56 protein-coding genes (2 of these 56 running past the window's edge) are annotated in these 56,532 nt (G+C 53.4%); 21 read left to right on the top strand and 35 right to left on the bottom strand.

What is annotated here, in order from left to right; all coding sequences use genetic code 11:
- The 4 genes from hutH to hutI form a co-directional block, all read right to left on the bottom strand.
- Window positions 1-755: the beginning of a histidine ammonia-lyase gene (gene hutH / locus HVE01_RS06980; RefSeq protein ID WP_146943195.1), read on the bottom strand. The gene continues 796 nt to the left of window position 1, outside the view; only the first 755 of its 1,551 coding nucleotides appear in the window; it begins with the start codon at window positions 753-755; the stop codon falls past the left edge of the window.
- A 26-nt stretch (window positions 756-781) separates the two neighbouring features.
- Window positions 782-2,461: a urocanate hydratase gene (gene hutU, locus HVE01_RS06985; RefSeq protein WP_125749437.1), complete on the bottom strand. Its 1,680-nt coding sequence runs from the start codon at window positions 2,459-2,461 to the stop codon at window positions 782-784.
- Between the two features lie 81 nt (window positions 2,462-2,542).
- Complete coding sequence (gene hutG, locus HVE01_RS06990; protein WP_146943197.1) at window positions 2,543-3,508, bottom strand: formimidoylglutamase; 966 nt, start codon at window positions 3,506-3,508, stop codon at window positions 2,543-2,545.
- Window positions 3,498-4,712, bottom strand: a complete 1,215-nt coding sequence (gene hutI / locus HVE01_RS06995) for an imidazolonepropionase (protein WP_146943199.1) — start codon at window positions 4,710-4,712, stop codon at window positions 3,498-3,500. The genes hutG and hutI overlap by 11 nt, the downstream gene beginning before the upstream one ends.
- A 341-nt stretch (window positions 4,713-5,053) precedes the next feature.
- Between hutI and HVE01_RS07000 the strand changes: the two genes are divergently transcribed.
- A complete protein-coding gene (locus HVE01_RS07000) occupies window positions 5,054-6,376 on the top strand; it encodes a YjiH family protein (RefSeq protein ID WP_244973732.1) in 1,323 nt (440 codons plus the stop codon).
- Between the two features lie 23 nt (window positions 6,377-6,399).
- Here the strand turns inward: HVE01_RS07000 and hutC are convergent, their stop codons facing one another.
- Entirely contained in the window at window positions 6,400-7,116 is a 717-nt protein-coding gene (hutC, locus tag HVE01_RS07005; RefSeq protein ID WP_146943203.1) for a histidine utilization repressor, read from the bottom strand.
- Window positions 7,117-7,290: 174 nt separating this feature from the next.
- Here hutC and HVE01_RS07010 point away from each other — a divergent pair, with 174 nt between their 5' ends.
- Both HVE01_RS07010 and HVE01_RS07015 read left to right on the top strand, forming a co-directional pair.
- Window positions 7,291-8,259 (top strand): GlxA family transcriptional regulator, encoded by a 969-nt coding sequence (locus HVE01_RS07010; RefSeq protein ID WP_146943391.1) that lies wholly within the window; start codon window positions 7,291-7,293, stop codon window positions 8,257-8,259.
- Between the two features lie 119 nt (window positions 8,260-8,378).
- Entirely contained in the window at window positions 8,379-9,326 is a 948-nt protein-coding gene (locus HVE01_RS07015; protein WP_146943205.1) for an ABC transporter substrate-binding protein, read from the top strand.
- On the opposite strand, the gene HVE01_RS07020 is transcribed toward HVE01_RS07015, so the two are convergent.
- The 5 genes from HVE01_RS07020 to HVE01_RS07040 form a co-directional block, all read right to left on the bottom strand.
- Window positions 9,317-10,150 carry an alpha/beta hydrolase fold domain-containing protein gene (locus tag HVE01_RS07020; RefSeq protein ID WP_146943207.1) on the bottom strand — a complete coding sequence of 278 codons (834 nt, stop codon included), beginning with the start codon at window positions 10,148-10,150 and terminating at the stop codon, window positions 9,317-9,319. The two genes, HVE01_RS07015 and HVE01_RS07020, sit on opposite strands and share 10 nt — an antisense overlap.
- 102 nt (window positions 10,151-10,252) lie before the next feature.
- A complete protein-coding gene (locus HVE01_RS07025) occupies window positions 10,253-11,854 on the bottom strand; it encodes a BCCT family transporter (RefSeq protein WP_146943209.1) in 1,602 nt (533 codons plus the stop codon).
- Between the two features lie 220 nt (window positions 11,855-12,074).
- Window positions 12,075-12,530 (bottom strand): thioesterase family protein, encoded by a 456-nt coding sequence (locus tag HVE01_RS07030; protein WP_146943211.1) that lies wholly within the window; start codon window positions 12,528-12,530, stop codon window positions 12,075-12,077.
- On the bottom strand, window positions 12,530-13,486 hold the full coding sequence (locus HVE01_RS07035; protein ID WP_146943213.1) for an L-carnitine dehydrogenase: 957 nt from the start codon (window positions 13,484-13,486) through the stop codon (window positions 12,530-12,532). The genes HVE01_RS07030 and HVE01_RS07035 overlap by 1 nt, the downstream gene beginning before the upstream one ends.
- Window positions 13,483-14,403: a beta-keto acid cleavage family enzyme gene (locus HVE01_RS07040; RefSeq protein WP_146943215.1), complete on the bottom strand. Its 921-nt coding sequence runs from the start codon at window positions 14,401-14,403 to the stop codon at window positions 13,483-13,485. Before HVE01_RS07040 ends, HVE01_RS07035 begins: the two co-directional genes overlap by 4 nt.
- Window positions 14,404-14,528: 125 nt before the next feature.
- Between HVE01_RS07040 and HVE01_RS07045 the strand changes: the two genes are divergently transcribed.
- Entirely contained in the window at window positions 14,529-15,998 is a 1,470-nt protein-coding gene (locus tag HVE01_RS07045) for an amidase (RefSeq protein ID WP_146943217.1), read from the top strand.
- A gap of 29 nt (window positions 15,999-16,027) precedes the next feature.
- On the opposite strand, the gene HVE01_RS07050 is transcribed toward HVE01_RS07045, so the two are convergent.
- The 6 genes from HVE01_RS07050 to HVE01_RS07075 are packed head-to-tail and all read right to left on the bottom strand — an operon-like array spanning window position 16,028 to window position 21,879.
- Window positions 16,028-16,309, bottom strand: coding sequence for an amphi-Trp domain-containing protein (locus tag HVE01_RS07050; RefSeq protein WP_125749407.1), 282 nt, complete (start codon window positions 16,307-16,309; stop codon window positions 16,028-16,030).
- On the bottom strand, window positions 16,310-17,650 hold the full coding sequence (locus HVE01_RS07055) for a metallophosphoesterase (RefSeq protein ID WP_125749404.1): 1,341 nt from the start codon (window positions 17,648-17,650) through the stop codon (window positions 16,310-16,312). It abuts the gene before it with no gap.
- Between the two features lie 18 nt (window positions 17,651-17,668).
- Window positions 17,669-18,361: a histidine phosphatase family protein gene (locus tag HVE01_RS07060; RefSeq protein ID WP_125749401.1), complete on the bottom strand. Its 693-nt coding sequence runs from the start codon at window positions 18,359-18,361 to the stop codon at window positions 17,669-17,671.
- Window positions 18,361-19,461: an HprK-related kinase B gene (locus HVE01_RS07065; RefSeq protein ID WP_146943219.1), complete on the bottom strand. Its 1,101-nt coding sequence runs from the start codon at window positions 19,459-19,461 to the stop codon at window positions 18,361-18,363. Before HVE01_RS07065 ends, HVE01_RS07060 begins: the two co-directional genes overlap by 1 nt.
- The gene (locus HVE01_RS07070; RefSeq protein ID WP_146943221.1) at window positions 19,458-20,360 is read right to left on the bottom strand and encodes a GAK system ATP-grasp enzyme; all 903 of its coding nucleotides are present in this window, start codon (window positions 20,358-20,360) and stop codon (window positions 19,458-19,460) included. Before HVE01_RS07070 ends, HVE01_RS07065 begins: the two co-directional genes overlap by 4 nt.
- Window positions 20,353-21,879 carry an aminoglycoside phosphotransferase family protein gene (locus HVE01_RS07075; RefSeq protein ID WP_125749392.1) on the bottom strand — a complete coding sequence of 509 codons (1,527 nt, stop codon included), beginning with the start codon at window positions 21,877-21,879 and terminating at the stop codon, window positions 20,353-20,355. The genes HVE01_RS07070 and HVE01_RS07075 overlap by 8 nt, the downstream gene beginning before the upstream one ends.
- Before the next feature lie 142 nt (window positions 21,880-22,021).
- Here HVE01_RS07075 and HVE01_RS07080 point away from each other — a divergent pair, with 142 nt between their 5' ends.
- Entirely contained in the window at window positions 22,022-23,326 is a 1,305-nt protein-coding gene (locus HVE01_RS07080; RefSeq protein WP_244973731.1) for a GAK system CofD-like protein, read from the top strand.
- Window positions 23,327-23,499: 173 nt separating this feature from the next.
- On the opposite strand, the gene HVE01_RS07085 is transcribed toward HVE01_RS07080, so the two are convergent.
- From HVE01_RS07085 to HVE01_RS07120, 8 genes are all read right to left on the bottom strand, one after another.
- The gene (locus tag HVE01_RS07085; RefSeq protein ID WP_125749389.1) at window positions 23,500-24,999 is read right to left on the bottom strand and encodes a sodium:solute symporter family protein; all 1,500 of its coding nucleotides are present in this window, start codon (window positions 24,997-24,999) and stop codon (window positions 23,500-23,502) included.
- A gap of 156 nt (window positions 25,000-25,155) precedes the next feature.
- On the bottom strand, window positions 25,156-25,548 hold the full coding sequence (locus tag HVE01_RS07090) for a RidA family protein (RefSeq protein ID WP_125749386.1): 393 nt from the start codon (window positions 25,546-25,548) through the stop codon (window positions 25,156-25,158).
- Complete coding sequence (locus tag HVE01_RS07095) at window positions 25,545-27,032, bottom strand: N-acyl-D-amino-acid deacylase family protein (protein WP_146943223.1); 1,488 nt, start codon at window positions 27,030-27,032, stop codon at window positions 25,545-25,547. Before HVE01_RS07095 ends, HVE01_RS07090 begins: the two co-directional genes overlap by 4 nt.
- A gap of 1 nt (window position 27,033) precedes the next feature.
- The gene (locus HVE01_RS07100; protein WP_125749379.1) at window positions 27,034-27,897 is read right to left on the bottom strand and encodes a MurR/RpiR family transcriptional regulator; all 864 of its coding nucleotides are present in this window, start codon (window positions 27,895-27,897) and stop codon (window positions 27,034-27,036) included.
- Between the two features lie 682 nt (window positions 27,898-28,579).
- On the bottom strand, window positions 28,580-29,344 hold the full coding sequence (locus HVE01_RS07105; RefSeq protein ID WP_146943225.1) for an amino acid ABC transporter ATP-binding protein: 765 nt from the start codon (window positions 29,342-29,344) through the stop codon (window positions 28,580-28,582).
- On the bottom strand, window positions 29,341-30,021 hold the full coding sequence (locus HVE01_RS07110; protein ID WP_198350381.1) for an amino acid ABC transporter permease: 681 nt from the start codon (window positions 30,019-30,021) through the stop codon (window positions 29,341-29,343). Before HVE01_RS07110 ends, HVE01_RS07105 begins: the two co-directional genes overlap by 4 nt.
- A 2-nt stretch (window positions 30,022-30,023) precedes the next feature.
- Complete coding sequence (locus HVE01_RS07115) at window positions 30,024-30,689, bottom strand: amino acid ABC transporter permease (protein WP_146943227.1); 666 nt, start codon at window positions 30,687-30,689, stop codon at window positions 30,024-30,026.
- 75 nt (window positions 30,690-30,764) lie between these two features.
- A complete protein-coding gene (locus tag HVE01_RS07120; RefSeq protein WP_146943229.1) occupies window positions 30,765-31,604 on the bottom strand; it encodes a transporter substrate-binding domain-containing protein in 840 nt (279 codons plus the stop codon).
- A 141-nt stretch (window positions 31,605-31,745) separates the two neighbouring features.
- Between HVE01_RS07120 and HVE01_RS07125 the strand changes: the two genes are divergently transcribed.
- Together HVE01_RS07125 and HVE01_RS07130 are read left to right on the top strand one after the other, a co-directional pair.
- A complete protein-coding gene (locus HVE01_RS07125) occupies window positions 31,746-32,516 on the top strand; it encodes an IclR family transcriptional regulator (protein ID WP_146943231.1) in 771 nt (256 codons plus the stop codon).
- 31 nt (window positions 32,517-32,547) lie between these two features.
- The gene (locus HVE01_RS07130) at window positions 32,548-33,768 is read left to right on the top strand and encodes an amino acid deaminase (RefSeq protein ID WP_146943233.1); all 1,221 of its coding nucleotides are present in this window, start codon (window positions 32,548-32,550) and stop codon (window positions 33,766-33,768) included.
- Window positions 33,769-33,801: 33 nt separating this feature from the next.
- Here HVE01_RS07130 and HVE01_RS07135 read toward each other — a convergent pair whose 3' ends face one another.
- From HVE01_RS07135 to HVE01_RS07150, 4 genes are all read right to left on the bottom strand, one after another.
- A complete protein-coding gene (locus HVE01_RS07135) occupies window positions 33,802-34,479 on the bottom strand; it encodes an HAD family hydrolase (RefSeq protein WP_146943235.1) in 678 nt (225 codons plus the stop codon).
- A complete protein-coding gene (locus HVE01_RS07140) occupies window positions 34,476-35,450 on the bottom strand; it encodes a 2-hydroxyacid dehydrogenase (protein ID WP_146943237.1) in 975 nt (324 codons plus the stop codon). Before HVE01_RS07140 ends, HVE01_RS07135 begins: the two co-directional genes overlap by 4 nt.
- A 43-nt stretch (window positions 35,451-35,493) precedes the next feature.
- Entirely contained in the window at window positions 35,494-36,462 is a 969-nt protein-coding gene (locus HVE01_RS07145) for a sugar kinase (RefSeq protein WP_146943239.1), read from the bottom strand.
- A gap of 89 nt (window positions 36,463-36,551) precedes the next feature.
- Complete coding sequence (locus HVE01_RS07150) at window positions 36,552-37,568, bottom strand: LacI family DNA-binding transcriptional regulator (protein WP_146943241.1); 1,017 nt, start codon at window positions 37,566-37,568, stop codon at window positions 36,552-36,554.
- Window positions 37,569-37,751: 183 nt separating this feature from the next.
- On the opposite strand from HVE01_RS07150, the gene HVE01_RS07155 reads away from it, so the two are divergent.
- The 3 genes from HVE01_RS07155 to HVE01_RS07165 all read left to right on the top strand — a co-directional run bounded on the left by HVE01_RS07155 (window position 37,752) and on the right by HVE01_RS07165 (window position 40,415).
- Window positions 37,752-38,615, top strand: a complete 864-nt coding sequence (locus HVE01_RS07155) for a methyltransferase domain-containing protein (RefSeq protein ID WP_146943242.1) — start codon at window positions 37,752-37,754, stop codon at window positions 38,613-38,615.
- Window positions 38,612-39,601: a methyltransferase gene (locus HVE01_RS07160; protein WP_146943244.1), complete on the top strand. Its 990-nt coding sequence runs from the start codon at window positions 38,612-38,614 to the stop codon at window positions 39,599-39,601. The genes HVE01_RS07155 and HVE01_RS07160 overlap by 4 nt, the downstream gene beginning before the upstream one ends.
- An 85-nt stretch (window positions 39,602-39,686) precedes the next feature.
- On the top strand, window positions 39,687-40,415 hold the full coding sequence (locus tag HVE01_RS07165) for an SIMPL domain-containing protein (protein WP_125749353.1): 729 nt from the start codon (window positions 39,687-39,689) through the stop codon (window positions 40,413-40,415).
- 11 nt (window positions 40,416-40,426) lie between these two features.
- Here the strand turns inward: HVE01_RS07165 and greB are convergent, their stop codons facing one another.
- On the bottom strand, window positions 40,427-40,975 hold the full coding sequence (greB, locus tag HVE01_RS07170) for a transcription elongation factor GreB (RefSeq protein WP_125749350.1): 549 nt from the start codon (window positions 40,973-40,975) through the stop codon (window positions 40,427-40,429).
- Window positions 40,976-41,152: 177 nt separating this feature from the next.
- Between greB and HVE01_RS07175 the strand changes: the two genes are divergently transcribed.
- The 6 genes from HVE01_RS07175 (at window position 41,153) to cysN (ending at window position 46,429) form a co-directional block, all read left to right on the top strand.
- A complete protein-coding gene (locus tag HVE01_RS07175) occupies window positions 41,153-41,797 on the top strand; it encodes a hypothetical protein (RefSeq protein WP_146943246.1) in 645 nt (214 codons plus the stop codon).
- Between the two features lie 172 nt (window positions 41,798-41,969).
- The gene (locus tag HVE01_RS07180) at window positions 41,970-42,656 is read left to right on the top strand and encodes an NUDIX domain-containing protein (protein WP_146943248.1); all 687 of its coding nucleotides are present in this window, start codon (window positions 41,970-41,972) and stop codon (window positions 42,654-42,656) included.
- Window positions 42,657-42,658: 2 nt separating this feature from the next.
- Window positions 42,659-43,105: a DUF1249 domain-containing protein gene (locus HVE01_RS07185; RefSeq protein ID WP_009721899.1), complete on the top strand. Its 447-nt coding sequence runs from the start codon at window positions 42,659-42,661 to the stop codon at window positions 43,103-43,105.
- Window positions 43,105-43,839 (top strand): phosphodiesterase, encoded by a 735-nt coding sequence (locus HVE01_RS07190; RefSeq protein WP_125749341.1) that lies wholly within the window; start codon window positions 43,105-43,107, stop codon window positions 43,837-43,839. The genes HVE01_RS07185 and HVE01_RS07190 overlap by 1 nt, the downstream gene beginning before the upstream one ends.
- A gap of 178 nt (window positions 43,840-44,017) precedes the next feature.
- A complete protein-coding gene (gene cysD / locus HVE01_RS07195; RefSeq protein ID WP_125749338.1) occupies window positions 44,018-44,977 on the top strand; it encodes a sulfate adenylyltransferase subunit CysD in 960 nt (319 codons plus the stop codon).
- A gap of 12 nt (window positions 44,978-44,989) precedes the next feature.
- On the top strand, window positions 44,990-46,429 hold the full coding sequence (gene cysN / locus HVE01_RS07200; protein ID WP_146943250.1) for a sulfate adenylyltransferase subunit CysN: 1,440 nt from the start codon (window positions 44,990-44,992) through the stop codon (window positions 46,427-46,429).
- Between the two features lie 123 nt (window positions 46,430-46,552).
- Here cysN and HVE01_RS07205 read toward each other — a convergent pair whose 3' ends face one another.
- From HVE01_RS07205 to HVE01_RS07215, 3 genes are read right to left on the bottom strand one after another with little or no spacing between them, the layout of a single operon-like run.
- Window positions 46,553-47,395 (bottom strand): ABC transporter substrate-binding protein, encoded by an 843-nt coding sequence (locus tag HVE01_RS07205; protein WP_146943252.1) that lies wholly within the window; start codon window positions 47,393-47,395, stop codon window positions 46,553-46,555.
- 16 nt (window positions 47,396-47,411) lie between these two features.
- Window positions 47,412-48,158, bottom strand: coding sequence for an ATP-binding cassette domain-containing protein (locus HVE01_RS07210; protein WP_186808815.1), 747 nt, complete (start codon window positions 48,156-48,158; stop codon window positions 47,412-47,414).
- On the bottom strand, window positions 48,155-48,859 hold the full coding sequence (locus tag HVE01_RS07215; protein WP_125749330.1) for an ABC transporter permease: 705 nt from the start codon (window positions 48,857-48,859) through the stop codon (window positions 48,155-48,157). The genes HVE01_RS07210 and HVE01_RS07215 overlap by 4 nt, the downstream gene beginning before the upstream one ends.
- 169 nt (window positions 48,860-49,028) lie before the next feature.
- On the opposite strand from HVE01_RS07215, the gene HVE01_RS07220 reads away from it, so the two are divergent.
- From HVE01_RS07220 to HVE01_RS07230, 3 genes are all read left to right on the top strand, one after another.
- Window positions 49,029-49,910, top strand: coding sequence for a helix-turn-helix transcriptional regulator (locus tag HVE01_RS07220; protein WP_146943254.1), 882 nt, complete (start codon window positions 49,029-49,031; stop codon window positions 49,908-49,910).
- A gap of 162 nt (window positions 49,911-50,072) precedes the next feature.
- A complete protein-coding gene (locus HVE01_RS07225) occupies window positions 50,073-51,191 on the top strand; it encodes an App1 family protein (RefSeq protein WP_146943256.1) in 1,119 nt (372 codons plus the stop codon).
- A 95-nt stretch (window positions 51,192-51,286) separates the two neighbouring features.
- A complete protein-coding gene (locus tag HVE01_RS07230) occupies window positions 51,287-51,961 on the top strand; it encodes a zinc metallopeptidase (protein ID WP_146943258.1) in 675 nt (224 codons plus the stop codon).
- Between the two features lie 326 nt (window positions 51,962-52,287).
- Here the strand turns inward: HVE01_RS07230 and HVE01_RS07235 are convergent, their stop codons facing one another.
- The 3 genes from HVE01_RS07235 to cmoA all read right to left on the bottom strand — a co-directional run bounded on the left by HVE01_RS07235 (window position 52,288) and on the right by cmoA (window position 54,460).
- Window positions 52,288-52,536 (bottom strand): GlsB/YeaQ/YmgE family stress response membrane protein, encoded by a 249-nt coding sequence (locus HVE01_RS07235; RefSeq protein WP_125749317.1) that lies wholly within the window; start codon window positions 52,534-52,536, stop codon window positions 52,288-52,290.
- Window positions 52,537-52,701: 165 nt separating this feature from the next.
- On the bottom strand, window positions 52,702-53,715 hold the full coding sequence (cmoB, locus tag HVE01_RS07240; protein WP_146943260.1) for a tRNA 5-methoxyuridine(34)/uridine 5-oxyacetic acid(34) synthase CmoB: 1,014 nt from the start codon (window positions 53,713-53,715) through the stop codon (window positions 52,702-52,704).
- A 1-nt stretch (window position 53,716) separates the two neighbouring features.
- Window positions 53,717-54,460 carry a carboxy-S-adenosyl-L-methionine synthase CmoA gene (gene cmoA, locus HVE01_RS07245; protein ID WP_083005974.1) on the bottom strand — a complete coding sequence of 248 codons (744 nt, stop codon included), beginning with the start codon at window positions 54,458-54,460 and terminating at the stop codon, window positions 53,717-53,719.
- Window positions 54,461-54,574: 114 nt separating this feature from the next.
- Here cmoA and pgi point away from each other — a divergent pair, with 114 nt between their 5' ends.
- Entirely contained in the window at window positions 54,575-56,269 is a 1,695-nt protein-coding gene (gene pgi, locus HVE01_RS07250) for a glucose-6-phosphate isomerase (protein WP_146943262.1), read from the top strand.
- 169 nt (window positions 56,270-56,438) lie between these two features.
- On the top strand, window positions 56,439-56,532 hold the 5' portion of the coding sequence (gene parE, locus HVE01_RS07255; protein ID WP_146943264.1) for a DNA topoisomerase IV subunit B. The gene runs 1,802 nt beyond the window's last position; only the first 94 of its 1,896 coding nucleotides appear in the window; its start codon is at window positions 56,439-56,441; the stop codon falls past the right edge of the window.

The following is a 56,532-nucleotide window of genomic DNA, read 5'->3' on the forward strand; positions in this document are numbered from 1 at the left end:
TCGATCTGGCCACGTTGGCCACGTACTTCATGAATGCGCGCATCGAAAGGTGAGCGTGAGCCCAGCGTGGCTTCAACCGTCAGTGAGCCGCAAACCGTGGCGGCAGCATAGAGGTCTTCGGCATCGAACAGGCCGCGTAGCGCGTAAGCCGTTGACACCTGGGTGCCGTTGAGCAGCGCTAGGCCCTCTTTCGGGGCTAGTGCAATCGGGCTAAGACCGGCGACTTTTAGCGCTTCTTCAGCGCTGAGCCATTCGCCTTTGTGGCGTGCTTTGCCTTCGCCAATCAGTACCACACTCATATGGGCCAGCGGCGCGAGATCACCTGACGCACCCACAGAACCTTTGAGCGGAATATGCGGATACACCTCGGCATTGATCAATGCGATAAGGGCATCAAGGACTTCACGACGAATACCGGAAAAACCGCGTGCCAGGCTATTCACTTTCATTACCATGATCAGCCGCACAAGGCTGTCATCCATCGCAGCGCCCACGCCGGTGGCATGAGAAAGCACTAGCGAGCGCTGCAGTGCTTCCAGGTCTTCATCGGCGATACGTGTTTGAGCAAGCAGCCCAAACCCGGTGTTAATACCGTAGACCGTGCGGTTTTCCTCGACCACCCGATTGACGCAGTCGACGCTTTTTTGGATTGCCTCGTCAGCGCTGCTAGGCAGGCTAACCGTGACGGGGGATTGAAAGACCTGGCGCGCTTGCGCCAGTGTCATTTTGCCGGGCTGAATGTCGAGATGGGTCATTATTAGTGCTCCTTGTCGTTGTTGAGTTAGCTGTTCAGCATCGGCAAATCGAGGCCGTTTTCACGGGCAGATTGTTTGGCAATGTCGTAGCCTGCATCGGCATGGCGCATAACGCCAGTACCCGGGTCGTTGCGCAGCACGCGGCCAAGGCGTGCGTGGGCATCATCGGTGCCGTCGGCGACGATAACCACCCCGGAGTGCTGTGAATAGCCCATGCCGACACCGCCACCGTGGTGTAGCGATACCCATGTCGCGCCACCAGCGGTGTTTAGCAGCGCATTCAGCAGCGGCCAGTCGGAGACCGCGTCGGAGCCATCCATCATCGATTCGGTCTCGCGGTTGGGGCTTGCCACGGAACCGGAGTCCAGGTGGTCACGGCCAATCACCACGGGTGCTTTAAGCTCGCCGTTTTTGACCATCTCGTTGAAGGCTTGACCAAGACGCGCACGATCTTTCAGGCCGACCCAGCAGATACGTGCCGGAAGGCCTTGGAAACTGATGCGCTCTCGTGCCATATCCAGCCAGTTGTGCAGGTGCGGGTCGTCAGGGATCAGCTCTTTGACTTTTTGATCGGTTTTGTAAATGTCTTCCGGGTCGCCTGAAAGCGCGGCCCAGCGGAAGGGGCCAATTCCCTGACAGAATAAGGGGCGGATATAGGCGGGTACAAAACCAGGGAAGTCGAAGGCATTTTCAACACCTTCTTCTTGAGCCATTTGGCGAATATTGTTGCCGTAATCAAAGGTGGGCACACCCATCTTTTGGAAGTCGAGCATAGCTTGTACATGTACAGCCATCGACTGCTTGGCCGCTTTGACGGTGGCTTGTGGTTCGGATTTACCACGTGCCACGTACTCTTCCCAGGTCCAGCCTGCAGGCAGGTAGCCGTGTAGCGGGTCGTGGGCACTGGTTTGGTCAGTGACCATGTCGGGCTTCACGCCACGCTTAACCAGTTCGGGTAGTACATCCGCCGCATTCGCACATAGGCCAATCGAGACGGCTTTGCCTTCGGCAGTGTAGCGTTCGATACGCGCTAAGGCATCGTCGAGATCATCGGCTTGCTCATCCAGGTAGCGTGTGCGCAGGCGGAAATCGATGCTGGTTTGCTGGCACTCGATATTCAGCGAGCAGGCGCCGGCCAAGGTGGCAGCGAGCGGTTGAGCGCCTCCCATGCCACCCAGGCCTGCAGTGAGAACCCAGCGACCTGTCAGGTTGCCGTCGAAGTGTTGGCGGCCTGCTTCCACAAAGGTTTCGTAGGTGCCTTGGACAATGCCTTGAGAGCCGATGTAAATCCATGAGCCTGCAGTCATCTGGCCGTACATCATTAGGCCTTTGCGATCCAACTCGTTGAAGTGTTCCCAGTTGGCCCAGGCGGGGACCAGGTTGGAGTTGGCAATAAGTACCCGCGGGGCATCTTTATGGGTTTCAAATACGCCTACCGGCTTGCCGGATTGCACCAACAAGGTTTGCGTGTCTTCCAGGCGCTGCAGGGTCTCAACGATTTTGTCGTAGCACTCCCAATCACGTGCGGCGCGGCCAATACCGCCGTACACCACCAAGTCCTCGGGGCGTTCAGCCACGTCAGGATGGAGGTTGTTCATTAGCATGCGCAGCGGGGCTTCGGTCAGCCAGCTTTTGCAGCTGAGTTGGCTACCGGTAGGGGCAGCAATCTTGCGGGAAGCGTCGTGACGTTTATCGTTCGGTAACATGACCTGGTTCCTCTGGTTTGGCGGTTTTTGTTAGTTAATTAGTTATTGGCTAGTAATTGATTGATTTGTTAATTCAGGGCGCTAGGTATCTAGCGCCAACTGAAAGACAATTCGTGCTGCCGCGCGGGCGGTACGGCTATCGATATCGTGATCGGGATTTAGCTCGGCGAGATCGGCTAAGCGCAGCTTGCCGCTGTCGCGGATGGTCTCAATCAGTGGTTCTAACAGCGCGAGTGAGACGCCGCGAGCGGCGGGGGCACTGACGCCAGGGGCGTCCCCAGCGGGCAGGACATCCAGATCGATGGTCAGATAGAGGTGGTCGCAACGCACCATGAAGCGCTCCAGGTCGCGCCGGATACACTCAAGCTGCGCCGGTTGGAAGTCCCGGTCTTCACGAACCATGACGCCGAGCTGTGCAGCACGGTTAAACAGTGCGCGGGTGTTGGCAGCGCGGCTTACGCCTAAGCAGGCGTAGCGAAACGGCCAGCCGCGCTTGGCGCATTCATCAGCAATTTGCGTGAAGGGGGTGCCCGAAGAGCGCACGTGGGTTGGGTCGCGCAGATCGAAGTGGGCATCAAAATTGATAATGCCGATGCGTGGTGCTTTCTCGCCGTTATCAGCGAGATGCTGGGCAAGCCCCAGCCAACTGCCGTAGGCCACCTCATGGCCGCCACCTAGCACAACGGGAAAGTGTTCGGCCTTCAGTAACGCTGCTAATCGATCGGCGAGGGCTTGTTGGGCGGTTTCCAGGGCATCGCCTTCGCAGCGGACATTTCCCGCATCATAGGCTGGACCTGTACGGTGCCATGCCAGTGGTGCTAGCGCTTTACGCAGTGCCGAAGGGCCTTGCGCGGCACCGGTACGCCCCTGGTTTCTGGCTACACCGGCATCGCTTTCAAAACCTAATAAAGCACAGCCCGGCGCTGCCGTTGGGCTGAGCGGTTGGATCTTTTGATGCCAGCGCTCACTGTTGGGTTCTGGGTCTGTTCGGCCCGTCCAGGGCGACATGTCGAGTTCAGGGGCAGTGGCTTGACTGTTACTGGCCATGGGTAAGCACTCCCTGGAACATACGCTGACGAAGGCGTCCTGGTTGTACGGCGTAAGCGAGCTCAGCGGGTGCATCGATATCCCATACACAGAGGTCGGCTTCTGCACCTTCGTGGATGCGACCTTTGCCCGATAGGCCTAGCGCAGTTGCCCCATGGGCTGTCATGCCCGCCAGTGCCTCTTGGGGAGTCAGGCGGAACAGCGTGCAGGCCAAGTTGAGCATTAGCGTGGGCATAAACAGTGGGGAACTGCCGGGGTTGGCGTCGGTTGCCACCGCCATCGGAACGCCAGCGGTGCGCAGCGCCGCAATCGGCGGTTGTTGCGTTTCACGGAGGGTATGGAAGGCACCGGGTAGGATTACTGCCACACTACCGGCCTCACGCATGGCGGCGATGCCAGTGTCATCCAGATACTCAATGTGGTCTGCAGATAGGGCTCCGTGGCGCGCGGCCATGGCCGTGCCACCCAGGTTAGAGAGCTGCTCGGCGTGAGCCTTAATGGGTAAGCCATGGGCCTCGGCGGCTGCAAACACTCGCTCGCACTGCTCCACCGAGAAGGCGATTTTCTCGCAGAACACATCAACCGCATCTGCTAAGCCTTCGGCCGCTGCGGCGGGGATCATTTCCTGGCAGACAAGATCGATATAGCCGTCGCTGTCATCTTTGTATTCTGGGGGAAGGGCATGGGCACCCAGCAGTGTCGTGACGACGTTAACTGGCAGCATCTTGCCGAGACGGCGCGCAACACGCAGCATCTTGAGTTCATCTTTGACGCTAAGCCCGTAGCCAGACTTAATCTCCACGGTGGTAACACCGTCGGCAATCAGTGCTTCAAGACGCGGTTTCGCGAGTCTTAGCAGCTCATCTTCACTCGCCTCACGGGTGGCACGAACGGTACTGAGAATGCCGCCACCGCGTTTAGCAATTTCTTCATAGCTAGCCCCTTCAAGCCGCGCTTCAAACTCTTCAGCCCGAGAACCGCCAAAGACAAGGTGGGTGTGGCAATCCACAAGACCCGGAGTCATCACACCGCCACTGCCCATCTCTGTGCAGTGATGGGCGAGTTGCTCGTCGAACTCGCTCATGGGCGACAGAGTGATGATGTGTGCCCCTTGGGTGATAACGGCCATGCGGTCGGGCAATGTCTGCAAGCCATCGAAGACGCTGATATCGCGCCAGAGGCGACGATTCGTTGCATTCGGCATGAGGAGCTCCTTTCAAAGGCGATGTGCAAAAATTTATTTTCAAATCTTAATGTATATACAATTAAGGTCAATATGAGCCGATTCGTCAAGCTGCTTGTTACAAAATAGAGAGAAGGGTGGAATGCATGAAAAGGTGAGATATTTTTGCTTTTGGTATTTTAAACAGTTTGTTATGTGTTTTTTTAGGTTAATGAAGACTATTTTTAGACTGATTTATTAGACTAATGTCTATTTATATTGGCTGGGGGTGCTCTTCAATTGGCGTGTATATGTATATACATTAAGTGTTGAAGATACGTGGAAGGCTCACTAAACGCTGTTACACAACAAGAGGCATGCCCATGCTCCCCCCCAATACCACAACCCGTCAGCGGCCCAGTGCCGCGCTGATCCTCAAACTGTTTTTGCCAAGCGCACTGGGGATTTTGATTTTCTTCGTGCCTGTCGAAATTGGCGGTCGCAGCACTATATTGCTCGATCATATGGTGACCGGCTCCCGACGCTGGCTAGGAGATGCAAGCGGCTTCTATGCGCTGGCGCTGATTGCCGCTGGGGCTGCGTACCCGTTGATTCGAGGCTACTGGAATCGAAACGTTACCGAGCGCATTTTTACCGCACTGAAACTGCTTGGGGTAATGGCTGCCCTGATGGCGCTGACGGGCTGGGGGCCTGCCTTTCTGCATGAACCGGATATGCTGCCGTTCCTGTTTGAAAAGCTGGTGATCCCCGTTGGTTTGATCGTTCCTATTGGCGCGATTTTCCTGGCCTTGTTGATCAGTTATGGGTTGCTTGAGCTTATTGGTGTGCTGGTTCAACCCGTCATGCGGCCCATTTGGCGAACGCCAGGACGCTCGGCAATCGATGCGGTTGCCTCATTCGTGGGCAGTTACTCTATCGGATTATTGATTACCAACCGGGTGTATCAGGCGGGGCAGTATTCCGCGCGGGAAGCGGCTATTATCGCCACGGGTTTCTCTACCGTCTCGGCGACGTTCATGATTATTGTGGCGCGCACGCTGGATTTAATGGCGGTGTGGAACGCCTATTTTTGGTTAACGTTAGTGATCACGTTTATCGTCACGGCGGTCACCGTTCGTTTGCCGCCATTATCGCGTATGGATGACAGCGCTGACGATGGTGAACCGACGGCGGTGCCAGGCAAACGCTTGCTAACGGCATGGCAGACCGGATTGGAAGTGGCCGTTCGAGCACCGGCGTTGCATAGAAGTGTCGCGATCAACTTTAAAGAAGGGCTAGTGATGGCGATTAGCATCCTACCTTCGATCATGTCGGTGGGCTTGCTAGGCTTGCTTGCGGCTAAATACACGCCGCTATTTGAGTGGCTGGGTTGGTTGTTTTACCCCTTTGTGGCTGTGTGGGGCATTGCTGATGCGGCTGCACTTGCCCAGGCATCCGCTGCTGGCCTTGCCGAAATGTTTTTACCGGCACTGTTAATGGCAGAAGCGGATTTCGTCGCGCGTTTTGCTGCAGGCGTTGTCTCAGTATCCGCTGTGTTGTTTTTCTCCGCTTCGATTCCTTGCATTCTTTCTACGAGCATTCCGCTTTCTGTAGGGCGCATGGTGGTGGTGTGGTTTATTCGCGTTGCATTAAGCTTGATGCTCGCCATACCCACCGGGTATTTGGTGCAAGCTCTTATTAGCTAGGTCTTTATCAGCCAAGCCCTTCATTATGACGCTTGGCGATGCACCGAGGAGCGCAGCTTGTAGCGGTCGCCTGGATGCAGCAGGCGGGCATAGCTGATGAGCTGCTCGCCTGACCAGGTGCGCCGTACCATGCTCAGGCAGGGGGTGGCGGTATCAATAGCAAGCCAATTGGCAGTTTGCTGGTCGACAAGCACGGCTTCAACAATGTGCTCGACGTCAGTAATCGGGCAGGCCGCTACCAATACTTCATTGGGTGTGTGCAGTGAAAAATCACTGGTCAAGTAGTTGGGTACCCAACGCGGGTTAACATAACGGTTTTCAAGCTGAATAGGCGTGTCGTTTTCCAAATGCACCAGCAGCGTTTGAAACACGCGGCTACCCAGGCGAACGCCTAGCCGTAAGGCGACTTCGTCATCCGCTTCAATATCTTCACATACCAGTACGCGATTACTGTAATGGTGCCCCCTGCAGCGCACTTCGTCGGCAATATTGTAGACCTCGACCAGCGATGACTCTGCCTTGCGGTCTGTCACGAAGGTACCTAACCCGGGCTGGCGTGTTAGGTAGCCTTTATGGACGAGATCACGAATCGCTTTATTAGCCGTCATTCGGCTTACCCCAAAATCTCGGGCAAGTTGCTCTTCGGGAGGGATCTGGTGGTGTGCTGGCCAGGCACCGCCCTGGATTTTCTCTAACAGGTGCTGCTGTATTTGCAGATAAAGTGGGGGAGCGCTGGTCATGAAGTGCCTTTCAAATGAATCTAATGTCTAACTATATCCAGTGTACCTTGTGCAAAGGCCCAGGGCATCCTGTTGCTGGTTGGGCGTGTATTATGTACGCGGATTTATTGGCGTTGCCTGATGCGTTTAGTAATCGTCAGCATCGATAAGAAAGCGCTTATTTTAGGAGTTATTTTGCGCCTAAACTATTCTGGAGCACTGCCAGAGCGCGTTGGTTTTTTATTATTACCGCGCTTTTCAATGATGGCATTTTTTTCTGCGGTAGAGCCGCTACGCATAGCCAATCGTATCAGCGGCCAAACGCTGTTTGAGTGGACGCTATTTAGTCGTGATGGTGAGCCTGTCACCGCAAGCAATGGCATGACGCTATTAGTCGATCAGACCATGGGTGGTGGTCTCGACCTGCCATCGTTGGCTGTATGTAGCGGCTTTGAGCCTGAAGACCATTTAAGCCGAGCGCTCATGTCATGGCTACATCGGCTTGATCAAGCCGGATGTGCCCTAGGTGGATTGGACACCGGAGGGTTTATATTAGCCGCCGCTCAGTTATTGAAGGGGGAGCGGGTCACGTTGCATTGGGAAAGCTTGCCGGTCTTTCGTGAGCGTTTTCCAACGATTGAAACCACCGACGAGTTATTTGAGATAGGGGAGCGGCGTTTTTCCTGTGCGGGCGGTGCCGCAGCCATGGATATGGCCTTAGCCGTCATCGCCAGGCGTCACGGGAGCAAATTAGCCGTCGATGTCTCGGAGCAGCTTATTCATGAGCGGTTACGCAGCCGCAGCGACCAGCAGCGGATGTCGTTAGCGCAACGGTTAGGCACTCATAACCGGCGTTTAGTGGAAGCCGTTGCATTGATGGAAAGACATTTAGAGGAGCCTCTTGCTTTGGCTGAGATTGCACGCCGAAGCGGTGTGTCATCTCGTCAGCTGCAGCGGTTGTTTGAGGATCATCTTCATCAAACACCGCGCCAGTGGTACTTGTCACTTCGTTTGGCGCGGGCAAGGCGTTTATTGAATGAAACTGATATGAGCGTACTCGCCATCGGGGTAGCCTGCGGCTTTAGCTCTAGTTCGAGCTTTGCCAGAGCGTTTCGTGCTTGCTTTGGCTGCTCACCGATAGAGGCACGCCAACAGGGCCGCTAACTGAGCGATGAACGACGCAGCTCTGTCGTTTTACGCGTAGATAATGTCGCTTTGTGTCGTTTCCATTGTTGTCTAGTCGTCAAACTTGGTGCGGTATATTGCCAAAAGAGGACATTATAATGAAGAACGCACTCGTTGGTTTTAAGGGTATGTCAGCACTTAGCGCCGCTGGGGTGGCAGCGCTTGCCTTGTCAGGGCCCGCCGCAGCCGACCTTGATGAAGTACGGTTTGGTGTTCCTCCCTGGCCAGGTGTCACCGTGAAATCTGAAGTAGCAGCGCAGCTGATGGAAGCGATGGGCTATCAAACAAGTCAGCGTGACTTGGCCGTAAGCGTGATTCTTGAGGGGCTAGCGCGCAACGATGTGGACGTCTATCTGGGCGGCTGGTATCCGGTGCAAACCGATATGGTAGAGCCTCTGGTGGCTGATGATAAAATTGAAAAAGTGGTCTCCAATATCCAGGGGGCGAGCTCTGGTCTGGTGGTTCCTCAGTATGTTTATGATGCCGGTGTAACATCGGTGGCCGACCTGGACGCCTACCGCGACCGCTTTGGCGGTGAAATTCAGGGCATCGAGGCGGGCACCGGGATTAATACCGCCATTCTGGCGGCTATTGATAATGACATTGCAGATTTAGGAGATTGGCGTCTACGTGAAAGCTCTACTGCCGCTATGCTGGCGCAGGCGGAGCAAAAGATGGCGAATGAAGAGTGGGTGACTTTTGTTGGTTGGGAGCCCCACTGGATGAATGTCAGCTTTGACATGGCTTATCTGGATGATGCCGATGAGGCGGGCATAGCCAAAATTGAGAGTACGGTTTGGACCATCGTGCCGGCCAATATGGCTGAGGAAGACCCTCAGTTGCATCGTTTTCTTTCGCAATATGTAGTGGATATTGAAGATCAAAACGCGTGGGTGCATGACTACAGCTATGAGGATCGTCCCGCTGACGAGGTAGCGTCTGAGTGGATTGGTGCTAATTTAGACACCGTAGAGACATGGCTAGATGGGGTAATGGCTAAAGATGGGCAGCCTGCGATACAGGCGGTGCGTTCGACTTACCAATAGCCACTATTTTGTGTTAACCGCTTGTTAAGCGCTTGGCAAAAATCTTGCCAAGCGCTTTGCATTTCAGGCAGGTTCGCGTGGGCATGTAGTGCCGCATGAACCATGTTTTTTGCACAGCGATAGCCTATCTGCATGCTGCTGTTCCGCCAGGACGCAATGGCTTTTTCAAGCGGTGCGGTTAAAGGATCGTGCTCAACTGCAAGAACCTCAATCTGCATGTTTGGTGGAAATGTATCGACGTGGTTTTCAATCCATGGGCAGTAGGCAATGAGCGACAAAACATCATGTCGGCTAAGTAACGGCGCATCGGCTCCCAGCGTCTGCTGATTTAGTTTGCCGACCGGCGGATAGATGAGTCCTAACAGCACAGAATGATGCAGTAAGGGGGCTAAATCTATGGCTATGCGACCGCCAGCGCTGTCACCGACTACTGCAATGGGCTTTATGGCTTTAGCAATCTTGAAGCAGTCTTCTAGCATGTTGTGGTAGCTCGCCTCGGGCGCTAAGCGGTAGCTAATGCTGATAACGTGACGCTTTAGCTGCTCTGCTAGGTTTGCTGCTACCCCATGATGGCTGTCGATAGATCCCAGGGTAAACCCACCTCCATGAATGTATAGCACTTGGCCAAACTGAGCGGATGCAGGGATAAAGTGTCGAATGACGATATTTTCCCGCGCTTCGTCAGTGATTGTCATGCCTGGCGGATTAGGCGGTGCAAACGTTTGGCATAGTTGGTCGTAGCGCTGGCGTGCTACTGCAGGAGCGTCATTTTCGATATCTTTTAAGCCCGCACCGAAGCGGGCGATAAAAGTGTTAATGTCCATCAGCGGCGTCACCCGTCAGTCGTTACTGGGTTGGTTTGATGCTTTCTCGCTGGCAATCAGGCGCTGCCGTTAAGCACGCCTGATGTCATCGGGACTGTTCGATCAACGCCTTCTGCGCTGTGCATCGAGCGTCTCGCGGAACAGCGAAATCAGCACACCAGCCGTCATCACTAGCACGACAACACTGAGTGGAAGGGCGGCTGCAATAAGGGCTGTTTGCAGCGCCGTAAGACCACCGGCAATCAGCAGCACCGCTGCTACTAAACCAATCACCACGCCCCAGAACACGCGGAAGCGTTTAGGCGGTTCATTGTCACCTAACGATAAGATGGTGGTCAGCACTAACGTGCCGGAGTCTGAAGAGGTGACAAACCAGCTCATTAGCAGAAATACCATCATGGCGGAGAGTATCCAGCCAAACGTGCCACTGCCGACAATGCCATCAGCCGTAGCAAACAGTGCGGAGGGTAGGTTCCAAGCGTTAACCAGCTCGATGATACCGGCGCTGGCAGGGCCGCCCGTAGCGTAGAGTTCCTGATACATGGCGTTGCCGCCAAAGATGATCAGCCAGATAAAGATAATCAGAGTTGGCACTAACAGAACGCCCAATACGAACTCACGTAGCGTACGTCCCTTAGAAATTCGCGCGATGAACAGACCGACAAAAGGAGCCCAGGCTAGCCACCAGCCCCAGTAGAAGATTGTCCAACCTTGTTGCCAAGCGGCGGTGCCTTCTTCATCCGCGTACCAAAGTCCCATGGGAATAAAATTGATAGCGTAGTCGAGCATGGTTTCGCCGAATGCCATGATGAGCCACAACGTGGGGCCTGCAATTAGGAAAATGCTCACCACTATTAGGGACACCCAGATATTCATCTCGGAAATAAGACGAATACCAGCGCGTACGCCGGATACCGCTGAAAGTATAGAGATAACTGAGATAACCGCGATAAGCATTAACTGGGTATTTAACCCTGGGTCGATACCAATGAGCCGCTCTAAGCCAACGGCCATTTGGCTAACCCCAAGTCCCAGCGAAGTAGCCACACCAAAGACGCAGCCGAGTACCCCGAGAATATCGAAAAGATGGCCGATAGGGCCGAAGATGCGTTCACCGATAAAAGGATAAAGCGCCGAGCGCAGTGCTAGCGGCAACCCTTTTCGATAAGCAAAATACGCCAGCGACATACCGACAATCACGTAGATAGCCCAGCCGTGAAGGCCCCAGTGAAAAACGGTGACGCGTAACGCATCGATAGCGCGCTCGTGACCGATGGCGGCGGCACCTGCCATGTCGGCATGAGGATTGTTGGGATAGCCAAAGGCGCCAGTATTGTCGAGATAGAAGACAGGCTCAGCAACGCCAAAAAACAGGATGCCAATGCCGATACCTGCTGAGAAGAGCATCGAGAACCATGCAAAGTTGCTGAACTCTGGGCGGCTGTCGTCAGCGCCAAGCCTTACGCTTCCATAGCGGCTGAAGACAATGAAAGCGCAGACCGCTAGTAGCAGCATGACGGTAATTAGGTAATAACCGCTGAACGTGCTCTCAATCCAGGCGCGTGTTGCTCCGAACACGCTGCCCGCTGTATCTGAGCCAAGCCCGGTGAAAAGTACGAAGAGCAGCACTAGGCCGCTAGCGGTTAGCGTCATTCCCTTGTGCATGCCTTGGAAGAAACCGCCTTGGGCGAGTTCAGTCACCATGTAGTCAGTACTGAGTTCGGCTTTGGGTGAGTTGTAATGCGAAGGCGGCGTGGGTCGATGAGAGGGAGTTGGCGTAGCGATATGCTTGTCCTCTTAGGCCGGACGTCGGGCCGGCAATCCCGGTCAACCGTCCGCGCTGGCGGACGGTTCTCATTATTTTTAGTGTTGCTTTGCTATGTGGTTTTACTCTGTGGTTTTGATATGCCGTTGTGCCGTGCCGTTATCGCCGTATGGCAATAGTGCGGCCGGCCAGCTCTGGCCAGACCGAAGGCTCAGCTTGGGGTAGAGCCGCAATGGCTTCTTCAACGGGGGCAGGGAAAGGCGCAGGGCGAGTGGTATTGATATCAATGCCCATCAGCATCTGCTCGCTGGTAGCAAGCAGATTGCCTGCCTCATCCTGTAACTTGAAGAAAATATGTAGCCGTTTGGTATCGTGATCCAGCAGGGTCAGCTCCACGCTGAGTGGCTGTCCTTCATGGGCCTCGCGGCGATAACAAAGGTGCGTTTCAAGGGTGTAGATCGTGTAGCCGTAGCATTCTCTGCCTGCGCTATCTAAGCCGATATGCTCCATGAGTTCTTCTACCGCCAATGAGAAGACCCGGGCATATTCGGCGTCGTTCATATGGCCGTTGTAATCGACCCACTCTGAGGCAACGCGGCTTTGCAAAATAATCATTAGATACGTCCTTCCAAACCTTCGGCTTCAGGCCAATATTTTTGTACTAAGCCGAGCAGTTCAACAAGAAAGTCATCACGGCGGCTATCAAGCTCGGCCACCGAGCGACCGGCGGCTTGATGCTCGCAGCCTTCTACCACGCGATCAATAAGCTCGTTGGTAAGCTCGGGAGCTTCAAGCTTTGTCCACGGCAGTTTTAACGCTGGGCCGAACTGCTCAAGCATGTGGCGCATTCCTGACTCGCCACCAGCCAAATGAAAGGTGAGAAAAGTACCCATTAGCGACCAACGCAAACCACAGCCGTAGACGACGGCGGCATCTATCTCTTCGGTTGTTGCTACGCCATCATTGACTAGGTGCAGCGCCTCACGCCAGAGCGCTTCCATCAGACGGTCGGCAATATGCCCCTCGATTTCCCGGCGCACGACCAGCGGGCGCATGGCGAGTGTTTGGTAGAGGGCCTGGGCACGCGCTAGCTCGTCAGACGTGGTGGCTTCCCCGCCCACCAGCTCCACGAGTGGCAGTAAATAAACGGGATTAAAGGGATGCGCGACGATCACACGCCCCGGTGCCCGTGTGCAGGCATGTTGCAAATCGGTGGGCTTGAAGCCGGATGTTGACGATCCGATCAAGACATTTGGAGCTGCTGCGGCATCCAGAGCGGCAAGTATCTCACGCTTTAGCGCGAGTCGCTCTGGTACGTTTTCCTGGATCAGGTCGGCGCCTTCAACCGCTGACTCAAGGCTTTCCACGAAGCGCAGCCGCTGGGGGCTGGCACCCTCGGCTAGGCCCTGGCGCTGCAAAGATCCCCAGGCATTCTCAACAAAGGCGCGAGTACGCAGTGGCGCATCAGGGTCTGGATCAAAGGCCACGACGTCCCAGCCCCGCGCCAGAGCGCGCGCGATCCAGCCATTGCCAATAACGCCCGTGCCTATAACCGATAGCTGTTGACTCATGCTTGACCCCCTGTAGCTGGCGCGGAGGAATGCTTGCTATGCGGATCCCGTAAGTTGAGGTGCACACGAGTTTCTGCGGGTGTCATCACTCGGCCACCCAGGTTGTCGATTAGCGTGGCGGCATGCTCTACCAGTTGGCCGTTAGTGGCCAGGATGCCTTTTTTGAGAAAGAGATTGTCTTCCAGGCCGACGCGGGCATGGCCACCTAGTAGTACCGCCTGAGCTACCATGGGCATCTGGTGGCGACCGATGCCGAAGGCTGCCCAATGGGCATTTTCTGGCAGCTTATTACGCATCGCTAGCATACTTTCTGTGTCGGCTTCAGCGCCCCAGGGAATGCCTAAGCAAAGCTGATAAAGAGGATCACCGTCAATCAGACCTTCCTGCTGTAGCTGGCGTGCGAACCAAACGTGGCCCAGGTCGAAACATTCAAGCTCTGGCTTGACGCCAGCCGCTTGCACCAGGCGGGCGTGTTCGCGTAGCCAGTCGGCAGGGTTCACATAGACCATATCGCCGAAGTTCAGGCTGCCGCAGTCTAGGGTGCAGAGTTCGGGTAAAAGCTCACCGACTGGTTCGTGGCGTTGGGCGGGCGTCTGAATATCCGTGCCGGGGCCGCCGCGAGTGGGGTCCTGGGCGTCAGGAATCCAATCACCGCCGCCGCCAGCGGTAATGTTCATGACAATATCCACGTTCGCTTCGCGTACGCGTTCCATTACTTCGCGGAAATGATCGATAGAGTGGCTGATGCCGCCGGTTTCAGGGTCACGAACGTGGATATGCGCAACGCTGGCACCGGCTTTTGCGGCGGTAATGCAGTCGTTAGCGATTTGTTTAGGTGTGATAGGCACATGTGGATTTTTGCCGGTGGTATCGCCTGCGCCGGTAACAGCGCAAGTTAAAATAACGTTGCGGTTCATTGGCCGCTCCTTGAGAGTAGTTCTAAGTAATGTGCTTCAGTATGGCTAAATAGCGAGATAGAAATTGACACTAAGCGACGTTGGGTGTGCATAAGGCGTCGTTATTGATAGGTGGAGTTAATGCGATGCATTTTGAGGATTACCAAACGTTTGACGCCACTGGCCTTGCTGAGCTAATTCGCCGCCGAGAGGTAAGCCAGGTTGAGGTGTTCGATGCGGCAGTGGCTGCGATTGAAACGCTTAACCCATCTCTTCATGCTGTGGTTCGAACACGCTTTGAAAAAGCGCGGCACGAGTGTAAGCACGTGTTGGAAAGCTCGGTATTTGCTGGAGTACCCACGCTAAGTAAAGACTTATTGATGGCGCTAGCAGGCGAGCCACTGGCGTTCGGAAGTGCATCTTTATCAGCGTGGTGCCCTAAGCAAGATTCGCTGCTTATTCAGCGTGCGCGGGCGGCTGGGTTAGTGGTGATGGGGCAAACGGCCACGCCGGAATTAGGGCTAATGGGGATTACAGAACCTAAGGCGTTTCCCCACCCGCAAAACCCATGTCGAGAGGGCTATTCCCCAGGCGGTTCAAGCGGTGGTGCCGCAGCGGCAGTCGCTAGCGGGATGGTGCCCATTGCGTTGGCAGGCGATGGTGGTGGCTCTATCCGCATTCCCGCCAGTTATTGTGGTTTGTTCGGATTTAAACCTTCTCGCGGGCGGGTGCCGTTAGCGCCTGCCCACGGCGAAGTTTGGCAGGGCGCAGTGGTCGAGCATGCCATCACCCGTAGCGTACGCGATAGTGCCGCGTTGCTAGAACAGATTAACGGCATGGCTCCTTCTGGCCCTTACCCAGTACCGCGGGAAACGGGCTATGTGGATGCCTTATCGGCCTCCTCTAAGCCGCTACGCATCGCCGTATCGCTGGGTAATTTTTTGAGTTATGGACTGGATACCCAATTAAGTACCGATGTGAAAATAGCGGTTGAGAAGGCCGCCAAGGCACTGGCCGACATGGGGCATGAGGTGGAGTGGTGTGAACCACCGGTTGATGGTGACGCCTTGGCTGATAGTTACCTGACGCTCTACCTTGGCCATTTAGCCGCTGACCTTCAGTGGGTAAGCCAGCAAACCGGTGTGCCGGTGCATCGGTTAGCCATTGAGCCGTCTACCCGCGCTGTTGGCAGACTGGGCGCTAAGCTGTCGGCGAAAGATTACGAGCTAGCCAAGCGCTATTGGCACGAGGCTGCCGAGCAGATGAGCCAGTTTCACCAGCGTTATGATGCCCTGGTGTTGCCGGTAGCCGCGGATACCGCTCCCAAAATAGGCGAGCTGTATCCTTCGGCGGCTCGCGAGCGATTAATGTCTCTGTTAGCGGTTCCAGGCGCTTCAGCGCTGGCACTAAAAGCGGGGGTGTTAAAGCACCTGGCGGTAGATGCGCTCAGCCGCACCCCGTTCACGCAACTGGCGAATCTTACTGGCCAGCCTGCTATGTCGGTACCTTTCCATGTGGCGGCCAATGGGTTGCCCGTTGGGGTGCAAGTGATGGGGCGCCTGGGTGAGGATAAGCAACTATTACAGCTGGCGGCGGATATGGAGCGCAGTGCGTAGCGGTCGCCTAGCGGGCATAGCTGATGAGCTCACCGTTTTCCGGCGCTGGTTTTGATTTTTGGTGGTGTATCGGAAATTTTTTTCTCTTTGGTACGCCATTTAATCTTCACTTCCACTTCCTGTTTATCGCCTTCATCGCTTGCCCGCAGGGAAACTTGCAATAGCTGTTGAGGTGAAAGCACTAGGTCATCGCCACTTTCCTGAAAGGCTAATTCGCCTTCTTTGATGGCATTTGCCAGAGCGACCAAAAGCGCTTGGGTTGACTGACGATCCAGTAGTGAGTCGTGGCTGAACTTAGTTTTTGACTTCATTTAGTTCGCTCCCGCCAGTTTGCCTTTGTGGTTGGGTTTGAACACTTTTGCCTGAGGGTAATCGCAGCTAAGGCCGATAACACCACGTTTTTTATCAATGAGTGTCACACCGACGCCCTGGCCATCTAGCCCTTCATTTTTTCTGGAGTGAGCATCCAGTGTGATATCGGCTTCGATATGGATGAGGCCGTTTTTAAGCGTTACGCGTTGCCCAAAGTGCTGGTTGATATGGCCGTGAACGAGTACTTGAATACCCGCTCGGCGAGCAACGCTGGCACCGTACGGAGTAAGGGGGAGGTCGACTTTGCGATATTTCGTTCTGAAGGTATTGGCGAGTGAGCCATAATAAAAGCTGAATAAATTTTGGCTCAACAGGTTTTTTTTGAAGGCTTGGTTGGCATGTTTTACGCCATGATTAGCGAGTAGTTCGGCCATCTTATCGTCAAGACCAGCATGCAGGAACAGAAATGAGCCTCGCTTCTTTACGAGCTGCATCCGGCGAAAAAACCAGCCAAACTCGCCTGATTGTTTTAGGAACAGTGAGCGGCATTTCATGGCAGCTGCGTAGACTTGCTGGAGTGATAGATCGGCTTTTGCGCAATGTGCCTCGAAACTCTGGGCTTTACTCTCCATCTTGCTAATTTCACGATCAATGCCTTCAGGGGTAAGAAAACCTGCGGCATAGAAAGGGAAGTTCTCGAACCATGCCTCGCTTGGGAACAGGGCTTTACGGCATGCAGCCTCAGAAGGTATCTCTCTGTCCCATTGAGTATCGGCTAAGTACTGGTCGAAGACTTCTTTGAACAGTGGAACCACTTTCTTGCCCATGCGAACAAAGAGATGCTGGCTTCCGGCATCTGTCTCGCGTTTCAGGGATAGTAGCCCCATGAGCAAGCGTAAATCATGGTTGCCGGCAAGCAGGGTGATGCTCGCGTTGAGGCGGTATAAGTGAGCTAAACTGCGTAGCATCGTCAGGTTGCTCGGCCCTTTGTCCAGGCAGTCTCCACCCACCACAATTTCCGCTTTTGTACCGAACTTAGTCAGCTCGTATTCACACGGGTGCGGTCCATCCCGCTCAATCACTCCTGCGGCAATTAATGAGGCTTCAAAAGCCTCGGCATCGGCGTGAGGGTCGGAGATAAATACGACAGGCTGCTTGGGCCAGGCAAAGCAACTTTTTCGTGAGCGCTTTAGAAAGGTGCTCAATGCATCATCATGGTTGACCGAGCTTTGATCATTAGGCCAGGGGACCCAATCTGTCGGAAGGCGCGCCAAGATAGCATCATGATACGGTTGCTTGCTTATCTTTGGCATAAAGTCCAACGCGGTTATCGTCGCCATCTTATTAGTTGCCACCTTTTAATCGATTGGGTCTGCCAAGTGCCGGTGCTTCCAGTTTCCGTACAATCGGTTCCAGCCTTCCGCCTGTTGCTCAAAAACGACAGGGTGCCCGTAAAACATACTTAACCGCTTAATATCGCTGAAGTGTATGACATTTAAATGATAGCTAGCGTGACGTATGGATGCGCCATGGCCAACAACCAGCTGTAGTCGGTTATCCGTTGCGCATCGTAATGGTGTCTTTAAAAGTGCCGTTAAGTGCGCGGCGACTCGTTCGCCTGCCTCGATCAGGGACTCAGCACCCTCGAAAGGCAGCTTGAAGTAGCTGGCTGATTTCCAGCCTTCTGGTAAGGGCGTTAGGCGAGGATCCTGGGCAACAATCCTTTCTATTTCCTTAACACTGAGGTTGGCCAGCGCTCCAACACTGCGTTCACAAAGGGCTGAGAAGCAGCGTGAATATGGGGGATCTGTAAAGAGTGTTGCTAGCTCTTCGCGGTAGATCTCAGCTGTTTGCCAGGCTCTTAACAGTGTCGAGGAGTGTATTTCGCTATTCAGTTGGTAGCCTGACGTAGATAGCCACTCGCCGAATTGCCGAGCTTGCTGTCTAACCTCTGCTGCCCCTTTATCGGTCAGCGGATAAGGCTGTAGGGCGCTAGGTGTGTCCGCCCGTTGTGCGTACTCACCATGCCTGATTAGAGCCAGTGCCACCATCAGAGAATGCCTTTGGCTTGCAGCAGTTCAATGGCACGCTCAAAGTCTATGCTGCCGGTAAGGCGCAGTACCTGAACGCCCCGTAAGTTATCGGCATAGATCTCGGCAGATTGAGTCTGTTCGGGCGGGAAACGGCCATCCGCCTGCTGAAAAAATGCCCCAGGGCTTTTGCGTAAACCCTCAAGTGCCTCTGGCGTTTTATCGCTATCCACACTGCTCAAACGTGTGGGTTCCATTGAGCTTAAGGACCAGTCAAGTAGTACCAGGTTACTTAGCTTTCCGGAAATAGCAGTTTTGTTCTCGCCGTAGGCGTTGGGGATCAACACATCATATTTTTGCTCAAGATCCCACAGCTGACTTTTCGGCATGCGATCCAGCTTAGCGCACTCCTCGCTGGTAAGCAGCGCAACCAAGCGTTCAGAGTTAAGCAGCGTGCCCGGGTTAACGCGCGGGTGTTTGGCGACACCGATAACGTTAACTTGACCTTTTTGTGGCTTAAACAAAATCCGATCGTTAGAGAGAAAGCGCGCTTTTTCACTCTCCAGGGCTTTCAGCATTAACGTCGATTTACCGCCACCTGAACTTGCGGCAATGGCGGTGGTACTGCCCTTAATGTCAAAGGCTGATGCGTGGCCCAATAAGTAGCCGTCACGCTGATGATAATTAAGAAACTGGTTGTTTATAAAATTGACTACTTGAGATCGATGTTGGGTTAAGTCGCCAGTCGCAACCGGGTCGGTTAACGACTGGAATAGCACCATTCCCGTACGTACTTTATGTATCCAGCGTCCTTTTGGTGTATCCACATAGGCTTCTTTTAGGCCAAGAGAACTGCTTTTGTTGCGCTTAACGGGCATCCAATCGATCCCGCTGGTATCAAACTGCCTATCGATCAGGAATATCCGTTGTTCAGCGTGAGGAGGGGATGTATGGGGGGAGGTACTTGCCGTCAAGCTGGCGTAGTACTGCTTAAGATAGTCCAGAATAGCTGGGTTATCAGCCAGCACATGCAGTGTCAGCCCGTGGAACACCAACGGCAGCTCGTAGAGACAAGCAGCCTTAGCCAGCATTATTTGCTTCTCATCAAACAGATGGGTCATTCGGCGGCCTCTGTTTCAAGTTGGCTAAGGACATAATCACATAACTTTTCGCTGGCATCGATGCCACAGCCTTTTAATGCGCCGCTAAATCCGCCAAAGGCCGAAACCTCAAATACCACAGGGCCCTCATCGGTCAATGCAATATCGACGGTGGTAAAGCTTAGTGTGAAGCATGACTGGGCTTTTTGGCCAAGCTCAATCAGCTCCTGGCTTGGCTCGTAGGCTTGATACTTTCCACCGCTGTGTATCGTTGTGTTCCATGCATCGCCACTGGCAACACGGGCATAAGTGCATAAATACTGGCCGCCCAGAAAGACCATGCCTAAATCCTGGCCGCCTAAGTTTACGAATTTCTGTAGATAAAAAAGTCCATGTTTAGACTTAAACTTATTCAACTTTTGTGTGTTGGTCGCGACGCCGTCGGACGCTTTTAACACCACCATGCCTCGGGCTTTGGTCGAGTAGAGTGGTTTTAGGATTGCTGTACCGAACGCCTTGATGGCCTTTAATGCAGCCTCAGTACTTTCTGTAACACGTGTTGATGGCAGAGCAATGCCACCTGCGGCCAATGCGGCAGTGCCCTCAAGACGATTAATCAAACGCATTACCTCGCTTGGGCTACTGAAGCAGCGCACACCATCCGCTTCAAGGCTGTTAAGCATCCGTAAACGATCGTCTGCAGCAGGGGAGTACGTTTCGCTTATTTTTTTGATGATCACCCCATCAAGCTCGTTGAGAACAATGTCTCGATAGCGCAGCTTGCCTGTCTCTAGCTCTAGCACTACTTCAGACATATCGACGATGCAGCGGAAGCCGGTGTGCTTTTCCAAGTGATTTGCAAGAACTTCGGTTGACCACTTGCCAGGTATCCCGATAACTGCAATCCGCTTTTTAGTCATTAAAAATGTCCTCTAGGGGAAACCTGTAGTTCTCAAGTTCTGTAGGGTTCAGAAGTGTGATTGCTTCTAGCAGGTAGCTCGCTCTTAGCGCGAGTCGGTTGGCAAAGCTTTTGTCATATATAAAGCGCGTGGATGTCGCAAAGGAGCGCCCTAACGCAATGGCTAGACGCGCATCAAAGCTTGTATCGTGATTGTCTTTGGCAAATCGGCACGCAAATTGATATAGCTGTCGAATCAATGCCATTAACTCGGCCCGTGGAGAAACATCCATAATGGGCAGCCGGTAAATGGATGCCATGAGTACTGATAAGTCCTGAACATAGTCAGAGTACGAGGCTCGGTGCAGATCGATAAAATAGATACGGTCTTTGAATTCGTCATAAATAATGTTGTCGACGTTGAAGTCACCGTGGATCAGAACTGAGAACGGTGCCCGGATGTGCTGCTCAAGGTTTTCAACGTGATCAATTAATTGGTCAAAGCTTGGCCGAGAAAGTCCACAAATTAGCTGGCCCGTACTAAGCAGGTTGGGGTGAGTGTGGCGGGTTGCTGGCATCCGTTTACGCAACTGCTGCATATACTCGGGCTGAGCAGACTCGTTGGTACGTGACGTCTTCCAGATTTTTCTCAACGTCCGCTGGAGTGTGCGGATAAGTTGCTTGGCTGATTTCCACTGGCCGTTTAACAGCAGTGATTCAAGCGTACGGCCGGGGAGGTGTTCGATCACCATCGAACCCAGCTCATCTCCCTGCTCGACATGATGCGAGAGCACCGTGGGCGCCACCTTGGGGTAGATTCGCTTCCATTGATCTACTCCATAAAGCTCTTCAATTACTTTCTGGCTTTCCCCCTCTTTGTAGACTGCCATCATTTCGCCAGAGGAGGCGTGCTCTGCTTTAAGGGTGGCGATGGTGCTGCCACTGCGGGTAAGCGCCAGCCGCTCAACGGTAAAATCGTCGCTCTGGGCGGTCATCACGTGAGCGGCGTTTTGCAGCTGCTTGTAATTTTGTAAACGTACGGCGGGGCCAAAGTTGGCGGAGAGTAGGGCGTCGGCAAGCTCCGAAAGTAGGCGAATCATGCGATGAAGTTGAAAATCCACCACGGCGTTGTTACGCATGCTTGAAGTGCCAGGCTCGAAAGCAGCGGTTAAACGGGCGGTTATTTTGGGAATTCGGTGACCTACTTTCAGGCCTTGCCGAGTGTTTGCATCATCGACATTAATCATCACCAGCTTCAATGATTTACCTATCGATCGAATTAGCTTGGCGTACTCTTTACGTGACTTGTCTGGGAGCTGTTTCAGAGCATTAATCGCGGTAAATTCCAGACAGGCCTGCCCCAGTTGGTCAAGCAATCTTGCCAAGCGCTCAAGCGACTTGGATTGTTGAAAACCTGCACCGTCGACTTTACGTCGATGCACATCAATCGCGACGGCAAGTTCAACTTTCTCCAGTAGCGTGCTCCGGTAACCCTGGCGATTAATTAAACGTCGTGCAGTAGAGCCACTTGGCTGAGTCACATAAACTTCAACTAACTCGAAGTGATTTTCGACTTCGAATCGTAGAAAATAAAAATGCTCTAGAATTGATGCGTTGATAGACGGCCTCACCGTGAAAAGTGTCAATCAAGGGGGATCACTATAAGTAACTGTGCCATTTTTGATGTTACGTTTTAGTTACAATTCAAAGGGTTGTATGAAAAAAAATCGCTTCATTTGTGCACATGTTAATATGCCGCGAGGACTTTCTCAGGGGCAGGATTTGCGTCTTGCCAGATACCGTAAAACGCCGGAACTAGGGCCAAAAATACTTTTCTTCAGTGGTGGTTCGGCACTCAGGCGCTTCTCTGAGGTACTGACAGACTACACGCATAATTCGATTCATCTTGTGACCCCTTTTGACTCTGGTGGGAGCTCCGCCGAATTGCGTCGAGCTTTTGCGATGCCTGCCGTTGGAGACTTACGAGCTCGGTTACTTTCATTGGCTGACGATTCGGTGACTGGCCATCCTGACGTTGCTGCACTGTTTTCGCATCGCCTAACGGCTAATGAGCTGAAAGAAAGCGCAGAGAAGGCTGTGCTGGAGCAAAGCCTACAAGCACTGGTGAGCGCCAAGCATCCACTGCTTAGGGCGATTGGAGAGCCCATGCGGTCGCTGATTCAGAGTTATATCACTGCGTTTTATAAACACATGCCACAGGATTTTGACCTCGCTGGAGCCAGCGTGGGGAACTTGATCTTGACCGGTGGCTACCTGATTCACAATCGCTCACTGGACCCGATTGCTTTTCTATTTGGCCAGCTCATCAAAACACGCGGCACTGTTCGCACAACAACTGACGCTGACCTTCAGCTAGAGGTGTTGTTAGAGAATGGCCAGAAAATTATCGGGCAGCATTGCTTTACCGGCAAAGAAACAGCAAAAATTGATTCACCCATTAAATCGATAAAACTATCGGGGGAAGCGGACGATATCGATACTTTGGATGCCTCTAAAGTTTGTAAAGAAACTCGCTTACTCATCGATTCTGCTGAGCTGCTGGTTTTTCCACCGGGTAGTCTTTACAGCAGTATTATTGCCAATTTACTTCCCAAAGGCGTGACCAAAGCATTGGCTAAAAATCCAGCGCCGAGGGTGTATGTGCCTAGCTTGGGAACCGATCTTGAAACGTTTGGTATGACGTTGGTTGACCAGATCAGAATGCTCAATCACCACTTGTCATTCAAACCAGTGCCATTCAAGTCTATGTCATTCAAACCTCAAACGAGGTCGCCAGAACGGCCCTTAATAGACTTTCTGCTGTTTGATTCACAGTTGCTGAGTGTTTCAACTGAGCAGATGGAAATCATCAGCAAGCAGATGGGCATTCAAATTATCGATACGGATCTTACAGCCGATAACGCTGATGCTGATATAGACCGTTACGATGACGTTAAGTTGGCAGAAGCCCTACTTGGGCTTACCTAATCCCCCGCTAAACCCAAAACAGTGTTGAACCCGCCAGAGACTTCCCCAGCTTGTCTCGACTCGTAAGGATGCTCAGTGGGTTATCGATCAAGTGCCCAGCCCCGCTATGGGTTATAAAAGCCCCGCTGAGGTCATTCATCAGCGGGGCTTTTTGGCGCACGACTGGCTAACGATTAGCGAGATGCAGCGGGCACTTCATCATTGGTGAGTGTTGGCTCGGGCACTTGCTCCATTCGCTGGCGCTCTTGGTCAAGAATCGCTAATGCCTGCTCCGGGGTAACGCGGGAAGCGGGTGTCACTAGGCTTACCATCACGCCTGCTACCAGTGCTACCAGCACTGCAGGAATGCTTGGGTTACCCCAAAAGGCTGTCCAGTCGCTATTGGCGATAATCGTTAAAGAGGTCACCGACGCGCAAATTAACGTGGCGATCGCGCCCTGCCAGTTGTAGCGGGGCCAGAAGCGACCGAGCATGGCACTCACAAACAGTCCTGAAAGAATTGTCGAGATCATGCGGGTGATGTAGGTGATGACATTATCCGAGGCTAGTGCGAACAGCAGTGCCAGACCAATGGTTGCTACGAGTGCAATACGTGAGAAACGCACGACATTTCGTGCGGAGGGCGTACGGCCCGTTGCCAGCACATACAGATCGCGAATCAGCGTGGAAACACCGGCAATTGCATCGGAGCTTGCACTCGACATGGTAGCGGAGAGGCCTGCTACCAACAGCAGCAAACCCAGCCCAAGCGGCATGATTTCAGTGGCTAAAAAAGGGAAAGCGTAGTTGCTGTTTTCAAGCCCAGGGTTAAGCGCGTGAGTCGCCATGCCGATAATTGCAGGAATGATTGAAAAGCCCAGGTAGAGAATGCCTGTAATTAAGAATGAGCGACGTACCGAGCCCACTGATTTACCTGAATAGATGCGCTGACGAAAAGAGGGCGTTGCCAGTACGCCGATAGCAATAACGGCGGCAAGCGATAGCGCGGGTAGTCCGCCAATCTGACCAATGCCTAGAAAGCTCGTGGCACCCGCATCCATACCCGCCGTAAGCCCTGAGAAGCCGCCAACCTCTACTAGCGCCAGCACTGCCATCAAGATAAAGCCTGCGAACAGTACGACCGCTTGAATAGTGTCAGTCCAGATAACCGCGAAATAACCGCCGACCACGCAGTAAATGCCGAAGCCCAGAGCAACCAGAATACGCGCAGTCGTTAGATCAATACCCGCCATCCAAGAGAGGTAAAGGCCACCGCCAAGAATATGGGCGCCCAGCCAGCCTATACAAGCAATATAGATAAGCAGCGCGACCACATTGCGTACCAGCCGGTTGGCGCCGACGTAATAGGCGAGCTCCTCGCTCATGGTCATAAAACGCAGCTTACGAACGGGGGCAAAACACACGGCGAGTAGCAAAACCCCAATCGCGCCGCCAATGCCATATAAAGCGCCTGCCCAGCCGTTGGCATAACCAAACCCAACGGCACCCATACTTGAACCAGTACCTACCATAGTGGCAACCGTGGTGCCGACGGTAAGAAAGAGCGGTACGCTTCGCCCGCCGAGTAAGAAGTCGTCGCCGCTGCCTCGTTTGTGTCTTGAAACCCACCAGCCAAACACAATCATGGCGACGATGTAGAGCACAAAGGTGGTGAGGAATAGTTGACTGTTCATGTTAACCTCTTGTTGTTGTTTATCCGGCCGTTGCCGCGGCCGGAGGTAGACAATGGAAGCGATTACCGCAGGGCTTTTTATCTTAATCACGCGGTAATCTGGCGCCGTGCCCTTGCCGGGGTGCGGCGCTTTTTTGTGGTAGTTATTTTTAGATGTTTAGGCGCGATCTGCGCGGAAACACTTCACGTCAACCTCAACTTTGCAATCCACCACCAAGTCTTGAACGCTGCAAATGCGTGCCGGTGGATTGTCGCCAAAGACCTCCTTAAACACTTTGTTGAAAGAGCTGAAATAGCGCGCATCGGTGAGCACGGTGGTGACATGTACGACATCTTCAACGCCGTAACCTGCTTCATGCATAATGGCCAGACAGTTGTCGAAGGCGAGACGAGTCTGCTCAACAATGCCGCCTTCAACGACTTCGCCATCGGTCATGGGCGTTTGGCCGGAGACGTATAGCCAGCCACCTGCCTCTACGGCGCGGGCAAAGGGCAGCTTCTGGCCGCCGGTGCCTACGCCGCCTTCGGTGCCGTATCGCGTAATGCTCATGGAGTTTGCTCCTGGTTGGGGTGAAAGGTGGGAGTTGATGGCAAAATGCGCTCTGTTCTGCGCAGCATCCTGCCAGCACGTTGGTCTGAAACTGTGCCCTGGCGATAGGCGATTTTGCCGTTCACTATGACCAGCTCGATGCCTCTAGCGGCCGCAATAGGGGTCTCGTAATTGGCCGTATCTTCAAGAATTTTTAGATCAAAAAGGGTGAGGTCTGCGTAGGCGCCTATGCGGATCACGCCACGATCTGTTAGGCCAAAATTAGCCGCCGAAAGGCTGGTCATTTTGCGCACCGCTTCGGCCAGCGGCATTAGCTTTAAATCGCGGCTGTAGTGAGCCAGTACACGCGGAAATGCTCCCCAAAGGCGCGGGTGAGGATGCGGGTCGTTTGGTAAGCCATCGGAGCCGACCATGGAGAGCGGATGCGCTAACACTTGCTGCATATCCGCTTCACTCATGTTGTGGTAAACCGCCCCCGCCGGCTGTAGTTGCTTGGCAGCGTCTAGCAGTGACACTTCCCACTCGGCGGCGATCTCTTTTAACGGGCGGCGCGCCTGCTCTGGGTGCGGTGTCGACCAGGTAATGGTGATCTCAATCTCATCCGTGACCTGGCCCAGATCGAGAGTGGAGGAGCCTGCGGTGTAGGGGTAGCAGTCGCAGTGAGCATGCTGGTGCTGGGCGGCTGCCTCTAATTTACCCAACGCCTTACCAGCGCCTCCCCAATTACCCGCACCAGCGCATTTAAGATGCGAGATCACCAGAGGCACCTGGCCACTGCGAGCAGTGGCAAATGCTTCGTCCATGGCATCTAGCAGACCTGCAAACTCATCACGAAGATGGGTGGTATAGACGCCGCCTGATTTCCCAACGGCGGCCACCAGAGAAGCCATTTCGGAGGTCGGCGCGTGTATCGCGTTGCGATAGGCAAGCCCCGAACTAAGCCCTAATGCACCTTCATCCAGTGCTTGGCTTAGCAGCGCTTCCATGTTGGCAATTTCTTCAGCACTGGCAGGGCGGGCAAAGCTATCCATCACCTGGCTGCGTAAACTGGTATGCCCCACTAAGGCGGCGACGTTGATACTTGGTGCGGCAGCGTCCACGGCGTTGGCATAGGCGCTGAAGCTTGGATAGCGAAAGTCTTCCAGCTTGCCCAATAAATTCATGGGGTCGGGAACTTCGCTAGCCAGCGTCACGGGGCTGGCGCTGATTCCACAATTACCCACCACCACCGTCGTTACTCCTTGTGTCAGCTTTGGCAGCATTTCGGGAGTACGAATAACATTGGTGTCGTCGTGAGTGTGGACGTCAATAAAACCAGGAGCCAGATAGCGCTCTTGGGCGTCAATAATGGTGGTGGCGGTGGCGTAGGGCATGTCACCGATGGCGCAGATACGTTCGCCTTGAATAGCCACATCGGCACGATAATGGGCTGCGCCGGAGCCATCCAATACGTTGGCGTTACGAATCAGCAGGTCGTAAACCATCTTAATCTCCTAGTGGCTGGCGGTTGTCGCCACCGCGATGGTCATCGAGGCTAAGTTTGAGACGGCGTAATTTGGTTCGTGAACGCTCACGGTGGCGCATGGCAAGTTCAAGTGCTAACACGTCGATGACTGCCAGCATGGCGTAGCGGGAAGCCGAAGGATGATAGATGAAGTCGGTTTCCCGAGAAGTAATCGGTAGCACAATGTCGGCTGTTTCGGCTAAAGGAGAATTCAGAGCGGTGATGGCGATCACTTTTGCGCCGTACTGCTTAGCAATTTGCGCAGACTCCACCATCTCAGGGGTGTAGCCAGTGACTGATAGCACAACGACGACGTCATTCGGATCTAAGGTTGACGCCACCATGCGGGGCAAGAGCGCTTGAGGGTAAGCGCAGATCGCATAGCCCAGTCTCACTAAACGGAACTGAAACTCTTGGCAGAGAATGCTGGAACCGCCTCCTGCGCCAAATACCAATATCTGGCGCGCTTGATCCAGCAGTTCAACCGCGCCTGCCACATCGGCCTGGAAGAGCAGGTCACGATTAAGCGCCAAGGTTTGCGTGGCAATGTCATATACCACGCTTGAACTGTCTTCGGGAGTCGCTTCTTGTATAAAACGACGACCTGCTGCTAGCGCGCGTGTTAAGCGCGTTTTTAAGTCGCGTACATTCGTGCAGCCGATAGCGCGTGCAAATCGAGTGACGCTGGCATCACTTACCCCCGCGCGCTGGGCAATGTCACCGATGCTTGCTTCGGTGACAAACTCGATGTCAGCAAATATCAGCTCGGCGACTTTCTTTTCAGCTTCGCGTAGGGCAGCAAAGTCAGTGGTAATACGTGACAAGATGTCGATTTCTTGGCTCACCGTGGACTCCTAAGGGTTGCCTGATTTAGAAAGTATGTTAGTTTCTAACCTAAAATAAATATCTGTGAAAATATCTAACATTGGGGTTCTGCAATAGGCAATGCAGGCTTTGTTCACGGGGATGGCCTTGAAAACTTTGTACATGCTTACGCAATGCATATAGTGGAAGTAAGGTTTGGGACTGCTGACGGGGAAGTGGCGAAAATCATGGGTCCGTACACCAGCAGGCGAATTTCCCAAAAGACTCATACTAGCGAGAGCTGTGATATCGTCGCTTTTGGCGCTTCCCATCTATGTTTAACCTTTGATACATGAAACTAAAAAAGACCTGAGCTCTCTGCAGTACAAGGCTCAGGTCTTAACGCAGGCTGAATGAACCGCCCTGTTATTGGAACCAGTTCAAAGCCGGGTTAGGTTGTTATCTGCCGCACTGGTGATTCGTGTAGTGCGCTTGCAGAGATATGGCGCCGCCTACGTAAACAGTTTTTCAGCCGTGATTAGCCCAGGAGCAATTAACGCCCACCTCCACCATGAGGTCACCACCATGTCTTTGGATGCTACCGGTACGTGCCGGTAGGTGGCCGCCAGGAAGTGGTGGGCGTCGGTGAGCTCTGCAGTAACGTGCACAGTATCTTGCGCTACTGTCGCGATGTTGGCAGAGCTCGTTGCTGACGGCTTGGCATCATAACGATGATGTTTTGAGAAATTCGCGCAGGCGCGGAGATTGTGGCTGAGTGAAGAAGGTTGCGGGCGCACCCACTTCGCCGATACGTCCATTCTCCATGAACACCACCTTGTCGGAGACATCCCTAGCAAAGCGCATCTCATGAGTGACTAACACCATAGTCATACCATCCTGGGCCAGATCCCGAATAGTTGTCAGTACCTCCCCGACGCGTTCAGGATCAAGCGCAGAGGTTGCCTCGTCGAACAGCATTACTTTGGGTTTCATAGCAATTGCTCGCGCGATTGCTACCCGCTGTTGTTGACCGCCGGAAAGTTGGGACGGGCGATGGTCGCGTCGATCATGCATACCGACCCTGTTGAGCCAGTGATCTGCTAGCTCGATGGCTTCATTTCGCTGCATGCCTCGTACCTTGGTTAATCCGAGGGTGACGTTGTCCAAAGCGCTCATGTGCGGAAATAGATTGAACGATTGAAAGACCATGCCTGTCATTGATCGGTGACGGGCTATTTCGCGCTCACTCAACCGGGTACGTTGGCCGTCGTGTGTTCTATAACCGATCACTTCACCATCAATCAGTACATCACCTTGATGAAAGCTTTCAAGGAGGTTCAAGCAGCGTAGCAACGTCGTCTTTCCAGAGCCACTAGCGCCTATGATCGAGACCACTTCTCCCTCACTGACGGTCAGATCGATACCATTAAGGACTTCGGTGTCACCGAACTTCTTATGCAAAGCATTCACTTCAACGATGAGCGTCATATTATTCTCCTAGCTGGTAGATCAAGCCGATTGCTTACGTAGCGCCCCAACCGTTCTATGGAAAAATTAATCATGAAATAGATTGCTCCGGCCAATAGGTAGAACTGCATGTTGAGAAAGTTGCTACTGATAATCTGTTGTGTTGTTAACAACAACTCGGTTACGCCTATGACAGATATCAGTGTCGATGCCTTGACTATCTCCACCGCGGCAGTAATCCAGGTTGGTAGGGCATAGCGCAGTGCTTGCGGGAAAAGTACATGCTGGAAAATGCCGCTGAACGTTAAGCCGATTGCTTGGCCGGCTTCGATTTGCCCGCGTGGTAGCGATTGCAGCGCACCGCGAAGGATTTCACCAACATGAGAGGCGCAGAACAGTGTTAAAGCCAAGGCTCCAGCTTGAAAAGATGACAAACTCAGGCCAATGACGGACGAGGTATAGTAGGTTCCAAGAATTAGCACTAATACCGGGGTGCCGCGAATGATATCGATATAGGCGCGTGCGGCCCAACGCAGTGATCGAATGCCATAGCTGACAGTCACTCCGATAGCCACACCAAACAGGGTGCCTGCAACGATTGCGAGTATTGAAATAGCGAAAGTGACCATCGTGCCATGCAGTAATGCTATCCGGTTGGCCATGATCTCGGAGATTAAGTAATGCAAATCTATATCCATGTTTAGCTTGTCTCTAGAACTAGCCGTTGTTCCATTGCCCTTAGAATCAGGGTGATGGCGTAGCAGCAGACGATGTAAATTAGTGACGCGGTAAGCCATATCTCAATAACACGAAAGGTTTCCGAGTTGATCTTTCGTGCAAAGAAAGTCAATTCTGGTATTGCGATAGTGGCTGCCAGAGAGGTGTCTTTGAATAGTGAGACAAAGTTATTACCGAAGGCTGGCAGGGCGTTGCGGAACATGATTGGTAGCACGATATGGCGCTTGATGCGTAGCGGAGAGAGGCCGATTGCTTGGCCTGCTTCTACTAGCCCTGGAGGCACGCCCAACAGCCCGCCTCGGAAGACCTCCGCCATATAGGCGCTGGCATAAAGCGAGAGTGCGACGATAAAGCTGGTCACCTTATCTAGTGATATCCCCAGCTGAGGCATGCCAAAGAATATAAACAGCACTATGACTAGGATTGGGAGGTTGCGCAGTATCGAGATCCAGGAGAAGGCGATAGTGCGTACGGTGTGGCTTGGTGAGCGGCTGGCAAATGCCACTATTAGACCAACCAGCGAACCTATGCAGATTGATATTAGCGCTAGCAGCAGGCCTAGACTAATACCCTTGAGCAATAGAGGCCACTGCTCAAAGATTGGTGTGAAATTGAAATAATAGTTCATGGTTACCCATCCATCTATGGCTTGCAATGGCACCTCACCGCATCAGGTGATGAGGCAGCGAGGTGCTAAAGGCGATCAACGCATTTCGCTAGGAAACCCTGTTTGTGGTGCTGGTGGACGCTCCCCGAACCACCGCTCGTAGGCATCGGCGTAGAGTTCGAATTCGACGCCATACATCGCTTCCTGCAGCGCAGTGTTGATGAAATTTAGCCAACGCTGATCATCGGGCGATACCGCACAGGCATAGGACTGCGGATTCCAGCTATAGCCCGAGTCGACGTAACGCCCTGGGTTGTTTGTCATATACCACTTGAGCGTCGATAAGTCGGTGGCTACTGCATCGGCGCGATGCGAGTTGAGAGCTTGGTAGATCAGGTTCTGGCTCTCGTACTGATCAACTTTGGCATCGGGCAGTGCCTGGTGAACCATTTCTTCGGCGTATACGTTCTGCAATACGGCGACAGTGACTTCATCACCCGCCGAATTGAGGGCGTCATAGTCGCTGTGATCGCTTCCCTGAAGGAGCAGCAGGCCTATCCCTTCTCGATAGTAAGGGACAGTAAAGGCAACCTGCTGAGCGCGAGAGGCAGTAACGGTCATTGCCTGACAAGAGATATCGACCTTGTTGGTCAGGAGGTTGGGAATTCGCGCGTCCGAGGATTGCTCGACAAAACGCACCTTGCTTGAGTCATTGAATAGTGCCTGAGCCAGAATATGGCCAATATCGGCATCGAAGCCGAGAGTTTGACCATTTTCGGTGAAATGCCAGGGTGGGTTGGAGCTGCTAGTTCCGACGATAAGCTCACCGCGGTCAAGAACTGTTTGTAGGGTGTTGGCTTGTGCTTTAGCCGCAAACAGAGCGGGTATCATGGCGGCCACGATGATGATTTTTATAGGCTTCTTAGCATTTTTCATCAATGAGTCCTGTCAAATTTGTTAATTTTTCTGATATACCGGAATGTTGTCTTGTTCTCCGGACTTTTTTATCCTAGGATAGTTCATAGGAGGGCGCAAGGGGATATCGCTTCCTCTATTCACTATTCACAAAGAGGTAATATGAGCCAGGCTAACAACAAGAGATCGACCGCACCCCGGGCGCGCGGCGTTGACCGTCTTATTGCGCTATGCGAACAGTTACACCTCCATCGTCAGCCCATGTCTCCACGTGAACTGATCAAAGCTACCGGAGCTCCCCGTTCGAGTGTCTATGAACTGGTTAATCTGCTGTGTGAGTCAGGTTGGCTGGAGATTAATGAAGATGGGCGGATTTACTTTGGCCGTGCGATGCACTACTTCGGCCTCGACTACGCCGACCACAATGATTTGATTCGGCGAGCCCGCCCAGTAATGCGCCAGCTTTCCGCAGGTTTTGATGAGACCACCCAGCTGTGTATGTTGGATGGCGATAAATATACTGTGATGCTCAACGAGAATGGTGCGCGGCCATTTCGGATCAGTTCTGAAGTTGGGGTCAAGGTGCCGATTCCTTGGACAGCATCTGGGCGTGTGCTACTGAGTGGAATGAGTCGCGAGGCGATACTAGAACTGGTGCCAAGTGACGACTTTGTGCTGCCTAGCGGTGAGCGTATTGATATCAATGGCTTCATCGCTGAGATTGAACGGGCCCGGGAGCGCGGTTTTGCGCTGACCGAAGGGCTGGTAGATAGCTTCGCATGCTGCATGGCAGTGCCGGTATATGACGGTGATATGTCGGCCCGTGCGACGCTCTGTTTCACAGTTGGGCGTAATGCTGACGCTGCACGCCGCGAGGCTCTGATTACAGCACTTTGCGAGGCTGCCCAGTCGTTGTCCGATGGCGGCCGGTGATAGCGTGGCTTGTTTACCACAGGAGTCAGATATGACCGTATTAGCTTCCGATGAAGGGTTATTGGATGTTTTCGGAGAAAATATCCCCAACGCTAATCTACTAAGAGATGTTCCGCTGCCCGCTGCCGTGGTGCATGAAGGCCCACTGGCTCATAACGTAGCGTGGATGCAACGATTCGCCGAGGCTCATGGCGCTCACTTAGCGCCCCATGGCAAAACAACCATGACGCCAGCACTTTTCCAGCGACAGCTCCAGGCAGGGGCGTGGGGTATCACACTTGCCACTGCACCCCAGTGTCGTGCGGCCTTCACCAATGGTGTCACTCGGATATTGATGGCGAACCAACTGGTCGGCCAGGCCAATATGGCCATCATCGCTGGTCTGATTGAGCAGGGTGCGACGTTTTACTGTGTGGTCGATAGTCAGGAAAACGTGCGTCAGCTCGGACGTTTCTTTGCTGAGCGTGGTTTGAATTTGGCGCTACTGATTGAGGTGGGGGTTACTGGGGGGCGTTGCGGCTGCCGCAATAAGCAGCAGATTCTTTCGCTGGCGGAGGCCATTGCTGATGAGCCAGCGCTTTCACTGGTGGGACTAGAAGGCTATGAAGGTGTGGTTCACGGGGATAACCCCGAAGCGGGTATTCGTGCTTATGCTCAATATCTGGTGGATGTAGCGGTAGAGCTAGAAGCGGCGGGCCGCTTTGCCGAAGAAAACCCGATTGTAACGGCCTCAGGTTCTGCCTGGTATGACGTGATTGCAGAAGTCTTTGAGGGCGCACCGCTGCAGGGGCGATTTACGCCTGTGCTACGGCCTGGGTGTTATGTCGTCCACGATCATGGGCTTTATCGTGAAGCACAGTCAGCGGTATTAGACCGCCGACCGGATTTACAGCAGGGGCTTGAGCCTGCCCTGGAAGTGTTTGCCCAGGTGCAGTCGCTTCCCGAACCTGGACTTGCCATTGTGGCGCTTGGTAAGCGTGATATTGGTCATGACCAGTTACCCATTGCCCTACGTCGTTTCCGAGAAGCAGGTAGCGCCTCGCAGCAATTGCCTGTGGTTGGTTGGGAAGTGACGAAAATTATGGATCAGCACGCTTTTGTGCACCTTCCCGAAGAGGCTCAGGATGTCGAGGTCGGTGATATCGTCGCATTTGGCGCCTCTCACCCCTGTTTAACCTTCGATAAATGGCGCCAGCTGCTGTTAGTGGATGATCAGTTAAACATTAAAGAGCGTTTGGCCACCTACTTTTAAAAGAGGCTCTATGATCACTCGCCGTGACGTTGCCTACGCGCTTAAGCGTTCAATAGCGGCGGGTAGTTCATGGGCGTTTTGAATGCCAATGGCACCCTCGGGGGTAACTTCCTCGTTAGGGAAGTGGTTGAGGTGAATGACGTGCATGCCTGCTGCTAATCCTGCTTCAACTCCCACCGCCGCATCATCAATCACCACGCATTGTTGGGGTGAGTAGCCCATTGCGGCGGCGGCTTGGCGATAAAGTTCAGGGTTGGGTTTCCAGACGTTTAAGGTATAGGCGCTAAACAGCTTGTCGCCAAAATGGTGGCCTAGCTCGGTGCTTTCCAGCGCACAGCGAATTTTGGGTTCGGGGCCATTAGACACTACGGCTTTGGGGTGGCTGCTTAACTGCTCCAATGCGGCAGCCATACCCGGTATTGCTACTAGCTCAGCACGCATGCGGGTTTCCATGCGTGTCCGCATGCCTGCCTCAAGCTGAGAAAGCTTGCTTTCTTCCAATGCCTGAAAACGACGTTCCAGCGTTTGCACGATTGTCAGGAAACGCACCCCGCGAAATTCATCCATATATTGCTGTGCGGAAAAGGGGAGGTGAAATTCGGGAAGAATTTCACCCATCACCTCGGCAAGTAGTACTTCGCTATCCACCAAGGTGCCATCGCAGTCGAACAGTAAGCAGAGCGGTGTTGGCGTGGTGTTAACAGCACTCATCGACATGCTTCCGGGTTGACCAGGCTGATAGGGCGTTCACCCTGGAGTGCCAAGCAAATATTATCTACCGCCCGCTGGGCCATGGCGTCGCGGGTTTCATGGGTGGCAGAGCCGATATGCGGAAGGGCGACCACATTGGGCATCTTCGCTAGCGGTGACGAGGAGGGGAGCGGCTCCTGTTCGAATACATCCAGTCCGGCTGCTTGAATAACGCCGTTTTCCAAGGCATCTATTAACGCGTTTTCGTCGATGACTTTGCCGCGAGCAATATTGATGAAGATGGCGGAGGGCTTCATCAGCGCGAATTCATTGCTACCAAGTAAATGTTCGGTGTCGGCGGTGAGTGGTACGGTAACACAGACGAAGTCGGCCTCGGCCAACAGCTCGTTGAGTTCGCGACGCTGTGCGCCCAGCTCCTTTTCAAGGGCAGGTTTGTGCGATGCGTTGGAGTAAAGCACCCGCATGCCAAAACCCAAGGCTCCGCGCCTGGCGACAGCCTGGCCAATACGCCCAAACCCTACCATGCCGAGGGTTTTGCCATGTACATCTCTACCAAACAGTGCAGGGCCAATGCTGGCTTGCCATTTGCCCGCTTTGACCCACTCGGCTAATTCAACTACCCGGCGCGCGGTGGCCATGATCAGGGCAAAGCCAGTATCGGCGGTGGTTTCGGTAAGCACATCAGGCGTGTTACACAGCATAATGCCGCGCTGGCTCAGTTCCTCAACGGGAATGTTGTCGTAGCCAACAGAGATGGTTGCGATGACTTCTAAGTTGGGGGCTGCGTCCAGCAACTGAGGAGTGATCGCCAAGCCGGAGCCGATAATGCCATGCGCTTGCGCTAGGGTGGAAAGCACGTCTTGTTGAGTGAGGTCTAATGGTTTGGATAGCCCAACTAACTGAGCGTGCTGTTCAAGTTCCACCCATTGAGATGAGCTGAGCTGCCCTAGTACGATGACGCTCTTTTTCATGCTGCCTCCTGTTGCTTGAATGGTGTTTGTGAATGCTAGTGGCTTAGCGTTGTTCTAGTGCCTGCAACTGTTGACGACTAGGTAAGCCTTCCATATCGCCCACTACTTGAACGGCCTGGGCACCCACCAAGTTGCCGCGGTTCAATGCCTGCTGAGGCGTAAGGCCATCTAATAAGGCGCTAATCACGCCCACTGCGAAGCCATCGCCTGCGCCAACGGTATCGACTACTTCAGCGACTGGTCGACCAGGAACCAAATAACTTTCAAGTGAGCCGCTGATGTTGCCGCGATAGTAGCTGCCTTCTGGCCCCAGCTTAATAATGACGGCCTTGGCACCGCGGGCTAGATAAAAGTCGGCAATTGCTTCAGGCGATTCGCACCCGGTCAGCAGGCGACCTTCGGCCAGCCCTGGTAATACCCAGTCGGCGCGGCTGGCAAGTTCATTTAAGGTAGTGCGCATGGCGTTTTCGTTGGGCCAAAGTGACGGACGCAGATTGGGGTCAAAGGAAATACTCGCACCATGAGTACGCGCCTGTTTCATTAAATGACGGGTAAGCTGGCATGCGCTTTCAGATAAGGCTGGGGTAATGCCTGTTGCGTGTAGGTGGGTAAGTGCCTGAAAGTCGACATTTTTAGCATCCTCAATAGAGAGGTGGCTCGCGGCACTGCCTTGTCTGAAATATTCAACTCGCGGGTCAGCGCCGTTCTGTGCACGCTCTTTAAAGAGCAGCCCTGTGGGGCGCTGTGAGTCAGTGTGAATATGCTGGCTATCGATACGCTCAGCTTCCAGTGCTTTGCGAATAAATTGGCCGAAACTGTCATTGCCCACTCGGCTTAGCCAGCTGACCTGAAAGTCCAGCCTGGAGAGGCCGATCGCGACATTATTATCGGCACCCGCCAAACGGCGATGAAAGTGCTTAATGTTTGCAAGGGGGCCGGGGGCATCGGCGACAAACATGGCCATGGCCTCGCCGAAGGTCAGTATTTTGGGTGCAGAATCAGGCTGTATCATAGGGCGTCTCACACGCTTTGTTGTTTATTGGGAACGATACCATTTAGGGGTGTCAGTTGTACGGCGTCTCGCTGCGTTGCAGGTAAGGGCTATCCCGAGGGGGAGGTGCTACCCCGGATAATCAGCGTTGGTGAGTGTAGGGCTTGCACGGCTAGCTTACCGGGGTGTTGAGGAAGCTGATTAAGCAGGCAGGCGACGGCGGCTTGGCCAATCGCATCGGTTGGTTGAGCAAGTGTGGTAATGCCCGGCGACACTAGCTCACACCACTCCAATTCATCAATGCCTAGTAAACCGATTGAGCCCATCGTGAGGCCAAGGTGCTGAAAACTGCGCACTATCGCGAGCGTTACGTTGCCGTTGGCGCACAATACTGCTTTGGGAGCGCAGGCAGGACGTTGGCTAAACTCGCGTAAGGTTGGCAGGGCTGAATGTTCATCTAGGCTGTTTAGCACTAGCGTCTGACTGTCTAGGCCTAGGGTTTTTACTTGCTGCTTAAATCGTTTCAGCCGTTCTTGTCGAGCGCTGGCATGTTCTGGCGCTTCACTTACATAAAGCACTGAGCGATAGCCTTGCTGTACTAAGTGATCCAGTGCCATATCAATCGCCTGGGTGTTATCGAGCCCAATGACTTCGGCATCGAGCTGGCGAACTTCGCGGTCAAGTAGCACCAATGGAATACCGCTGCGCATTAATGCTTGTAACTGAGGTTCAGGTTGCCCTGCCGCATTGATAATCAGGCCTTCCACTTGGTAGGCGGCCAGCGATGCTAGTTGCGTTTGTTCTTGCTCTGGGTCGTTATCGGTATTACACACGATCAGCGAATAGCCATGGGCTCGCGCGGCCTGCTCCACGCCATGTACAGCGGCAACCGAAAAAGGGTTACGTATATCAGCCACTAGCATACCCAGCAGCCGTGAGCCTCCGCCTTTTAAGCCACGCGCCATGAGATTGGGCTGATAGCCCAATGTGTTAGCTGCCTGTTCAATCTGTGACTGGAGTTTGGCGGTTAGTCGTTCGCGTTCTGAACCGAAATAACGTGAGACGCTGGTTTTGGATGTACCCGCTAATTTGGCAACTTCGATGAGGGTGGCCCGAGATGACGGCATAAGTGGCGTGTTTCTTGAATAAATGGGAACGTTCCCAAATTAGCTGTTTTCAATTCGAAAGGCAATACTCATAGTATCCCTTGGCATTAACAATTATCCCTCGTCGTCTCCGCTATCGAAGCAAGCCTTATGCTCTCAGTCAGGTTAAACTAGGCGACTTTGAGTCAACGCTTGGCGCCCTGCATGCATCCCCTTGATACCTCAACAAGTCATATTTCAAACAGCCATATTGCAAAAGGCTATGAGTTAACCCAAGCGGGAGATCGCTATTTCGATGGCTTGGTTGATAAGTTCTCTCGTTCGCTTTATCAAGCGCCCCGTGGCGAGCTGCGGTTGGCGATGCTGGATTATTTGCTGCCGCAAATGCTGCGCCTGACAGTACAGCCAGTACTTGATGTTGGTGGTGGTTTAGGACAACTTTCGGGCTGGTTTGCTGAGCGTGGGCACGTGGTCACCATGGCAGAGCCTTCCCAGGATATGTTGGCTCATGCAAATGCATGGCATGACGAGCGATGTGCTGCAGGTGCTTGGCCACCCGAACAGCTGCGCTATCTTGCCGCGCCACTTCAGTTGTTGCCCCAGCAAGCGCCTGGGCCATGGCCGCTTATTACCTGCCACGCTGTGCTTGAGTGGTTAGGAGAGCCTGAGCAGGCTGTGCAAACGCTGGCGAGTCTGCTTGCCCCCGGCGGGCAGTTAAGTTTGATGGTGTTTAACCGCGATGCGTTGCGTTTCTCCAACGTCATCAAAGGTAACTTACAAAAAGCGCTTAGCGACCAGCTTGAGGGCAAAGGTAAGCGACAGCGGTTAACGCCTATCTCACCGGTTACCCACGACGAAGTGTGCCTATGGGCAGCGAATAACGGTCTGCGCATGGATGCCGTTGCCGGGATACGAATCTTTCAGGACTATTTACGCCACCCCTCTGCCGAAGAGAGCGAGCAGGCGACGCTGCTGGCACTCGAAAAGCAGTACTGCCGCCAAGATCCTCACTGGCGGTTAGGTCGCTATTTACTTTACACCTTCACCAAACCTAAGGCTGATGTATGAGCGCTCAACTGCCTGCTTGCCAACTCCTTGAACGTTTCTATGGCCAATCGGCTAACTTATGGCCCGTTGCGCCGCCTGCTGATGCTTGGTTGCGAGCCCACTCCACGGCAATGATAAGTGGGGATGTGGCGCTGCGTGAACACTGGGCATCCGGCGGTAAAGCAGCCGCTAGCCCGTTTGATGCCCCCTTTATCCAGCCAGCCGGGCAGGTGGTGCTGTTTTGGCCGAAGGCTCATCAGTTGGGAATCTGGTGGCTAACATGGCTTTGTCACGTGCTGCCTGAAAATACCCCGCTTGATGTTGTTGGTGAGCATCAGGGGGGTATCAAGCGCGTGCCTAAGATATTGAGTGAGTTAGGCATGCGCTGCGATAAGCTCGATAACGCTCGTCGTTGCTCGTTGTTTGCTACGCGCACGGTAGCGATGGAGCAGTCGGACACTGAGTGGCAAACATTTGACGCGCTGGATTTAAAACTGGTGAGTCATCCTGGTGTCTTTGGTCACGGCAAGGTCGATGAAGGCACGCGTTTAATGCTCGATAGCATTGAGGCTAGCTTGCCCAAAAAGCCGCTTAGCGTGCTGGATATGGGCTGCGGCGACGGCATTATTAGTGCTTGGCTTGCAGCGCGAGGTCATCAGGTCACCGCCGTAGATGTCAGTGCGTTTGCGGTGGAGGCGTGCCGCCGAACGCTAGCAGCCAACCAGCTTAGTGGGCGAGTGCTTGAGAGCGACGTCTATTCAGCGCTTGGGGGAGAGCAGTTTGATCTGATAGTGAGTAATCCGCCGTTTCATCAGGAGCGCGAGATTACCTATGGCCCTAGCGCACGGCTGATTTCAGAAGCGCCCAATCATTTATCGGCCAAGGGGCAGCTCGTGTTAGTGGCGAATGCCTTTCTGCCTTATCCTGATGTGCTGGAAAGCACCTTCGGTGGTTTTGAGACCTTGGCAGATAATCGGCGCTTTAAAGTGTATCGAGCCGCTAAATAGCAAGCGCCACTGCTGAGACGACTATTTACGTCTATGATGCCATTTGTAAGCCTTGTTTCGGCTACACGTGTAAAAGGAGATGGAAATGACAGGAAGCGTTCGTACGACAGCGGTAATTGGCAGTGCGTTGATCTTGGGCGGTTTGTTGGCGCTGGGGCTGGTGTGGGGAGGCAGTTACTTCAAAGGGGCTGCGGAGGTTTGGCAGCAATCTTCACGCAGCGTCACTGTACGTGGCTTGGCCGAGCGAGAAGTGGCGGCAGATATGGTGCTATGGCCACTCAACTATACTGTTAATGCCAATTCGCTTTCTGACTTAGAGCGGCAACTTTCCAGCAATGAGCAGTTAATTCGCCAATTTCTGGATGACCGTGGTTTCGATGAGGACAACGTAAGCGTCACGCCACCGCGTATTACTGATCAATTTAGCAATATGTATGGTGGCGAACGTCCAGACGAGCGCTATCGCGCTGAGGCTACGTTGTTGCTACGTACTGATAATGTTGCTGGGGTGATAGATGCGGTGCCCCAAGCCACAGCGTTGGTACGTCAAGGCGTGCTGTTGTCGCCTAGCTATGAATACCGCACTGAGTTTTTGTTTACTGGCTTAGATGACATTAAGCCTGAAATGATTGCTGAGGCGACAGCTGATGCACGTAATGCAGCCCAGCAGTTTGCCGAAGACTCTGGTAGTGGTGTTGGGGGAATACGCCAAGCGACCCAGGGCTACTTCTCGATTGAAGATCTTGATAGCTATACACCCCATATTAAGCGAATCAGAGTCGTTACTACGGTGGATTACGCGTTAGTAGAGTAGTCTTTGCCGCCTCAAGTAGACGGTGATTTCATGCCCGGATAACGGATCGCTGTGACGGTGTAGAACGTCTCGCCATTGGGTGTGAGTACCGTGATATCGTCGTCTACTTCTTTCCCGAGCAGTGCTTTGGCCATGGGGGCGTCGATGCTGATCCAGCGTTTTTTAGTATCGATTTCGTCATGGCCAACAATTCTAAGATGAATTTGCTCTCCGCCTTCATCTTCCAAATCTACGTACGCGCCGAAAAAAACCTTGCTGGTGTCAGCGGGTAGGCGATCAACAATTTGCAGTTCGTCCAGCCGTTTTGTTAGGTAGCCAATACGCGCGATAACGCGGTTTAGCTCTTTTTTGTTATAGGTGTAATCGGCATTTTCACTGCGGTCACCCTGGGCGGCCGCTTCGCCAACTTTGGCCGAAATAGCGGGGCGTTTAACTCGCGATAGATGGTCCAGGACAGCACGTAGACGAGCCGCACCCTCTGCTGTGATCAGGTTGCTCTTAGGTTGTTGGCGCGGGTCTTTCGCTGGGTCGCGCCAGCGCGTCATATTTCGGCCTTTCATTGCGTTTTTCACCTCCTCAAAGAGCACCAGCTTACGCTAATGGCAGTGGGGTTAACAAAGCGCTTATTTATTGGCGATTCATTCAAACGTTCGTTACATTATGGGTGTGGGGGTTCAAAACCCCAGAACCAAACGTATTGCTTGCTAGAAAGCACAAAAATAAATCAGGAGCTTATTATGCGCACATCCCCTTTTTCTCGTTTAGTCATTGCAGCGGCATTAGGTAGTGCCTTAGCGTTAGCCCCATTAAGCGTGTCGGCGTATGAAAGCGATGTGTTCTCGCTAAAGAATCGTTGGGAACACACCGTCACTGAGATGCCTGCTAACGAGCGTGAGAGCACGCTTAAAGCGCTAGCCAGTGAGGTTGAGCAGCTGGCTAACCAATATCCTGATCAAGCGGAGGTATTGGTCTGGCAAGGCATCGTGCTGGCGTCCTACGCACGTGAACGCGGCGGTCTTGGTGCATTAGGCACCGCGGGTGATGCCCGTGATGTGCTGGAGAGAGCCATTGAAATCGACCCACAAGGCGGCAATGGTTCGGCTTATGTCACGCTGGGAGCGCTATACGACCGCGCCCCAGGCAGGCCTTTAGGTTTTGGCAGCAGCGATACCGCTGAGCGCATGTTTCAGCGCGCGCTAGAGATTCGCCCAGACGGTATTGATGTGAACTATTATTATGCGGCGTTCTTGAAAGAAGAGGGCAATAGCGAGGCGGCTCGCGAGCATGCACAGCGCGCGGTGAATGGTACTGCACGCGAGACCCGTCAAAAATCTGATGAAGCGCTGCGCCGTGATGCCGAGATACTACTTGGTGAGCTGTAGACCCTAAACCAAGGCGCTTAGCACTTAGAGTGATAGGCGCGCTAACGTTAATAGCCGCGTTAAGGTTGATAGGTGCGTTAAGGTTGATAGGTGCGTTAAGGTTGATAGGTGCATTGGCATTCCCAGTGGTAAGCATTGATAATAGAACGATTGTTAACACTGGGAGTGCTTCATGGCATCTAGCCCTAATCCATTAGTGCCCGATGCGTCAGCGCCGCCTCAGTTAGGCCGGGACGATGTCGAGCTTATTCAGCGAGAGACCCTTTATCAGGGGTTTTTTCGTTTGGAAGCCTTAGAGCTGCGTCATCGTCTGTTCGAGGGCGGCTGGAGCAGCACGATGCGGCGTGAGGTGCATAACCGCTTTGATGCTGTTGGCGTGCTGCTTTACGACCCGGTTCGTGACGCATTGGTACTGGTGGAACAGTTTCGTGCTGGCGCGATTGACGATCCGCTTTCCCCCTGGAAGTTAGAGTTAGTGGCAGGGCTGGCAGATAAAGATGAATCCCTGGAGGATGTTGCCCGCCGTGAGGCCATGGAAGAGTCAGGCTGCCAGGTTGGCGAACTGACAAAACTGCATACCTATTACCCAAGCCCTGGGGCGTGTAACGAACGCGTGACGCTATTTTGTGGTTTAGTCGATACCCAAGGGATGGGGGGAATTCATGGCCTGGAGGATGAGCACGAGGATATCCGTGTTCATGTAGTGGCGTTTCCAACCGCATGGGAACTCTTGGAGCAGGGAAGACTCGATAACGCCATGTGCTTGATTGGGCTACATTGGTTAGCGAGCCAGCGCGCTTCGCTGCGTGCTGCTTCTCATCGAGCAGCGACAGTGCCAAGCGAATCTGAAAAGGAGTGAACATGGCTAGAACCGCCTATGTCACCGATTTAAAGTCCCTGCAGGGCGAGTGTAGCGCCAACTATATGCGCATGCTTCGCTTGGTAGGTGATATGGAAAGTGGCCAGCGGCGTGATATCGCGCTGCATGGCGATGACCAGCATTTCGGCGATTTACATCTTAAAATTCTGGAGCAAGCGCCCTATACCACGATGGTGGAAGTGACCCAGAGTGGGCCGCTGGATGCGGTAATTGAAGGCCCCAGAATGCGTGTCCATCTCTACCATGACGTACGTATGGCAGAGGTGACTGATTTTCAGCGTGAGCGTCACTTTAGTGGTCGCTATCGTTATCCGAATGCCAGGATGCACCAGCCGGATGAAAAGCTGCAGCTAAATCGCTTCCTAGGCGAGTGGCTGGCGCATGGCTTAGCCCATGGCCATGCCTATGATATGCCGGAGTTACCCTGATGCGACTGGTTCAGATAACTGATTCGCACCTGCATGCCGATAAGGCGGCTCGCTCTCGGGCGGGAGTCCCGTGGCAGCAGTTTGAGCGTGTGCTGGAGGCGGTGATCGCTGAGCGGCCTGACATTGTCGTAGTTAGCGGGGATGTCAGCCAGGATGAGACGGCCGCTTCTTATGCATTGGCGCGCCAAGCGCTGGCATCATTGCCATGTCCATGGTTCTGGATTCCTGGCAATCACGATCAGCTTGGCTTCATGCAAGCGGAGCACCCGCTGGTGGAGGACGTCGATCTGGATCAATGGCGATTATTGCTGTTGGATACCCATGTAGAAGGCCAGCCATATGGCGAATTGGGTGCTGAGCGCTTAAGTGCACTGGCTGAGCGCCTAGAAGAAGATGGCCGCCCAACCTTGATTGTGATGCATCACCCCCCCGTTGATGTAGGCGCTGTGTGGATGGACGCGATTGGACTTAAAGATCGCGATGCGTTTTGGCAACTGTTAAACCGCCACCCTCAGGTTGAGATCATTCTGTTTGGTCATGCCCACCAAGCCTATGCCCAGTCACACCGTACCGCGGATAGCAAGATTGATGTGTATGGTTGTCCTGCCGTCGCTGATCAGTTCTTACCCGGCGCTGAGCAGTTTACGATTGATGAAGCGTCTCGCCCCGGCTATCGAGTCATTGACCTTCAGGGCAGTGATTGGCAGACCTGGATTGAGCGTGTCGCCGTATAGTCTGTGCCTGTGATGACACTGTTAGGCAATAAAGATATAAAAAGATAGTTATTAATTCTTTTGGGTTATTATTGACTCGGCGTTACCCTATCCTCAAATAACCGTCTTTCGGCGACGTTACCGTTAGACGGCAAATAGCGTTTGCACGTGCAAGCACCGTTTTATGAGGGAGTAGGTAATGAACCAGTTTTCTGCGCCGTCGGCGTCCCAGCGAGAGGTGTCTGCCACACCTGACGCGGCACGTTTGACCCATCTAAAGCAGCTAGAAGCTGAATCGATACATATTATCCGGGAAGTTGCTGCTGAGTTTAGTAACCCGGTCATGATGTACTCCATCGGTAAAGACTCCTCGGTAATGCTGCACTTGGCGCGCAAAGCCTTCTACCCGGGGACACCGCCATTCCCGTTGATGCATGTGGACACGACCTGGAAGTTTCGTGAAATGATCGAGTTTCGTAACCGCATGGCAGAAGAAGCGGGGATGGAGCTGATTGTGCATACCAATGAAGAGGGGCGGGCCGCCAATATCAACCCCTTCGACCACGGTAGTGCGAAATATACCGACATCATGAAAACCCAAGCGCTGAAGCAAGCACTGGATAAGCATGGCTTTGATGCGGCTTTCGGTGGCGCACGGCGTGATGAGGAAGCCTCGCGCGCTAAAGAGCGTGTCTACTCCTTCCGCGATAAATACCACCGCTGGGATCCAAAGAGTCAGCGCCCCGAACTTTGGAATGTGTATAACGCCAATGTTAACAAGGGCGAGTCAATTCGCGTCTTCCCACTTTCGAATTGGACCGAGCTGGATATCTGGCAGTACATCTATCTTGAGTCGATTCCGATTGTGCCGCTTTACTACGCCGCCAAGCGACCTGTGGTTGAGCGTGATGGCATGCAGGTTATGGTTGACGATGAGCGCTTGCCTTTGGCAGCAGGTGAAGTGCCTGAAGAGAAGTTTGTGCGCTTCAGAACGCTGGGCTGTTACCCACTGACCGGTGCGGTGGAGTCAACGGCGGCGACACTGCCCGAAATTATTCAAGAGATGCTATTGACCAAAACCAGTGAACGTAGTGGCCGTGCCATTGATCGTGACCAGGTCGGTTCGATGGAGAAGAAAAAGCGCGAAGGCTATTTTTAAGGAGTAGGTTCAATGGCTCATCAATCCAATTTAATTGCTGACAATATCGAGCAGTACCTTCACGAGCACGAAAACAAAGACCTGCTGCGCTTTATTACCTGCGGCAGTGTTGATGACGGCAAATCTACGCTGATCGGGCGATTGCTGCACGACTCTAAAATGATCTTTGAAGATCAACTGGCGGCAATTACCCAAGCGTCTAAAACCAGTGGCACTACCGGTGATACGGTTGATTTAGCGCTGTTGGTAGATGGCTTGCAGTCAGAGCGAGAGCAGGGCATTACCATTGATGTTGCCTACCGTTTTTTCTCCACCGAAAAGCGTAAGTTCATCATTGCAGATACCCCAGGGCATGAGCAGTACACGCGAAATATGGCCACGGGCGCTTCAACGGCCAGCTTGGCGATTATTTTGATTGACGCCCGTTATGGGGTGCAGACCCAAACTCGTCGCCATAGCTTTATTGCCGATTTGCTGGGTATTCAGCACTTGGTGATTGCGGTAAACAAAATGGATTTGGTGGCGTTCTCCGAGCAGCGCTTTAACGAGATTGTTGACGAATACCGCGCGTTTGCCACCAACCTTAATGCACCGGATATTCGCTTTGTGCCGATGTCGGCACTCAACGGCGACAACGTCGTCAACCCAAGTGATCAGACGCCTTGGTATTTCGGTGCGGATTATGAAGGTAAAACGCTGATTGAGCTGCTGGAAAGTGTCGAGATCAGTCGCGATCAAAATCTGACTGATTTACGTTTGCCGGTACAGTACGTTAACCGCCCGAATCTGGATTTTCGCGGTTATTGCGGCACATTGTCGGCGGGCATTCTACACCCAGGCCAGGCAGTAAAAGCGCTGCCATCGGGTAAAACGTCACGGGTTGAGCGAATTGTGACGTTTGACGGCGACTTAAGCGCCGCTTATCCAGGCCAAGCAGTAACGGTCACCTTGGAAGACGAAATTGATATTTCCCGCGGTGATTGGATTGTCAGTGCTGACGCCGACATACCGCTCTCTAATGCATTCATGGCGGATATTGTATGGATGCATGAAGATGCGCTGGCGCCGGGAAAACTGTATGACTTTAAGCTCGCCACCCGAGATCTATCGGGGCAGGTAAGCGCCATCGAGTACCAGGTAGACGTTAATACACTTGAACGACATGCCACCGACGCGCTGGGCTTAAATGCGATTGCTCGCTGTGAAGTAGAGCTAACCGCCGCGATTCCAGTAGATGACTATCGCACCAGTCCTGGTACTGGTAGCTTTATCATCATTGACAGATTGACCAACGTAACGGTAGGCGCTGGTATGATTCGCGGAACTGCCGATGCCCGCGAGCAGGTCAGTGGCACTACTGATTGGGCAGCCTTTGAGCGTGATTTGAATGCGCTGGTGCGTAAGCATTTTCCGCACTGGGAAGCGAAGGATGTGCGCGACTTACTGCGTTAACAGGGTCTGTTAGCAAGTACTGTTAGTAGGTACTGATAGCAAGTACTGGCAAGCAGGTACGTGAGCGGAACCAAAAAGCCGCCTTGGTCATTGACCAAGGCGGCTTTTACGTTTGGGGTAGCGCTACTGGGTGTTAGACGAAGACTGCGCGTTAGGGAAAAACAGCTGTTGGCCGTTGACGTCAAAATCGGCAATCGCTTGTTGCCCTTCTTCAGACACCAGCCACTGGTGCCACTGAGCTGCTAAATCATGCTTCAAGTGCGGGTGCCGCTGTTCAGAAAGCAGCAGAGAGCCGTACTGATTAAACAGCGCATCGTCGCCTTCAAAGAGCAGTGTTAAGTCTTGTGGGTTTTCAAACGCTACCCAAGTGGCACGGTCAGTAAATGTGTAGGCGTTCATGCCTGCAGCGGTGTTTAGGGTTGGTCCCATCCCGCTACCTAACTCGCGATACCACTCTCCTTGGGGAGTTACCTCGGCACTTTCCCATAAACGCAGTTCGGCACGGTTGGTTCCGCTATCATCGCCACGGGATGCAAAGGGCGATTCGCTTTCCGCAATACGTGCAAATGCTTCGGTGACGTTGGCACTACTGCTAATATCTGCAGGATCATCGCTGGGCCCGACAATTACAAAGTCGTTATACATTACGTCCAGGCGCTCGCTGGCGTAGCCATCGGCGACAAACTGCTCTTCGCCTGCCGTGTCATGTACCAGCAGACTATCGGCATCTCCGCGGCGGGCAATCTCAAACGCTTGCCCTGTTCCTACGGCGACGACGCGTACATCGATGCCCGTGGCGTCGGTGAAAGTAGGAATAATCGCGTCAAATAGCCCTGAGTTTTCAGTCGAAGTCGTTGACGCTAAGGTGATGAAGTCATCGTTAGCGAGCAGTGAGGCACTCCACGAGAGGCCTACTAAGCCTGAGGTTAATAAGCTAACGGTAGCCAACGTTGTGGTTTTTTTCATAGGGTTGCTCCTGGGGTTACCAAACAAGTTCACCGCGAATAAAAGCTTTCGCTTGCGTGGAAGCTGGCGTGTTAAAAAAGTGTTGGGCCTGCGTGTGCTCTAGCACTTGGCCGCTATACATAAACACCACCTCATCAGCTAGGCGGCGTGCTTGATGCAGATCGTGGGTGGTCATAATGATGCGCGTGCCATTCTGATGAAACTCATTGACTGCATCTTCGACCGCCTTGATAGCAGCGGGATCTAAAGCAGATGTAGGCTCATCTAGGAACAGCACGGCAGGGTTAAGTAACCAGGCGCGAGCAAGCGCAAGGCGCTGCTGTTCGCCGCCGGAGAGCACCCGGGCAGGACGCTTGGCAAGCGCGACTAAGCCAAATTTTTCGAGTGCCTGCAGGGCCATATGTTTGCGCTGCCGACGTGGGGCTCCGCTAACCGCCAGGGCATAGGTCAAATTATCGATTGCCGAACGGCGCAGCAGCACCGGACGCTGAAACACCATGGCTTGGGCAGGCGGCGCTTCATGCCAACGAACGCGGCCACTACTTGGAGTGAGCAGGCCGTGGGCCAAACGCATTAACAGGCTCTTTCCTGCGCCGTTGGGCCCCATAATCAGTGTGCGCTGGCAGCCTGAGAGCGTCAGCGTGGTGGGGGCGAGTAAATGATGGCCGCGATGCTCAAAACTGACCTGCTCAAAATGTAGCGTAGGCACGGTCGTCATAAAAGACTGGGGGAAACTCGCTGGTGGAAAAATAGACGCGTTCATCCCAATCGCCTCTTGGCCGTTTCACTGACCATGTGAGCCAATGCATTAATCAGCGTCACAAGGCTAAGCAGCACTATGCCCAATCCCAACGCGAGAGGGAGGTTGCCTTTACTGGTTTCCAACACAATGCTGGTCGTCATTACGCGGGTGACGCCATCGATATTGCCACCGACAATCATCACCGCACCGACTTCAGCGCTAGCGCGGCCAAAGCCTGCGAGTATCACGGTTAATAGTCCGAAACGTGCGTCCCACAGTAGAGTAGGCATCATTCGTAGCTGTCCCAGACCAAGGGAGCGCAGCTGTTCGGCGTACTCGTTATGCAGTGTCTCTACTTGTTGGCGAGTAAGCGCGGCAATAATCGGAAAGACTAAAATGACTTGTGCAATCACCATGGCCGTTGGCGTAAACAGCAGCCCAAACTGACCTAGTGGGCCGGCGCGGGAAAGCAGCAGATAGACACATAACCCAGCGACCACTGGGGGAAGGCCCATGAGCGCATTGAGCAGCACAATCAACGCATTGCGGCCAGGGAAACGCCAAAGAGCAAGGGCTGCGCCTAGTGGTAATGCCAGTACACAAGCAAGCAGTACGGCCAGCAGCGACACCTGCAGTGACAGCGTCACGATAGCGATGAGTCCCTGATCCATGCCTAGAATCAGTGCAAACGCCGTGTAAAAGGGGTTCTCAGTTGGGAACATTGCCGCTCGCACCCCCATTTTTATAATTCAGCATCGTTTTAACAACTGACATCGTGTGTATTTAAACACCCCGGGTGCATTAACTAGCATCATGTACGCAAACTTGATGTAATGCACTGTAGTCTGAAATATATGCAGCTATATGCAGTAAATGGCGAGGTGTATGCACATGTTAAGGGAATTCCTCACCACGGCAGAAGTGGCCGACTATCTGCGCTTAAAAGAGCGGAAGGTGTATGACTTGGTGCGCCAGGGGCAGATACCTTGCAGCCGCGCTACCGGAAAATTGCTCTTTCCTCGTCAGCATATCGATATGTGGGTGCTTAGCCATTTAGAAGGTGACCAAGCGTTGCGTTCACCGCTGCCGTTGATATTGGCAGGTAGCCAAGACCCACTATTGGAGTGGGCGGTTCGCGAAAGCGGTAGTGATTTGGCTTCACTGTGCCATGGTAGTGGTGATGGCCTGCGCCGCTTGATGGAAGGAAAAGCGATGCTAGCGGGGATTCACTTACTCAACTTTGAATCCGGGCGCTATAACGAGCCAGCGGCACTAGGGCTGGGCGGTGTGCGAGACTTAATCGTGCTGCATTGGGCGAAGCGCCAGCAAGGGTTGCTCGTGGCGCCGGGAAATCCGCTGGATATTCAAACGCTCAGTGATATTTCTCGCCAGGAGGTGACGCTTGCCCACCGCCAGCCTGATGCCGGTGCGGCTCAATTACTGCGTTGCCTGCTCCAGGGGGCAGCGATTGAACCGAGCACGCTCAATTGGGCAGCTAACGTTTCGTTGAGCGAAGATGATTTAGCCCTTTCCATTGCTCAAGGTGAAGCGGACGTTGGGCTTGGGGTCGAAGCTGCAGCCCATCGCCAACAGCTACACTTTATACCGCTAATTGAAGAGTTATTTGACTTGGTAATGCACCGCCGAAGCTACTTCGAGCCAGCGGTTCAGGCGCTGATCTCATTTGCTCGCCAGGAGCGTTTTATCCAGCGGGCGGGGGCGTTGCAAGGCTATAACGTGAGTGACCTGGGAAAAGTGTTGTATAACGCTTAGCAATAAGGCTTTGGCGGTTGAGGGACATCCGCCATTACGCCACACTGGTGACCGGTTAGCCATTTAACAAAGCCATCACAGGAAGTGAACAATGTTGAGAATAGCGCAAAATATAGCGGTTACCGATGACGTGGCTGAGTGTTTTTCGTGTGGGTGCCAATAATGGCGTGGTACCACCAGTGGGCAAGCTTTGCCAAAAGGCTTGCCCATGTTATTGCAAAGCCTATGAAGCGCGACAGCGGTCATGGGGGGGTAATGGTGCATCCCTACCGTGGTTATGGCTCTCATCAAGAGGTGTTTGTGATGGGGCGCGTATTTCGTCAGGCCGCATTAGGTCGGGCGATACCTCGGCGAGGTATGTTGCGGGACACTGCAGATGTTGCCCGGCGTATCTTTCGACGCGGCCTCGCGAATGCCAAAGTGGATATACGCATTGGCGATAATCAGCTGTGTTTAACGACTGACCGTGACGGTTACTTTGACGCTCACTTGCCGATCAGTACTGCGTTACCGGTTGATGTTTCCTGGCATCGTGCCGATATCATGGTTCATGCTGACGGCCACCCGCCAATCCGCACCAGCGTTGAAGTTTACGTACCGCCTCCCGAAGCAGACCTGTTGGTGATCAGTGATATTGACGACACCGTGATGTTCACCGGCGTCGCTGAAAAACTTAAAATGTTGTACCGCTTGTTTGTCCGCAAACCGCATCGGCGCACGGCTTTTCCAGGGGTGGCATCGCTTTATCAGGCGTTGTATCGAGGGGGAACTGAAAAAGCTGAACGGCCTATTTTGTATGTTTCCAGAGGGCCCTGGGCGATCTATGAAATGTTGGAAACCTTCTTTCAGCTTAACCGTATTCCTGTTGGGCCTATTCTATTTCTACGCGAATGGGGAATTTCTCTGCGCCGCCCGTGGCCTCGGCGGGCTGAAGCGCATAAGCGTGATTTGATCGACCGCATGTTAGCGCTCTATCACGATATGCCGTGTATTTTGATTGGTGACAGCGGCCAGCACGATCCAGAGGTTTATACCGAGGTGGTGAAGGCATATCCGACACGAATCAAAGCGATCTATATTCGTCGGGTTGATAAAGACCCACAACGGGAAGAGGCCATTCAGCGTTTACGAGATGAGCTGGCTCATACCGACTGTGAATTAGTACTCGCCGCTGACAGTATTTTGATCGCCGAACATGCTTACTCAAAAGGTGATATTTCTGTCAGAGGTTTGCAAGCTGTGCAACGGGATGTAGACGCGCACCATAATGCCCCTAGCTAGTTGCAGTTGAGTGCGCCTATTTAGTGCTCATGGTAAAACTAAACACGGGTTTGCGGGTCGTTAACTTAGGTTCTTAATCAGCGGTGAGTGTGATCATGGTCATTGTGTTAATCGTATTGGCGCTGGCCATTTTTGTTCTGCCTAACCTATGGGCAAAGTGGGTGTTAAAACGCCACACTCGTGGGCGGGATGACTATCCGGGGACTGGCGCAGAGCTTGCCGAGCACCTACTACGCCGTTTGGGGGTTGAAGGCGTGAGAGTGGAGCGTAGCGAATTTGGTGATCATTACGACCCGGAGTCGCGCTGCGTGCGCCTTACCCCAGACTGCTATGATGGCCGCTCGCTGACGGCGGTGACCGTTGCTGCCCACGAGGTTGGTCACGCTATTCAACACCATGAAGGTTATGCGCCTCTGTTAGCCCGCAGCCGTTTGGTTCAACTAGCGCAAAAGGCAGAAAAACTGGGGGCTATTTTAATGATGGCCGCACCGTTTCTGTTTGTGCTCACAAGGCTGCCTGGTGGGCTAGCAGCGGTTATCGCTATGGCCGTCGTAAGTTTTGGCACCGCCGCATTGGTGCATCTGGTGACGCTGCCCGTTGAGTTCGATGCCAGCTTTAACCGTGCACTGCCGCTGCTTAAAGAGTACGTGCCGCCCTATGACATGCCCGGCGCTCGCCATGTGCTTACCGCCTGCGCATTCACCTACGTTGCTGCTTCGCTGGCCAGCGTGATGAACCTTGGCCGTTGGCTGGTAATTTTGCGGCGTTGAGATTAGCGAGCGCTGGCCAAGCCCTGTTGAATAACAAAAAAACCAGCCCATCGGCTAATGCCAGCTACCGCACTGTCATTCCCGAGTGGGGTTATCGGGAATCCATCTTGATCTTGACCTGCAGCAGCCCAGAATCCCATGTCAACATGGATTCCCGCTAAGGGCCTGCGGGAATGACGAGGACGTCTCGAAGGGCTGGGGGGAGTCATCGTCAGGCGCTTGTTAAACAAAAAAACCAGCCCATCGGCTAATGCCAGTCAGGCTTAACTGACTGGCATTACGCTCTATTGAGCGGCTTTTTTTGTCGTATGGGCAATGTGAGATGCTTACTTCTTGATCATCCGATAGCCGAACAACAATACCAATGCGCCTACGATAGCGGTCACAAAACTACCAAAGCTAAAGTCGCCCATGGTGCCAAGACCAACGAATGAACCAATCCAGCCGCCAACGAATGCGCCGGCAACGCCAAGAAGAATAGTAATGATAAGACCACCTGGATCCTTACCAGGCATAATCATTTTTGCAATAACACCGGCGATAAGACCGAATAGAATCCACGCTAAAAAACCCATCTTTACTCCTTGATAAATATTCTATTGGTGAGCTTGTGCCTATATGAGCGATGACATTATGGGCTATCTTATAACGATCTAAGTAATTAAGAACTGTTACTAAAAAGCGTGTCATTAACAGCACGATCATTACACGCTTGTTTGACAAGCGTATGACACAGCCCATCAACATTCGTTTCGATTGGCGATAATTACCGCACGGCGTGGTGCAGGATAGCCTTCAATGGTGCGAGTTGGATCGCTGGGATCGAGAAAATCCGCTAGCGATTGATAGGTCATCCACTCGGTTGAGCGCTGCTCGTCAAGCGTTGTTAGCGCTTCGTCGACCACTCGCACATTGGTAAAACCGCACCGTTCTAGCCAGTGACATAGCGCTTTTGAAGAGGGCAGGAAGTAAACATTAGGCATCGCGGCGTAGCGTTCGCCGGGTACAAACACGGTTTGTTCATCGCCTTCCACCACTAGCGTTTCTAGTACCAGTTCACCGCCAGGGGCTAACGCCTCTTTTAGTTGCTGCAAATGCTCAAGTGGCGAAGGGCGGTGGTAGAGCACGCCCATGGAAAATACCGTATCGAAAAATCCCAGCTTTTCCGGCACATCTTCAATGCCTACCGGTAGAAACTGCGTGCGACCGCCGTCGGCATTGCCAACGAAGTGGCGCACCGCCTGAAACTGCCAATAAAAACGTGGTGAAGGATCAATCACAAGCACAAAGGCTGCGCCTTCTCCAGCCATGCGCCAAGCGTGGTAGCCGCTGCCACCGCCAACATCCAATACTTTACGGTACTTTAGCGGCGCAAGATGCGGGGCGACTCTTTGCCATTTCCAGTCGGAGCGCCATTCGGTATCGATATTAATGCCACCCAACCGAAAGGGGCCTTTGCGCCAGGGCGATAGTTTGCGCAGCAGGTTAAAACACTGACGCTTTTGGCTATCGCTCAAAGCGACCTCAACGCTCACTGTATCGCTGGTAAGATCGACGTGGCGCTCCTCGGGCAGAGCAGGCAGTTTGGCAACTGCCTTTTCCCAAGCGGACAGGTCACCATGGCGCTGGCGATCTAATCCCCTGGCCAGCTGTTCGGGCAGCTTGGCAAGCCAGGGTGTCAGTGTGGCATCCTGGCTGGCTTGATCTAAAAATGCCTGATAAAGCGCGCGATGATCATCGGGTAACAGCGGCACCTTAATCCTCCTTGAAGGCGATCAGCGAGGTAAAGTTCAAGTACTGGAACCAAGTCATTGAGCGAGGAAAGCCTGCTAGGGCTAAGCGGCCATGTAAGGCATCAAGCGTGTCGGGTATCAGCACGTTTTCCAGCGCAGTGCGCTTTTGGCTGATTTCCATATCGCTATAGCCATTGGCGCGCTTGAAGTCATGATAGCGCTCAACCCGCCACGCGTTGTCCCGTTCATCGGCATCGATGGTTTTCTCCGATAAAATCAGTACGCCGCCCGGTTCAAGGGCATCATAAAGCCGCTTTAGCAGCGCATCGCGATCGGCAGGGGGAAGAAACTGCAGTGTAAAGTTGAGAATGATCATGCCGGAAGGTGCATACTCCAGCGTGCGTATGTCGGCCTCCTCGATCTGCATGGCATGGTCTGGGCACTCTTCCAAAAAGGTTTGCTTGGCCCTAGCCACCATGGCGGGTGAAAGATCCACACCGGTATAGCGGAAGGCATCAGCAGGAAGGGCGCCCGCCAGTGCCAGGCCGGATGCGCCCAGCGAGCAACCTAGGTCGTAAACGTGAGCGCCATGGCGCAAATGGCGTTGGGCAATTAAGCTCAACATGCCGAGGATTTGCCCGTAACCGGGCACCGAGCGGCGAATCATATCAGGGAAACAGGCAACGACCTGTTCGTCGAAAGAGAACCTTGCCACCTTATCTAAGGGTGTTGAAAAGATAGCGTCGCGGTAAGATGCATCACTCATGGGCAAGCCAGGATTATTAATGAGGCTGGGTAGTTTACGCGCCCTTGATACACCAGAACAGACCTGTTTATAACAGATTCCTGCCGCACGGAAGGACGCCAAAGGAGAGGGCATATGGCTTCAGCAGCACGCACAACCCCCGATACACTACCCGCATGGCAGATGTTGAAGCATCATGCTGACACGCTACAGCACGTACACTTAAAAAATTTGTTCGGTGATGACGACAGTCGCTGGTTGAACTTTACGCGCCAAGTGGCAGGTTTAACCTTGGATTTATCAAAGCAGCGTTGGGATGACGACACCCTTGAACACTTGCTGGCGCTGGCGCATGAAGCAGGAATGCCTGGGGCGATTGATGCCCTGCTGAGTGGCAAACGTGTCAACGTTAGCGAAAATCGCCCTGCTCTACACACCGCTTTACGCTTACCTGCTGATGCCACGCTTGAAGTAGAAGGGGAAGATGTAGTGGCCGCTGTGCATGACAGCCTTGCCCACATGGAGCGCTTGGTGCAACGCTTGCAGGCGGGGCAGTGGCGGGGAGCAACCGGTAAGCCGATTCGTCATGTGGTGAATTTAGGTGTCGGCGGCTCGGATCTTGGCCCGTTAATGGTCACCCATGCGCTGGCAGATTATCGCCCAAAAGAGGGTCACTCATTGGACGTGCACTTTGCGTCTACCATGGATGGCTCGCAACTGGCGGATTATCTAAGTCGCTTTAACCCTGAAACAACCCTGTTTGTTTTATCGTCCAAGTCGTTTACCACTATCGACACGCTCTCCAATGCCAATACGGCCAAAGACTGGCTGTTAGGAAGGCTATCTGAGCATGGCGATCTTCCCAATGCCGCGCCATTAAGCGCAGCGTTAATTGTTCGCCAGCACTTCATTGGTGTGTCGGCGAATCCTGAAAAGATGAGTGAGTGGGGTATTTCCTCCGATCACCAGCTGATGTTCTGGGATTGGGTTGGCGGGCGCTACTCTTTGTGGGGCACCATCGGCCTACCTATTGCGCTCGTCGTCGGCATGGATAATTTCCGCGAACTGTTGGCGGGGGGCCATGCAATGGACTGCCACTTCCGTGATGCACCAATGGAAGAAAACCTGCCAGTACTGCTGGGGTTAGCGGGTATCTGGAACGTCAATTTCCTGGATATTCGTGCCCATTCGATACTGCCCTACGATGGGCGCTTAGAGTACTTTGCTGCCTATCTTGAACAGCTTGAGATGGAGTCCAACGGTAAGTCAGTGACTCGCCAAGGCCAGGCGGTGAATTATTCAACGTGTCCGGTACTTTGGGGGCAGCTTGGTCCCAACGCGCAACACGCCTTTTATCAGTTACTTCACCAGGGCACCCAGCCAGTGGTGTGCGATTTTATAGCGCCGCTGAAGCGCTACGATGAGGTGGAAGACCCGGATACGCGTCGCCATCTAAAGGCACAGCACCGCCTAGCGCTGGCGAACTGCTTTGCTCAGTCACGAGTACTGATGCTGGGGGATGACGCCCTAGAGGATGATGGCCCCCGCCCAGAGCACAAGCGCTACCGTGGGAACCAGCCCTCTACAACGGTCCTGTTGGATAAGCTAACACCCTTTACATTGGGGGCACTGATTGCCCTGTATGAGCACAAAGTGTTTGTACAGGCGGTCATTTGGGATATTAACCCGTTTGATCAGTGGGGCGTTGAGCTAGGTAAGAAAATTGCCACCGACACCCAGGCGATCATTGATGGCGGCGGTGATATTTCCCGTACGGATGCTTCCAGCCGCGGCTTGATAGAGGCGTTTTGGGCAGCGGAGCAGGAGTAGCACGCTATTGTGATTTTCATGGCTGGATATACAGCTTTTTGCTTTTCCGCTATCCTGTGCCCTTTTGCCAGCCGCTAATGACTCGTTGCAGTACGTTTTGTTTCAGTACGCTTTGTTTCAAGTACTTAACAGCGGCTGCTAGCGCTATTTTTTTAGGAACCGATGTTACATGACCCAGTTTGATGCCTCCCAGTACGGCGCGAGTTCCATCGAAGTCCTGTCAGGGCTCGAGCCGGTGCGTAAGCGTCCCGGTATGTACACCG

Origin of the sequence: Vreelandella venusta (assembly GCF_007989605.1) — a bacterium.
Taxonomy (GTDB): Bacteria; Pseudomonadota; Gammaproteobacteria; order Pseudomonadales; family Halomonadaceae; genus Vreelandella; species Vreelandella venusta.

Bases quoted from the DNA above. Each gene is read 5' to 3' on its own strand.
- HVE01_RS07040 (WP_146943215.1), bottom strand. From the start codon at position 14,403: ATGAACCGCAACGTTATTTTAACTTGCGCTGTTACCGGCGCAGGCGAT.
- HVE01_RS07060 (WP_125749401.1), bottom strand. From the start codon at position 18,361: ATGGTGGCACTGGCTCTAATCAGGCATGGTGAGTACGCACAACGGGCG.
- HVE01_RS07070 (WP_146943221.1), bottom strand. From the start codon at position 20,360: ATGACTAAAAAGCGGATTGCAGTTATCGGGATACCTGGCAAGTGGTCA.
- HVE01_RS07140 (WP_146943237.1), bottom strand. From the start codon at position 35,450: ATGAAAAAGAGCGTCATCGTACTAGGGCAGCTCAGCTCATCTCAATGG.
- HVE01_RS07105 (WP_146943225.1), bottom strand. From the start codon at position 29,344: ATGACGCTCATCGTTGAAGTGAATGCTTTGCATAAGAAGTTCGGTGAC.
- HVE01_RS07230 (WP_146943258.1), top strand. From the start codon at position 51,287: ATGGTCATTGTGTTAATCGTATTGGCGCTGGCCATTTTTGTTCTGCCT.
- HVE01_RS07215 (WP_125749330.1), bottom strand. From the start codon at position 48,859: ATGTTCCCAACTGAGAACCCCTTTTACACGGCGTTTGCACTGATTCTA.
- HVE01_RS07090 (WP_125749386.1), bottom strand. From the start codon at position 25,548: ATGAGCATTACGCGATACGGCACCGAAGGCGGCGTAGGCACCGGCGGC.
- cmoA (WP_083005974.1), bottom strand. From the start codon at position 54,460: ATGAGTGATGCATCTTACCGCGACGCTATCTTTTCAACACCCTTAGAT.
- HVE01_RS07175 (WP_146943246.1), top strand. From the start codon at position 41,153: ATGCGCACATCCCCTTTTTCTCGTTTAGTCATTGCAGCGGCATTAGGT.
- cysN (WP_146943250.1), top strand. From the start codon at position 44,990: ATGGCTCATCAATCCAATTTAATTGCTGACAATATCGAGCAGTACCTT.
- HVE01_RS07085 (WP_125749389.1), bottom strand. From the start codon at position 24,999: ATGAACAGTCAACTATTCCTCACCACCTTTGTGCTCTACATCGTCGCC.
- HVE01_RS07125 (WP_146943231.1), top strand. From the start codon at position 31,746: ATGAGCCAGGCTAACAACAAGAGATCGACCGCACCCCGGGCGCGCGGC.
- HVE01_RS07000 (WP_244973732.1), top strand. From the start codon at position 5,054: ATGCTCCCCCCCAATACCACAACCCGTCAGCGGCCCAGTGCCGCGCTG.
- HVE01_RS07190 (WP_125749341.1), top strand. From the start codon at position 43,105: ATGCGACTGGTTCAGATAACTGATTCGCACCTGCATGCCGATAAGGCG.
- greB (WP_125749350.1), bottom strand. From the start codon at position 40,975: ATGAAAGGCCGAAATATGACGCGCTGGCGCGACCCAGCGAAAGACCCG.
- HVE01_RS07235 (WP_125749317.1), bottom strand. From the start codon at position 52,536: ATGGGTTTTTTAGCGTGGATTCTATTCGGTCTTATCGCCGGTGTTATT.
- HVE01_RS07030 (WP_146943211.1), bottom strand. From the start codon at position 12,530: ATGATTATTTTGCAAAGCCGCGTTGCCTCAGAGTGGGTCGATTACAAC.
- hutI (WP_146943199.1), bottom strand. From the start codon at position 4,712: ATGCCGAATGCAACGAATCGTCGCCTCTGGCGCGATATCAGCGTCTTC.
- HVE01_RS07110 (WP_198350381.1), bottom strand. From the start codon at position 30,021: ATGGATATAGATTTGCATTACTTAATCTCCGAGATCATGGCCAACCGG.
- HVE01_RS07055 (WP_125749404.1), bottom strand. From the start codon at position 17,650: ATGGCGACGATAACCGCGTTGGACTTTATGCCAAAGATAAGCAAGCAA.
- HVE01_RS07205 (WP_146943252.1), bottom strand. From the start codon at position 47,395: ATGAAAAAAACCACAACGTTGGCTACCGTTAGCTTATTAACCTCAGGC.
- HVE01_RS07050 (WP_125749407.1), bottom strand. From the start codon at position 16,309: ATGAAGTCAAAAACTAAGTTCAGCCACGACTCACTACTGGATCGTCAG.
- HVE01_RS07045 (WP_146943217.1), top strand. From the start codon at position 14,529: ATGCATTTTGAGGATTACCAAACGTTTGACGCCACTGGCCTTGCTGAG.
- HVE01_RS07150 (WP_146943241.1), bottom strand. From the start codon at position 37,568: ATGCCGTCATCTCGGGCCACCCTCATCGAAGTTGCCAAATTAGCGGGT.
- HVE01_RS07155 (WP_146943242.1), top strand. From the start codon at position 37,752: ATGCATCCCCTTGATACCTCAACAAGTCATATTTCAAACAGCCATATT.
- HVE01_RS07035 (WP_146943213.1), bottom strand. From the start codon at position 13,486: ATGAGTCAACAGCTATCGGTTATAGGCACGGGCGTTATTGGCAATGGC.
- HVE01_RS07115 (WP_146943227.1), bottom strand. From the start codon at position 30,689: ATGAACTATTATTTCAATTTCACACCAATCTTTGAGCAGTGGCCTCTA.
- HVE01_RS07095 (WP_146943223.1), bottom strand. From the start codon at position 27,032: ATGGTTTACGACCTGCTGATTCGTAACGCCAACGTATTGGATGGCTCC.
- HVE01_RS07185 (WP_009721899.1), top strand. From the start codon at position 42,659: ATGGCTAGAACCGCCTATGTCACCGATTTAAAGTCCCTGCAGGGCGAG.
- HVE01_RS07165 (WP_125749353.1), top strand. From the start codon at position 39,687: ATGACAGGAAGCGTTCGTACGACAGCGGTAATTGGCAGTGCGTTGATC.
- HVE01_RS07065 (WP_146943219.1), bottom strand. From the start codon at position 19,461: ATGACCCATCTGTTTGATGAGAAGCAAATAATGCTGGCTAAGGCTGCT.
- HVE01_RS07130 (WP_146943233.1), top strand. From the start codon at position 32,548: ATGACCGTATTAGCTTCCGATGAAGGGTTATTGGATGTTTTCGGAGAA.
- HVE01_RS07020 (WP_146943207.1), bottom strand. From the start codon at position 10,150: ATGGACATTAACACTTTTATCGCCCGCTTCGGTGCGGGCTTAAAAGAT.
- HVE01_RS07160 (WP_146943244.1), top strand. From the start codon at position 38,612: ATGAGCGCTCAACTGCCTGCTTGCCAACTCCTTGAACGTTTCTATGGC.
- HVE01_RS07225 (WP_146943256.1), top strand. From the start codon at position 50,073: ATGGCGTGGTACCACCAGTGGGCAAGCTTTGCCAAAAGGCTTGCCCAT.
- HVE01_RS07120 (WP_146943229.1), bottom strand. From the start codon at position 31,604: ATGAAAAATGCTAAGAAGCCTATAAAAATCATCATCGTGGCCGCCATG.
- HVE01_RS07180 (WP_146943248.1), top strand. From the start codon at position 41,970: ATGGCATCTAGCCCTAATCCATTAGTGCCCGATGCGTCAGCGCCGCCT.
- hutC (WP_146943203.1), bottom strand. From the start codon at position 7,116: ATGACCAGCGCTCCCCCACTTTATCTGCAAATACAGCAGCACCTGTTA.
- cysD (WP_125749338.1), top strand. From the start codon at position 44,018: ATGAACCAGTTTTCTGCGCCGTCGGCGTCCCAGCGAGAGGTGTCTGCC.
- HVE01_RS07015 (WP_146943205.1), top strand. From the start codon at position 8,379: ATGAAGAACGCACTCGTTGGTTTTAAGGGTATGTCAGCACTTAGCGCC.
- hutG (WP_146943197.1), bottom strand. From the start codon at position 3,508: ATGGCCAGTAACAGTCAAGCCACTGCCCCTGAACTCGACATGTCGCCC.
- HVE01_RS07220 (WP_146943254.1), top strand. From the start codon at position 49,029: ATGTTAAGGGAATTCCTCACCACGGCAGAAGTGGCCGACTATCTGCGC.
- HVE01_RS07080 (WP_244973731.1), top strand. From the start codon at position 22,022: ATGTTACGTTTTAGTTACAATTCAAAGGGTTGTATGAAAAAAAATCGC.
- pgi (WP_146943262.1), top strand. From the start codon at position 54,575: ATGGCTTCAGCAGCACGCACAACCCCCGATACACTACCCGCATGGCAG.
- HVE01_RS07210 (WP_186808815.1), bottom strand. From the start codon at position 48,158: ATGAACGCGTCTATTTTTCCACCAGCGAGTTTCCCCCAGTCTTTTATG.
- hutU (WP_125749437.1), bottom strand. From the start codon at position 2,461: ATGTTACCGAACGATAAACGTCACGACGCTTCCCGCAAGATTGCTGCC.
- HVE01_RS07145 (WP_146943239.1), bottom strand. From the start codon at position 36,462: ATGATACAGCCTGATTCTGCACCCAAAATACTGACCTTCGGCGAGGCC.
- HVE01_RS07135 (WP_146943235.1), bottom strand. From the start codon at position 34,479: ATGAGTGCTGTTAACACCACGCCAACACCGCTCTGCTTACTGTTCGAC.
- HVE01_RS07025 (WP_146943209.1), bottom strand. From the start codon at position 11,854: ATGGTGACTGAACTCGCCCAAGGCGGTTTCTTCCAAGGCATGCACAAG.